This window comes from Flavobacterium sp. (assembly GCF_043722275.1).
Taxonomy (GTDB): Bacteria; Bacteroidota; Bacteroidia; order Flavobacteriales; family Flavobacteriaceae; genus Flavobacterium.
In genome coordinates this window covers 1-41,932 of record NZ_JAYSPC010000083.1, presented here as the reverse complement: position 1 = coordinate 41,932, position 41,932 = coordinate 1, and the positions used below count along the sequence as shown (strand labels likewise).

41 protein-coding genes are annotated in these 41,932 nt (G+C 32.1%); 25 read left to right on the top strand and 16 right to left on the bottom strand.

Going from position 1 to position 41,932, the window contains the following annotated elements:
- Positions 1–577 (bottom strand): efflux RND transporter periplasmic adaptor subunit (locus ACHZDT_RS11025; protein ID WP_394774682.1); only part of this gene is annotated, 577 nt, incomplete at its 3' end.
- Positions 578–1,123: 546 nt separating this feature from the next.
- On the opposite strand from ACHZDT_RS11025, the gene ACHZDT_RS11020 reads away from it, so the two are divergent.
- From ACHZDT_RS11020 to ACHZDT_RS11010, 3 genes are all read left to right on the top strand, one after another.
- Positions 1,124–1,720 (top strand): TlpA family protein disulfide reductase, encoded by a 597-nt coding sequence (locus tag ACHZDT_RS11020; protein ID WP_394774681.1) that lies wholly within the window; start codon positions 1,124–1,126, stop codon positions 1,718–1,720.
- A gap of 30 nt (positions 1,721–1,750) precedes the next feature.
- A complete protein-coding gene (locus tag ACHZDT_RS11015) occupies positions 1,751–2,611 on the top strand; it encodes a hypothetical protein (protein ID WP_394774680.1) in 861 nt (286 codons plus the stop codon).
- A 101-nt stretch (positions 2,612–2,712) separates the two neighbouring features.
- Entirely contained in the window at positions 2,713–3,312 is a 600-nt protein-coding gene (locus tag ACHZDT_RS11010; RefSeq protein WP_394774679.1) for a PAS domain-containing protein, read from the top strand.
- Between the two features lie 348 nt (positions 3,313–3,660).
- On the opposite strand, the gene recG is transcribed toward ACHZDT_RS11010, so the two are convergent.
- Complete coding sequence (gene recG / locus ACHZDT_RS11005) at positions 3,661–5,769, bottom strand: ATP-dependent DNA helicase RecG (protein WP_394774678.1); 2,109 nt, start codon at positions 5,767–5,769, stop codon at positions 3,661–3,663.
- A gap of 339 nt (positions 5,770–6,108) precedes the next feature.
- Between recG and ACHZDT_RS11000 the strand changes: the two genes are divergently transcribed.
- On the top strand, positions 6,109–6,540 hold the full coding sequence (locus ACHZDT_RS11000; protein ID WP_394774677.1) for a hypothetical protein: 432 nt from the start codon (positions 6,109–6,111) through the stop codon (positions 6,538–6,540).
- An 83-nt stretch (positions 6,541–6,623) separates the two neighbouring features.
- Positions 6,624–7,172, top strand: coding sequence for a DUF1697 domain-containing protein (locus ACHZDT_RS10995; RefSeq protein ID WP_394774676.1), 549 nt, complete (start codon positions 6,624–6,626; stop codon positions 7,170–7,172).
- Positions 7,173–7,255: 83 nt separating this feature from the next.
- On the opposite strand, the gene ACHZDT_RS10990 is transcribed toward ACHZDT_RS10995, so the two are convergent.
- From ACHZDT_RS10990 to ACHZDT_RS10980, 3 genes are read right to left on the bottom strand one after another with little or no spacing between them, the layout of a single operon-like run.
- Positions 7,256–7,762: a hypothetical protein gene (locus tag ACHZDT_RS10990; protein WP_394774675.1), complete on the bottom strand. Its 507-nt coding sequence runs from the start codon at positions 7,760–7,762 to the stop codon at positions 7,256–7,258.
- 29 nt (positions 7,763–7,791) lie between these two features.
- A complete protein-coding gene (locus tag ACHZDT_RS10985) occupies positions 7,792–8,193 on the bottom strand; it encodes a hypothetical protein (RefSeq protein WP_394774674.1) in 402 nt (133 codons plus the stop codon).
- 4 nt (positions 8,194–8,197) lie between these two features.
- Entirely contained in the window at positions 8,198–8,935 is a 738-nt protein-coding gene (locus ACHZDT_RS10980) for a diphthine--ammonia ligase (protein ID WP_394774673.1), read from the bottom strand.
- 89 nt (positions 8,936–9,024) lie between these two features.
- On the opposite strand from ACHZDT_RS10980, the gene ACHZDT_RS10975 reads away from it, so the two are divergent.
- From ACHZDT_RS10975 to ACHZDT_RS10965, 3 genes are all read left to right on the top strand, one after another.
- Positions 9,025–9,750 carry a transposase gene (locus ACHZDT_RS10975; protein ID WP_394774672.1) on the top strand — a complete coding sequence of 242 codons (726 nt, stop codon included), beginning with the start codon at positions 9,025–9,027 and terminating at the stop codon, positions 9,748–9,750.
- A 6-nt stretch (positions 9,751–9,756) separates the two neighbouring features.
- Positions 9,757–11,823 (top strand): M1 family metallopeptidase, encoded by a 2,067-nt coding sequence (locus ACHZDT_RS10970; protein ID WP_394774671.1) that lies wholly within the window; start codon positions 9,757–9,759, stop codon positions 11,821–11,823.
- Positions 11,824–11,975: 152 nt separating this feature from the next.
- Positions 11,976–12,881: a patatin family protein gene (locus ACHZDT_RS10965; RefSeq protein WP_394774670.1), complete on the top strand. Its 906-nt coding sequence runs from the start codon at positions 11,976–11,978 to the stop codon at positions 12,879–12,881.
- Between the two features lie 85 nt (positions 12,882–12,966).
- On the opposite strand, the gene ACHZDT_RS10960 is transcribed toward ACHZDT_RS10965, so the two are convergent.
- Entirely contained in the window at positions 12,967–13,488 is a 522-nt protein-coding gene (locus tag ACHZDT_RS10960) for a hypothetical protein (RefSeq protein ID WP_394774669.1), read from the bottom strand.
- Between the two features lie 125 nt (positions 13,489–13,613).
- On the opposite strand from ACHZDT_RS10960, the gene ACHZDT_RS10955 reads away from it, so the two are divergent.
- The 4 genes from ACHZDT_RS10955 to ACHZDT_RS10940 all read left to right on the top strand — a co-directional run bounded on the left by ACHZDT_RS10955 (position 13,614) and on the right by ACHZDT_RS10940 (position 18,624).
- Positions 13,614–14,384 (top strand): sulfite exporter TauE/SafE family protein, encoded by a 771-nt coding sequence (locus ACHZDT_RS10955; RefSeq protein WP_394774668.1) that lies wholly within the window; start codon positions 13,614–13,616, stop codon positions 14,382–14,384.
- Between the two features lie 123 nt (positions 14,385–14,507).
- The gene (locus ACHZDT_RS10950; protein ID WP_394774667.1) at positions 14,508–14,813 is read left to right on the top strand and encodes a hypothetical protein; all 306 of its coding nucleotides are present in this window, start codon (positions 14,508–14,510) and stop codon (positions 14,811–14,813) included.
- Between the two features lie 623 nt (positions 14,814–15,436).
- A complete protein-coding gene (locus tag ACHZDT_RS10945; RefSeq protein ID WP_394774666.1) occupies positions 15,437–17,773 on the top strand; it encodes an ATP-dependent helicase in 2,337 nt (778 codons plus the stop codon).
- Between the two features lie 230 nt (positions 17,774–18,003).
- Positions 18,004–18,624 carry an L-threonylcarbamoyladenylate synthase gene (locus tag ACHZDT_RS10940; RefSeq protein WP_213296732.1) on the top strand — a complete coding sequence of 207 codons (621 nt, stop codon included), beginning with the start codon at positions 18,004–18,006 and terminating at the stop codon, positions 18,622–18,624.
- Positions 18,625–18,854: 230 nt separating this feature from the next.
- On the opposite strand, the gene ACHZDT_RS10935 is transcribed toward ACHZDT_RS10940, so the two are convergent.
- From ACHZDT_RS10935 to ACHZDT_RS10925, 3 genes are read right to left on the bottom strand one after another with little or no spacing between them, the layout of a single operon-like run.
- Complete coding sequence (locus ACHZDT_RS10935) at positions 18,855–19,688, bottom strand: flagellar motor protein MotB (protein ID WP_394774665.1); 834 nt, start codon at positions 19,686–19,688, stop codon at positions 18,855–18,857.
- A gap of 34 nt (positions 19,689–19,722) precedes the next feature.
- Positions 19,723–20,742: a glycosyltransferase family 2 protein gene (locus ACHZDT_RS10930; RefSeq protein WP_394774664.1), complete on the bottom strand. Its 1,020-nt coding sequence runs from the start codon at positions 20,740–20,742 to the stop codon at positions 19,723–19,725.
- Positions 20,743–20,766: 24 nt separating this feature from the next.
- The gene (locus ACHZDT_RS10925; protein WP_394774684.1) at positions 20,767–21,213 is read right to left on the bottom strand and encodes a type I restriction enzyme HsdR N-terminal domain-containing protein; all 447 of its coding nucleotides are present in this window, start codon (positions 21,211–21,213) and stop codon (positions 20,767–20,769) included.
- Between the two features lie 97 nt (positions 21,214–21,310).
- Here ACHZDT_RS10925 and holA point away from each other — a divergent pair, with 97 nt between their 5' ends.
- From holA to ettA, 3 genes are all read left to right on the top strand, one after another.
- Positions 21,311–22,315, top strand: a complete 1,005-nt coding sequence (holA, locus tag ACHZDT_RS10920) for a DNA polymerase III subunit delta (protein WP_394774663.1) — start codon at positions 21,311–21,313, stop codon at positions 22,313–22,315.
- 73 nt (positions 22,316–22,388) lie between these two features.
- The gene (locus ACHZDT_RS10915; RefSeq protein WP_394774662.1) at positions 22,389–22,565 is read left to right on the top strand and encodes a CAL67264 family membrane protein; all 177 of its coding nucleotides are present in this window, start codon (positions 22,389–22,391) and stop codon (positions 22,563–22,565) included.
- A gap of 90 nt (positions 22,566–22,655) precedes the next feature.
- Entirely contained in the window at positions 22,656–24,347 is a 1,692-nt protein-coding gene (gene ettA, locus ACHZDT_RS10910; protein WP_394774661.1) for an energy-dependent translational throttle protein EttA, read from the top strand.
- A 521-nt stretch (positions 24,348–24,868) separates the two neighbouring features.
- Here the strand turns inward: ettA and ACHZDT_RS10905 are convergent.
- Both ACHZDT_RS10905 and ACHZDT_RS10900 read right to left on the bottom strand, forming a co-directional pair.
- Positions 24,869–25,282 carry a thiol-disulfide oxidoreductase DCC family protein gene (locus tag ACHZDT_RS10905; protein ID WP_394774660.1) on the bottom strand — a complete coding sequence of 138 codons (414 nt, stop codon included), beginning with the start codon at positions 25,280–25,282 and terminating at the stop codon, positions 24,869–24,871.
- Between the two features lie 437 nt (positions 25,283–25,719).
- Positions 25,720–27,885 (bottom strand): DNA mismatch repair protein MutS, encoded by a 2,166-nt coding sequence (locus ACHZDT_RS10900; protein ID WP_394774659.1) that lies wholly within the window; start codon positions 27,883–27,885, stop codon positions 25,720–25,722.
- A gap of 131 nt (positions 27,886–28,016) precedes the next feature.
- Here ACHZDT_RS10900 and ACHZDT_RS10895 point away from each other — a divergent pair, with 131 nt between their 5' ends.
- Entirely contained in the window at positions 28,017–28,682 is a 666-nt protein-coding gene (locus ACHZDT_RS10895; protein WP_394774683.1) for a uracil-DNA glycosylase, read from the top strand.
- A gap of 176 nt (positions 28,683–28,858) precedes the next feature.
- Here the strand turns inward: ACHZDT_RS10895 and ACHZDT_RS10890 are convergent, their stop codons facing one another.
- The 5 genes from ACHZDT_RS10890 to ACHZDT_RS10870 form a co-directional block, all read right to left on the bottom strand.
- Complete coding sequence (locus tag ACHZDT_RS10890; RefSeq protein ID WP_394774658.1) at positions 28,859–29,245, bottom strand: DUF4258 domain-containing protein; 387 nt, start codon at positions 29,243–29,245, stop codon at positions 28,859–28,861.
- A gap of 36 nt (positions 29,246–29,281) precedes the next feature.
- On the bottom strand, positions 29,282–30,481 hold the full coding sequence (locus tag ACHZDT_RS10885; protein WP_213296707.1) for an alanine dehydrogenase: 1,200 nt from the start codon (positions 30,479–30,481) through the stop codon (positions 29,282–29,284).
- A gap of 83 nt (positions 30,482–30,564) precedes the next feature.
- Positions 30,565–31,032 carry a GNAT family N-acetyltransferase gene (locus ACHZDT_RS10880; RefSeq protein WP_394774657.1) on the bottom strand — a complete coding sequence of 156 codons (468 nt, stop codon included), beginning with the start codon at positions 31,030–31,032 and terminating at the stop codon, positions 30,565–30,567.
- A gap of 95 nt (positions 31,033–31,127) precedes the next feature.
- The gene (gene tsaE / locus ACHZDT_RS10875) at positions 31,128–31,535 is read right to left on the bottom strand and encodes a tRNA (adenosine(37)-N6)-threonylcarbamoyltransferase complex ATPase subunit type 1 TsaE (RefSeq protein WP_394774656.1); all 408 of its coding nucleotides are present in this window, start codon (positions 31,533–31,535) and stop codon (positions 31,128–31,130) included.
- Positions 31,536–31,709: 174 nt separating this feature from the next.
- A complete protein-coding gene (locus tag ACHZDT_RS10870) occupies positions 31,710–33,263 on the bottom strand; it encodes a response regulator (RefSeq protein ID WP_394774655.1) in 1,554 nt (517 codons plus the stop codon).
- Positions 33,264–33,484: 221 nt separating this feature from the next.
- On the opposite strand from ACHZDT_RS10870, the gene ACHZDT_RS10865 reads away from it, so the two are divergent.
- The 9 genes from ACHZDT_RS10865 to ACHZDT_RS10825 all read left to right on the top strand — a co-directional run bounded on the left by ACHZDT_RS10865 (position 33,485) and on the right by ACHZDT_RS10825 (position 41,652).
- The gene (locus tag ACHZDT_RS10865; protein WP_394774654.1) at positions 33,485–34,714 is read left to right on the top strand and encodes an HD domain-containing protein; all 1,230 of its coding nucleotides are present in this window, start codon (positions 33,485–33,487) and stop codon (positions 34,712–34,714) included.
- Positions 34,715–34,753: 39 nt separating this feature from the next.
- Positions 34,754–35,797 carry a UDP-3-O-(3-hydroxymyristoyl)glucosamine N-acyltransferase gene (gene lpxD, locus ACHZDT_RS10860; protein ID WP_394774653.1) on the top strand — a complete coding sequence of 348 codons (1,044 nt, stop codon included), beginning with the start codon at positions 34,754–34,756 and terminating at the stop codon, positions 35,795–35,797.
- A complete protein-coding gene (locus ACHZDT_RS10855) occupies positions 35,790–37,178 on the top strand; it encodes a bifunctional UDP-3-O-[3-hydroxymyristoyl] N-acetylglucosamine deacetylase/3-hydroxyacyl-ACP dehydratase (protein ID WP_213296693.1) in 1,389 nt (462 codons plus the stop codon). The genes lpxD and ACHZDT_RS10855 overlap by 8 nt, the downstream gene beginning before the upstream one ends.
- A gap of 74 nt (positions 37,179–37,252) precedes the next feature.
- Positions 37,253–38,038, top strand: a complete 786-nt coding sequence (gene lpxA, locus ACHZDT_RS10850; RefSeq protein WP_065450097.1) for an acyl-ACP--UDP-N-acetylglucosamine O-acyltransferase — start codon at positions 37,253–37,255, stop codon at positions 38,036–38,038.
- Positions 38,039–38,129: 91 nt separating this feature from the next.
- Complete coding sequence (gene efp, locus ACHZDT_RS10845) at positions 38,130–38,696, top strand: elongation factor P (protein WP_089479142.1); 567 nt, start codon at positions 38,130–38,132, stop codon at positions 38,694–38,696.
- 136 nt (positions 38,697–38,832) lie between these two features.
- The gene (locus ACHZDT_RS10840) at positions 38,833–39,762 is read left to right on the top strand and encodes a UDP-3-O-(3-hydroxymyristoyl)glucosamine N-acyltransferase (RefSeq protein ID WP_394774651.1); all 930 of its coding nucleotides are present in this window, start codon (positions 38,833–38,835) and stop codon (positions 39,760–39,762) included.
- 1 nt (position 39,763) lies between these two features.
- Positions 39,764–40,126 carry a nuclear transport factor 2 family protein gene (locus ACHZDT_RS10835; RefSeq protein WP_394774649.1) on the top strand — a complete coding sequence of 121 codons (363 nt, stop codon included), beginning with the start codon at positions 39,764–39,766 and terminating at the stop codon, positions 40,124–40,126.
- An 84-nt stretch (positions 40,127–40,210) separates the two neighbouring features.
- Positions 40,211–41,083: a succinate--CoA ligase subunit alpha gene (gene sucD / locus ACHZDT_RS10830; protein WP_047775108.1), complete on the top strand. Its 873-nt coding sequence runs from the start codon at positions 40,211–40,213 to the stop codon at positions 41,081–41,083.
- Positions 41,084–41,223: 140 nt separating this feature from the next.
- Complete coding sequence (locus ACHZDT_RS10825) at positions 41,224–41,652, top strand: hypothetical protein (RefSeq protein ID WP_394774647.1); 429 nt, start codon at positions 41,224–41,226, stop codon at positions 41,650–41,652.
- Positions 41,653–41,932 lie beyond the last annotated feature (280 nt).

The following is a 41,932-nucleotide window of genomic DNA, read 5'->3' as shown; positions in this document are numbered from 1 at the left end:
CTACTAAAATGGTTGGTGTAATATAGGTTCCCGGAGAAATAGAACGTAAACCAATTTTTCCTGAAAAAGGAGCTTTTACGGCAGTTTTTGCAATTTGAGCTCTAATCAATTGCGATTGAGCCTTCGTAGAAGCATAATCAGCATTTGCAACATCAAATTCTTCCTGACTAATCGCTTCTTTTTGAAGTAATAATTTAGCTCTTCTTTCATTTTCGCCAGCCAGACCTTCTTTAGTAATGGCTTGTCTTAATTGTGCTTTTAATTCAATATCATTTACCTTAAAAAGCACCTGTCCTTTAGTTACATTAGTTCCTTCGGTAAAATAAATTCCCTCAACAATACCGGAAACTTCACTATGAATTTCTATTTGCTCATTAGCTTCGATTGATCCGGATAAAGAAAGGTTATTGTCAAAAGTTGCTGTTTTAACAATAATTCCGGAAACGGTAGTAGGTTTATCTTTATCGCCAAATTTTTTAGATTCATCGTTTTTGCTTTTATTGGATACTATTCTGTAGGCTATAAATCCTCCAATGCCAATAATCAATAAGGCGTAAATAAGGTTTTTTACTTTCATAAAATTGAGGTAAATGTTTTTTGGGTATGTATTTTAGTAAGGCTGCAAATTTAACTTTTTGAAATGAAATCAAAAGATGTTAAGCTTTATTTAACACATGGATACTATTAATTTTAAACGTCTTTTAACAGTTAGTTTTTCTAACTTTTTGTAATTGGACATGAGTTTTGTGAAAAGGTTTAATATGCTTTTAAATTATTTTAGATTATTATCCAAATTTCTAATATAAGATACTAATTATACTTATTTGTAAGTTTTTGCTCAGGTATTTTTACGTAATAACAATTATTTATTTAGGTTATTTCTTACTTGAAAGAATTTACTGTAATTTGTCCGATTTTTTTTGCAGTTTATCGATTTTATTCGTAACATTGATATGCTTAAACAAAATGATAATTTTTTTGTGAGAATAGTAATGTTTTTGGTGGTTAAGCGTTAAAATGTGTAGGTATTTTATTTGATTTTAAGTTAAAATTATTTTGTATTAAAATAATTTAGTTAACAATTGTTTAAACATTTTTTGTAAAACCCCAAATACTCCCTTTTATGCTAAGAAAATTACTTGTTGGCTTATGGATGTTATTATTGTGTGCTTCGATATCAGTTTTATTTTGGCAAAACGAATTTAAGTACAGTTTACCTACACCAATTCCTTTAAATTATCATGAGATAGCTATGGGAAGTAAAATTGATTTAAAATGTTGTGTAACCGATAGCAGACCAATTTTTATTCATTTTTTTAATCCGGATTGTCCATGTTCCCGCTTTAACATTCCTCATGTAAGCGAATTGATTAAAAAATACGGAGATCAGATAAACTTTAAAATTGTAGTGCTCAACAAGCAAAAGAGCTTTACAATTGAGGAAATTCAGAAGAAGTTTGATGCCAAAATTCCTGTTTACTTTGATCAGAATATTGCTAAAAACTGTGGGGTTTTCTCGACACCTCAGGCGGTACTTCTTGATGCATCTCAAAATTTATATTACCGCGGAAATTATAATAAAACAAGATATTGCACAAATGCAGACAGTAATTATGCGCAAATGGCAATAGATTCTTTATTAAAACAAAATCATTCCCCTTCATTTGATGCTTTAGCTCTTAGAGCTTACGGATGTTCATTACCAAAATGCACTAAATAAATCTATTACTTAACCTAATTTCTTTAATTTATGAAAACAAAAGCCAGTTTGAATGAACGCGATTATCTGCACAATTTTATGTCGACCATGACACAAAAATCAGATATAATTATTAATTATGTACTTGCCGTATATTTCCTGCTCGGGATTGCTTTATCCTTTAAATACGATACATTCGAAATTGGCGTAGGAGTGGGGACCCTCAATATACTTTTGTATTATTCGGCGAAGTTTTTTATCAAAAATTCTAATTTTTATCAATACGTTTTATCAGTTGTTTTAGCCGTATTTATGGCGCAGTACATTTATCAGATGCACGGATTGTTTGAAATGCATTTTACTGTTTTTATCGCCAGTACAATTTTAATTATTTACCAAAACTGGAAACTTCAGATTCCGTTAACTCTTTTGGTAGTCCTGCATCACGGCGCTTTGGCGTATATGCAGAATTTTGTTTACAGTGATCCAAAGGGTTTGCAATTGTATTTTTCACAGGTAAATTTTGACTTGGAAACATTTATTATTCACGTTGTTTTAGCAGCGGTTGTTTTTTTTATGAACGGATATTGGGCGTATTATTTTAAAGAACACAGCCAGAATCATATTTCGAAAATTTCTGACGAATATGAATTGGAAAACATCAAACTGGCATCGGCAAAATACAGTTCAATGTCAGCAACTAAAGATTATAATGATTTTATTCACAGAACAACACTTGATTTAAAATTGCCAGTAAACTCGGTTTTAAAGCTTATTGATGCTTCAAAAGGACATACAGATAATGATCAGCTTTTGAGTTATCTGGAAATGATGCGGGAAAGTGCTAAAAAAATTGACGATCTCGTAAATGATATTCACGTAAAATCAACTCACAGCAGAGGTCAAGGTTAATTAAAAACGGATCAGAGTTTTAAACTAACCTTATAATATTACTTATAAGCCCCTAATTTATACGCAAAAGAAATTGCATATTTAATTTAAAATACAAATTTATGGATACCAGAATTAATCGCCCAACTCCATCTGACAGAGAAGTTGATTGGAATAAAACTAAAGTATTATTAAGCAAAACAGATACAAAAGGAACTATTTTATATGCAAATGAAGCTTTTATTGATGTATCAGGATATGATGAGCATGAGTTAATAGGTCAGCCTCATAACGTTATACGTCATCCTGATATGCCAAAAGTGATTTTCAAATTCTTGTGGGACAGCATAAAATCCAGCGAAAATATTCATGTTGTTATAAAAAACATGTCAAAAACCGGAAGGTTTTATTGGGTTATTACCGATTTTAAAATCATTGCTGATGGCGATGAAATTGCTGGTTATTTTGGAACCAGAAAATCTGTTCCTGAAGAAGTTATTGTCAAATTTATTGAGCGATTGTACAAAAAACTGCTTCATATTGAAGAAGTAAGCGGTCTTGGAGCATCTGAAGATTATTTAATCGGTTTTCTGGAAGAGCGCAAAAAGACGTATATGGAATACATTGATCACCTGATTGCTACAGGAAAAGATGATAAAAATAAAATTAGCAAAGGACTTTTTAGCGGTCTTTTTGACAAGAAAACGCCACCCAAAAAATAGCAGATTTTAACTCTATGCTTCATTGTATAAGTAACCAAAGATTCAAACTGAAATTTGTCCCCCAACAAATCTAAATCACCTGATAAGTAATTGAATTTTGATGTGTTTTTGCAGTGGAGCTTTTTTATAAAAAGGGGCAAAGGGTCAAAGGATCAAAGTTGCAAAGGTTTTAGTATAATTTCTTAAACTCCTGTTCAAAATCCTTCGACTTCGGTCAGGATGACAATTGGGACTAAATTTAGATTTTATTAATTGTAATTTTTTAAGTTTCTACGTATTTAAGATATCTCTTAAACGCAAGTTATCAAAATCTCTGAACCTCTGAACCTTTGCATCTTTGAACCTTCTTCAACTTATATAATTCCAAATATTCTTTCTCTTTGTCAATTCCAGGAAAACAGCTTTTAGAATTGCGTGTTCCGGTTTTTGGAGCGGTCCGTCTTCTTTTAGGATTTTCATGGCGTAGTTTCGGGCGAGACTTAAAATATCCCTGTCGCGCACGATATCAGCAATTTGAAGGTTTAAAACACCACTTTGTTGCGTTCCCATTAAATCACCCGGACCACGAAGTTTAAGATCTACTTCGGCAATTTCGAAACCGTCATTAGTTGCCACCATTGTTTCCATTCGGGTTTTACTGTCGGCACTTAATTTGTGGCTCGTCATTAAAATGCAATAGCTTTGTTCAGCGCCACGACCAACGCGTCCGCGTAATTGGTGTAATTGCGAAAGTCCAAAACGTTCAGCACTTTCAATAATCATAACACTCGCATTGGGTACGTTTACACCAACTTCAATTACCGTTGTCGCCACCATAATATTGGTTTTACCTTCAGAAAACCGTTTCATTTCAGCATCTTTATCCGCAGGTTTCATTTTTCCGTGCAAGATCGAAATCGAATATTGAGGCAACGGAAAATCACGTGAAATACTTTCGTAACCATCCATTAAATCCTTATAATCCATTTTTTCTGATTCCTGAATCAACGGATAAACAATGTAAATTTGTCTTCCCAACGCAATTTCATCCCTTAAAAATTTCCAGACTTTCAACCGATTACTATCAAATCTATGAACGGTTTGAATAGGTTTTCGACCCGGAGGCAATTCATCAATTACCGAAATATCTAAATCTCCGTACAAACTCATCGCTAAAGTTCTGGGAATAGGAGTAGCGGTCATGACTAAAACATGTGGCGGAATTTCATTTTTTTTCCACAATTTAGATCTTTGTTCCACTCCAAAACGGTGTTGCTCATCAATTACCGCCAATCCTAAATTCTGAAATTTTACTTTGTCCTCTAATAAAGCATGCGTGCCTATTAAAATATGCAGACTTCCGTTTTCGAGTTCTTCGTGAATGATTCTTCGGGTAGCAATTTTACTAGAACCCGTTAATATTTTTATGTTGATGTTGAGCGTTTCAGCCAATTCTGATAATCCAATAAAATGCTGATTCGCTAAAATTTCTGTCGGCGCCATTAAACACGCCTGAAAACCGTTATCAAGTGCCAGAAGCATACTCAAAAAAGCAACAATAGTTTTTCCGGAACCCACATCGCCTTGCAGTAATCGGTTCATTTGGGCATTACTTCCCATATCTGCACGGATTTCTTTTACCACTCTTTTTTGAGCGTTTGTCAATTGAAAAGGCAAATGATTCTGATAAAAATCATTGAAAAATTCACCCACTTTTGTAAACGGATGTCCTTTTATTTTATGTTTCCTGATCAGGTTTTTAGTAATTAATTGCAATTGGATAAAAAACAATTCTTCAAATTTTAATCGAAATTGGGCTTTCGCCAAAGCATCTGGACTTTTAGGAAAATGTATGTTGAATAAAGCCGCTCTTTTTGAGATAAGTTTTAATTCTTCGATTAGATAAGCAGGAAAAGTTTCTGTAAATAAAGCCTGAGTTTCAACAAACAATTGTTCCATCATTTTATTAATGGTTCTGTTTGAAATTCCTCTGTTCGTCAAAGTTTCGGTCGAAGGATAAACGGGTTGCATCGCTGAACGAAGGCTTCTTTCATGCTCGCTAAACAACTCAATTTCAGGATGCGCCATACTAAACTGACTTCCGTAAAGGGAACATTTCCCGAAGATTACACAAACTTCATTCAGTTTTAAACTCTCCCGAATCCATTTATGTCCCTGAAACCAATTCAGGTCAATTTGTCCCGTATCATCTACAAAAGTAGCCACCAAACGCTTTTTGTTTTTAGCAAATTCGACCGTTTTTATATTGATGATTTTACCAATAATCTGAACTTCTGAACCTGTATTTTGAAGTTCGTTAATTTTATAATATCGCGTTCTGTCAATGTATCTATTCGGAAAAAAATTAACTAAATCCCCGTATTTATGAATTCCCAATTCCTTACGAAGCAACTGGCCACGACTGGGACCAACGCCTTTTAAGTATTCAATTGGGGTTTCCAGAAGATTATTCGACATTTTTTTTAGACTGGCTTAGATTTTTATTTTTTAGTTTAGAAGAAAGATATTAGGAGCAAGAGAAAGAATTATATGTGCCTATTTTTCTTTCTTCTTACACTTTTTTCTTTCTCAAGCGAAGATAGATTTTAATTCACAATTTTGAAAGTGTAATGTATTTTCAAAATCAAATTAATTTGTTCTTTTAGATTAATTTACAGAAGTTTTTTTTAAAATAATGTAAGTTATTACTGAATTTTAAAATATTTATTTATAGTTTTATATTATTAAATCACAACTAAAGCAACCATCTAACAAAACGACAATCTTATAAGTATATTAACTTTAAAACGAAAACAAATGAAAAAAATGGCAATTGTACTTATTCTTACGTTAAGTCTTATTTCTTGTTCAAATACTGATAAAGCAAAAGGATCAGCTGTATCTCATTATTATGGAAAGTGGACTTTAGTTAAAATTTCAGGCAATAAAATCAATGCTGAAACAACAGGATCTAAAATGGATTGGCAGGAAAATTATGTTTTTAATACTGATGGCACTTTTGTAAAGACCAGAGTAACAGATAAGATAACGACAACTTCCAGTGGAACATTTATAATTGAAAAAAAAGGTAATACAATCGGTTTTGCGTTAACACACAAAGAGAGCAGCACAATCATAGGGAATTGCATGGGAGATTTATCCGAATTTCTTTCTATTAATGAAGATAATTTATTGCAAAGTTCCTGGCAAATGTGTGATGGTCCTGGATTGCTATATAAAAAATCATAATAAAAAAGCTGTAAGTTTGCAGATATAAAAAGAGTTAGATTTTAAATTATTAATGACTCTTTACTTTATCTTAAATTTTTGAAATGACAACACACTTAGCACTCTTACGCGGAATTAATGTTTCTGGTCACAATATGATGAAAATGGACGCTTTGAAAACAATGTTGGAAAATATTGGTTTTCAAAACGTTAGAACTTATTTGCAATCTGGAAATGTTTTTGTTGATACTGAAGAAGATAGCGTTTCTAAAGTAGGATTTATGATCAAACAGGAAATTTTTAAAGTTTTTGGCCATGAAGTTCCTGTCGTTGTTATTACCAAAGATGATCTTGAATTGTGTTTTAAGAATAGTCCGTTCCTAAAAGAAAAAGATTTAGATACAAAAAAATTGTACGTGGCTTTTGTTTCTGTAGCTTTAAAAAGCGAAAACATAAACGATCTTAAAATCAGTCAGTTCAAACCTGATGAAGCCAGCATTGACGGAAACAGGATTTTTATTAAATACGCCGTTGGAGCTGGAAAAACAAGATTTGATCAAAAATATATCGAGAAAAAACTAAATGTAACAGCAACAATTAGAAACTGGAATACGGTTACTAATTTGCTTGCAATGTTTTCTGAAAATAATTAGATTTGAAAACGGGATAATTAGAAAATCATTTTAATCATGGAAATCTGTAGCAAATTATCTAATTAAGAAATTTTCTAATTTTCTCAATCTCTTAGCCATTTTTGCATTATCGGGAATGCTTCTTTGCCTTCTTTAAGGGCGCGTTCTTCGCTAAAACATAATCCGATCCATTCCAGAAATGGCAGACCAATGTAATTTTTATCATTAAAATTTGAAATATACCAATCCGAAGAATCCTTGTAACCATCAGGATGAAATACGAAATCTAGCGGTAATTTTAAATAATTGGATGCAGCGAAAGACCATAAAATAGCGCCAATTTCCTCACCTTGAGTTGGCCAGTCCGGTGCTATTTCCTTTGTTTCAACCAGTTTTCTTTCAGCAGAAGTTGTAACCGCTAAATGTCCCGCTTCATGTAAAATATCTCCGGGATATAATAATTTATTGTAGTCGATATAAATGCAATCCGGACCCAAACTTAATCCGGGCAAAAAAGTGTTATCTAATTCTTTTTCAATCACATCAATTCCAGTTTCGTTGAGAAAAAGTAAAACCTTTTTTATTTCTAAACTACTTTCTTTTACAGGCATATCTAAAATATTTTAAGTTTAAAATTAAATTATTTATAATCCGTAGTTATCAATATTCTTTTCAGAAAAATTGTATCAGCGTTATGAATGTTTCCTTTTCTGTTTCCGCCACCAAACGGGTTGAATAATTGGATAGACTTTTTTTCGTAATTCTCTTTATAAATTTCCTCATTTACCAGTATTGGCGGCGCTTCATAACCAATAAAAGTAAACTGAGAATAACGTTGTTCTTTTAATTGAAAATAACCATTTGTGTCCGTTAGATTTTCTCCAACTTTACAATTTGCAATGGGTTGACGCGTAATTGAATCATAAATATAACCAATAATTTGTGGACGTTTGCATCTGCCCACCAAACAACTTTGACACGATAATGCAATGCAAATGAATAAAAAAAGTATAGATAATTTCTTAAAATTTAATTGTCTCATTTTCTTAAATTAAATCACAATACCAAAATCCAAAATCAAAAGCGTCACTTGAACTTGTATCACATGCCGTATTTGAAGAATCTTGTGTTTCTGGTTTTTCATATTTTCTATAAACGATTTCTCCAATTTCGAAATTTATAGGTTCAGTGAAAATTGGTCCATCAAAGGTAAAAGTATGAAATTCGCCGTTTTCTCCGCAAACATCAACGTTTTCAGGTAAATCATTAATAAAATTCTGATCGATAATTCGGCCCACAAAACTTTTATCAAGATAACGTTCGTTAACACAAACCACAATTGTTTTAAAACCCAGCGAAATAAATTCCTGAATTAAATCGAATGTCGGAATCTTCCAAAGCGGAAAAACGCCTTCAAAACCAATTTTTGCCAATTGATCTTCGCGATATTTACGCAGATCTTCCAGAAAAATATCACCGAAAACAGAATGTGTAATACCTTGATTTTTTAATTCGGTCAAAGTACCAGTCATTACATTTTCATAGACTTCCATGGTTGGCATTTCAGGAATTTGCATGATTTTTAAAGGTAAACCAATGCTTTTTGCCTGTGCTTGAAGTAATTTAACACGAACGCCATGCATAGAAATACGCTGGAATTGTTGATTTACACTCGTTAATAAATATTCGATTTTAAAATCAGGATTTTGCAATGTTTTATATAATGCCAAAGCAGAATCTTTTCCGCTGCTCCAGTTGAATAATGCTTTTTTGGGTGTCGACACGTTGTTATAATTTTCTCTTGTAAACTTACAAATTTGAATCGGTTTGTTGGTGAAACCTTTGTAACTTTGGACTTCTTACACGCCGAAAAATGACATTATTTAAAGATAAATTTAAAATTGATTCTAAAAGATTGAAAAACTGGGATTATGCCGGTGAAGCTGTTTATTTTATTACAATGGTTACTAAAAATCGAGAATGCATTTTTGGATCTGTTTTAGATGATAAAATGATTTTAAATGAGAATGGCCAAATTGTGGAAAATGAATTATTGAAATATATTAAAATTCGTAAAAATTGGTTTTTCTATAATTGGATTGTGATGCCAAATCATATTCATTTATTGATTGAAATTCAGGAACCGCGAATAATAGACGCAAAAAATAGACATTTGCATATCGTAGAGGCCCACAGCAGTGCGTCTCCGTCCAGCATATCGACAAAAATTGTCGCCAAAAATAATGAAATACCTGATGTGCAAATCTTTGGCGAGACGCGCTGCTGTGCGCCTCTACGGAATCGCCAGGAGAATAATTTTGATGAAAATTTTGGGCAAAATCGGGATCACAATTTCAATCAAAATCATAAAAATGATCAAAATCAATTGGAATCTCAATTATCCCGAAAACCCAATTCAATTTCATCATTTGTTGCTTTATTCAAATCGGTGACAACCAGACAAATCAACGGATCGGTTTCAATTTGGCAACCCAATTATCACGATCATATTGTTCGCAATTACAAAAGATTTGAAACAATTTATAATTATATAAAAACCAACCCAAGTTCTTGGGAAACGGATTCTATGAAACTCTAATTTTCAATGAAATACATCTTTTTATTCATCACCACTTTCGCTTTTGCACAACAAACTCAGTTTGTCGATTTTAAATCGGTTAACGGACAATTGAAATTAAATGCAGCCGAAAAGTCCGTTTCCGGAATTGTCGATTATCAATTTGAGGTTTTAAAACCCGTTGATACTATAAAAATCGATGCCAAAAACATGGAATTTACTCATGTTCAAATTGATAATAAAGATGTTATTTATATTAATACGGGCAAAGAATTAAAAATAATTGGCAATTTCGAAAAAGGGCAAAATCATTTGACTTTTGAATATTTGGTTAAACCGAAACAAGCATTATATTTTGTTGCCATAGAAAATTCTGAATTTCAAATCTGGACGCAAGGACAAGGCAGATATACGAGTAATTGGTTTCCGAGTTTCGATGATGTAAATGAAAAGGTAATTTTTAGTCTCGGAATTACTTATAATAAAGATTATCAGGTAGTTTCTAACGGAATTTTAAAGGAAAAGAAACCCCAAGCAGATTTAATTCATTGGCAATATCAAATGGAAAACCCAATGAGTTCGTATTTATTAATGCTGGCAATTGGAAAATATGATAAAAAAGAATTCAAGGCAAAATCTAAAATTCCGCTAGAATATTATCTGGAAAATAAAGATGCCAATCGTTTTGAACCCACTTACAGATATTCAAAACGTATTTTTGATTTTCTGGAAAAAGAAATAGGAGTGAAGTATCCGTGGGAAATCTACAGGGAAATTCCGGTTCGTGATTTTTTATATGCCGGAATGGAAAATACCACAACTACGCTTTTCGCAACACGTTATGTAGTTGATTCAATAGGTTTTACAGATCGAAATTATACAAATGTTGACGCACATGAATTGGCGCATCATTGGTTTGGTGATTTAATTACGGCTGAAAGCAGCACGCATCACTGGCTTCAGGAAGGTTTTGCAACTTATTATGCAGCTTTGGCAGAAAGAGAAATCTACGGAGACGATTTTTTTTATTCGAAGTTATATGAGACGGCGCAACAAATAAAATTTGCTTCCAGAACAGATACAATTCCGGTCTTGAATGCCAAAGCAAGTTCGTTGACTTTTTATGAAAAAGGTGCCTGGGCTTTGTTTGTTTTGCATGAATCTATTGGCGATAAAGCCTTTAAAAAAGCGATTAAAAGTTATTTAAAAAAATATGCCTATCAAAACGTGAACACGCAAAACTTTTTTGATGAAATTAAAAAAGTATCTGATTTTGATTTGGTTCAATTCCAAAAAACATGGCTGGAATCTACTACTTTTGATACGCCAACAGCAAATGCTTTATTGAGTAAAAACAAAGCAATCCAGGTTCGTTTAGAAGTTGATAAGTTAAAGAAAACTCATCTTGCGGAAAAGGAAGATTTTTTAAGAAAAACATTAGAATCTAATGTTTATGAAACTGTAAAAGAAGCGATTGTAAATCAATTAGAAACTGAAAAATACGAAGCTAAAAAAGAACTTTTACAAATAGCTTTACAAACTAATAATATTCAGGTTCGACAAGCTGTTGCCGTTTCGATGTCTAAAATACCGGAAAATTTTAGAACAAGTTATGAAACGTTATTAAATGACAAATCCTATCAGACTCAGGAAATTGCATTGTATTATTTGTGGAAAAACTTTCCTGATCGCCGTAAAGAATATCTTGATAAATCTAAAAACTGGATTGGTTTTAATGATTTTAATCTTCGCACTTTATGGCTTTCTTTAGCATTGTCAACTCAAAATTATAGTGATAATCCCGAAGTATTAGTGTCAGAATTAATTGACTTTTCTTCAACTAAATATGAAGCCACCACCAGACAAAATGCACTTGAAAAACTAATTGCTTTTAAAATTATTAACGATCAGGTTCTCAGTAATTTAGTTGGTGCAACAACGCATCATATGTGGCAATTTTCAAAATTCGGCAGAGATACAATCCGACTTTTATTAAAAAATTCTGATTTGCGTGCGTCGTTTAATAGAATTTTACCTAATTTGACACCCGATGAACAGTTTCAATTGAATCGTTTGTTGGCTGAGAAAAGTTAGAAGCGAGAGAATAGGGGCAAGATTGAAGAATCAAGATTAGAGGCGAGATTATAGATCTAAGAGAATAAGGAATATAGATTTTAGTCTATTCTCTTTATTCTTGACTCTCTTTTCTCCTGAAAAAATCCAAAAACAAAACCTACATTATATTTATGAGAGCATTGGTTATTTCTGGTGGAGGAAGTAAGGGCGCGTTTGCCGGTGGCGTAGCGCAATATTTAATAGAAGAGAAAAATCACGAATATGATTTGTTTTTGGGAACTTCTACAGGAAGCTTACTTATTCCGCATTTGGCACTTGGTCATATCAAAAAAATTCATTCCGTTTACACCAATGTTACCATGAGTGGAATCTTTAATATTTGCCCGTTTGTGGTGAAAGTTAAAGATGGAATCGATATTGTTACTATTAATCACTTTAATGTTTTACGTCAGTTTTTTAAAGGAAAAAGGACATTTGGCGAAAGCAAAGGTTTGCGTAAATACATTAAATCAAACTTTTCAATATCTGATTTTAATAATCTCAAAAAACTTAAAAGTGATGTTGTGGTTACGGTTACTAATTTCACTAAAAATGAATCTGAGTATAAATCGGTTAAAGATTGTACTTATGAGGAATTTTGTGACTGGTCTTGGATTTCAAGTAATTATGTTCCGTTTATGAGTTTGGTAGAGAAAGATAATTGCGAATACGGAGATGGTGGATTTTCAAGTTTAGTGCCTATTCGTGAAGCTATTAATCGCGGTGCAACAGAAATTGACGTGATTATTCTTGAAACCGAAGTTAATATGACAAAAACGGTTATTGGTAAAAATCCGTTTTCCCTAATGATAGATTTGTTCCGAATTGCTTTAGATCAGGTTGAAAAACATGATATTGCTATAGGAAAACTTATGGCAAACAGCAAAGATGTGAAACTTAACTTATATTACACTCCAACAAGATTAACCGATAATGCACTTATTTTTAATAAAGAAGTCATGAAAGAATGGTGGAAACAAGGTTATGAATACGCTCAAAATAAGTCTGAGGTTATGAGTGATAATAAGTCATTTTAGATTGTTGATTTTAGATTTTAGATTGTTGTATGGAATTTATAGATTATTCTTTTACCCAATCTAAAATCTAAATTTTAAATAAAATCTACCACAGTTCAGCAACCTCATTCTTGATATATCCCAAAGCAGCATTACTTGGAGATTGTTTCTCTAATAAATCATTCAAAATTCTCTCTCTTAATTTATCTGCGCTGTCAACACGATCGCTCATGGCAGCTTTACGGATGATTTGGATAGTTGAGTTTTTTGCTGTTGTAATTATTGTCCAACATTCATCAGACATATAAATTTGCTGCGTTAAATTGTGTTCGAATTCTTGTTCGATCTGGTCAATTACAAAGTTTTCATAATCGTGTTTTCCGTGTGAAATTGGCACAATTCTAATTAGTAATTTTGTCAAATTAATACGCTCTAAATACAAAGTCATTCGCTCGTAAGCTTGTAAGCGTATTGGTAAAGATTCTTTATGAGCTTCTTTGTTCAATAAAAAATTACGTTTTTTATCGTTGTTTTTTATATGCAATTCAAAAAAACTGTAAGCCACAAATCCGGTAACAATGGCTGGTAAAGTATAACTGGCTAATTCTATAATTCTTGTAAAATCCATTTGGTTCAATTTTTCAACAAAAATATACTTTTTGATGAGAAATCCACTTTAAATTTTATTGTAATAAAGAAAATTGAAGTCTACTTTTGTCCATAACTTTTAAAACTGTCTGAAACACAATCATAATGGAAACATATATCATCGTTTTACTTTGCCTGGCTGCTTTTGCGGCAGGATTTATTGATGCAATTGTTGGCGGTGGCGGATTAATTCAGACTCCAATGGGATTAATATTGTTGCCTAATCTGCCAGTTTCTACTGTTGTAGGATCTTTGAAAATCCCTGCATTTACAGGAACGGCGTTTGCCGCTTTTCAATACATGAAAAAAGTAGTAATTCAGTGGAAGTTGCTTTTGATAATGATGTGTCTAGCTGTTCCATCGGCATTTTTGGGTTCTACTTTATTGACAATGGTGAGTAATGATTTTATGAAACCGCTTTTACTTGTAGTTTTGTCTTTATTGTTTGTATATACGTATGCAAAGAAAAATTTTGGACAACAGGTTGCCAAAGATCATTCGGCTGCAACACAAATTATGTATGCAGTTGTTATTAGTATAATAGTGGGGTTTTACGATGGTTTTATAGGTCCTGGAACCGGAAGTTTTTTTGTGGTTGCATTTATTGCGCTTTTAGGTTTTGATTTTTTACATGCTTCGGCAAATGCTAAAATGGTAAATCTGGCAACGAATTTTGGTTCTATTTGTCTGTTTATGATAAAAGGAAAAATAATTTGGTCAATTGCAATTCCTATGGCATTAAGCAATGGACTTGGCGGATGGATTGGTGCAAAACTGGCAATTAATAAAGGAAATGGCTTTATTAGGATTTTCTTTTTGGTTGTGGTAATTGGTACGCTAATTCGGTTTGCTTATGATGTATTTTTTAAGAATTAAAGATGCTGAGATTCTAAGGTTCTGAATTTGCTAAATTTTTTTTAGTTCTGATTGTTAATTAATTCAGATTATCAAAAAATAAGTTATCTTTGTATTATATTATACAATTAAAAGTATCATAAAATGATAGAAGTAGTTGAGAATTACGAAAAATACATTGCTGATTTACCTGAATTAATAAACAAGTCATATTATAAGGCTGAGTTTTTTATGCAAAAATTAGGCTTAAAACATGCAACATACTACAGAAAATTAAAATTGAAAAATTTTACTCACCAAGAAGTAAAGTTAATAACAACTTTATTGTTTCCTGAAGAAATATTAATTCAGGAATTTCAAAAAAGTGAGGACGATATAAAAGCAGGAAGAACAATTGATTACTCAGAATTTAAAGAGAAACTAAGAGCTAAGTATAACATCCAAATCTAAAGGTTTTCTTTTATTGTCCCAAAACACAATAATATAAATTACCTGTATTTCAATTTTGTAAAACAAATAGACATGATTTGATATTAAAAACTTCCTGTAGGAAGTTTTTTTATGCCTTGAACCGATTTGATTATTTTGTTGAATTAAATTTAAAATTATAATTGTCTTTGTAGAAAACGAAGCTGCTTTAGTTTGAGAATATTTATAAGTAATATCAAAATAAGTTTTTTCGGCATTCTCTGTGAATATTATTTTCATTTCATTTTATTAATTGTAAATATAGAATTAAATAATAAAAATGAAGTATTTTTCTTTCAAAATTACCAATAAAAATAATTGTTTCTTTCTAGCCCCGATAGAGGCGATATCCTCGAAGTGGAACGGAGAGATAAAGCCGAAAGCGGGAACTATGTTTCTTGAAATGCCAATTGTTTGTGCTTTAAAAAAAATAAATTTCAGCTAATTATGAATTTTAGTTCTGATAGCTTTGAGATAATAGCTTAGATAAAATGCCAATTGTTTGGGCTTAAAAAAAAGAAAAAGTTAGGGACTCACAACCTTAGTAACTTAGTAGTTATTTCAATCAATAATTCTTATTTTTGCATAAAAAGGAGAAAAATTTCATGCAAAAATATATTGACCAGCTGAACGAAGCACAACGAGAACCCGTTTTACAAAAAGATGGGCCAATGATTATTATTGCTGGTGCAGGTTCTGGAAAAACTCGTGTTTTGACTATTAGAATTGCTTATTTAATGGCTCAGGGCGTTGATGCATTCAGCATTTTGTCGCTTACTTTTACGAATAAAGCGGCTCGTGAAATGAAGCACAGGATTTCGGATATTGTAGGAGCTACAGAAGCAAAAAATCTCTGGATGGGAACTTTTCACTCGATTTTTGCCCGTATTCTTCGTGCGGAATCAGATCATTTGGGGTATCCGTCTAATTTTACTATTTATGATTCACAGGATTCTGCGAGATTGATTTCTTCCATTATTAAGGAAATGCAGCTAGATCGTGATATCTACAAACCAAAACAGATTTTAGGTCGAATTTCAACTTATAAAAACAGCTTGATTACGGTTAAGGCTTATTTTAATAATCCTGAATTGGTAGAGGCTGATGCAATGGCGAAAAGACCTCGTTTGGGTGAAATTTATCAGCAATATGTAGAACGTTGTTTCAAAGCCGGAGCAATGGATTTTGATGATTTATTGTTGAAAACCAATGAATTACTTACTCGTTTTCCGGAAGTATTGTCTAAATATCAAAACCGTTTTCGTTATATATTAGTTGATGAGTACCAGGATACAAATCACTCTCAGTATTTGATTGTTAGGGCTTTATCTGATAAATTTCAAAATATTTGTGTAGTTGGCGATGATGCGCAGAGTATTTATGCTTTCCGTGGAGCAAATATTAATAATATCCTGAATTTTCAGAAGGATTATGAAGGTGTGAAAATGTTTCGACTGGAGCAAAATTACCGTTCAACCCGAAATATTGTTGAAGCGGCAAATACAATTATTGATCATAATAAAACTAAATTGGATAAAATTGTTTGGACTGCAAATGATTTTGGAGCCAAAATAAAAATACACCGCAGTTTAACGGATGCTGAAGAAGGTCGTTTTGTGGCGAGTACCATTTTTGAGCAAAAAATGATGAATCAGTTGCATAACGGTTCGTTTGCGATTTTGTATCGTACTAATGCACAATCTCGTGCGATGGAGGACGCATTGAGAAAACGAGATATTCCGTATAGAATTTATGGCGGATTATCATTTTACCAACGTAAGGAAATTAAGGATGTTTTGTGTTATTTACGTTTGGTGATTAATCCGAAAGATGAGGAAGCGTTGGTTCGTGTAATCAATTATCCTGCTCGTGGAATTGGAGATACAACTGTTGAGAAACTTACCATTGCAGCGAATCACTATAAACGTTCGATTTGGGAAGTGATGGTAAATATTGACAAAATTGACTTGAAATTAAACACAGGAACGAAGAATAAAATAAATGATTTTGTGACGATGATTCAGAGTTTTCAGGTGATCGATCAAAATCAGGATGCTTTTTATATTACTGATTATGTTGCGAAGAAAACTGGTTTAGTTCAGGAACTTAAAAAAGATGCTACTCCGGAAGGAATGGCTAAAATTCAAAATATTGAAGAACTTTTAAACGGTTTAAAGGATTTTACTGAAGGGCAAAAAGAAATTGACGGTGCAAGAGGAGCATTATCTGAATTTATGGAGGATGTAGCGCTTGCAACTGATTTAGATAAAGATACATCAGATGAAGATCGTGTTGCTTTGATGACAATTCACCTTGCAAAAGGGCTTGAATTTCCGCATGTTTTTGTGGTGGGAATGGAGGAAGATTTGTTTCCGAGTGCGATGAGTATGAGCACCAGAAGTGAATTAGAGGAGGAACGTCGTTTATTTTATGTAGCTTTAACTCGTGCAGAACATCAGGCATATTTAACTTATGCACAATCTCGATATCGCTGGGGGAAATTGACTGATAGTGAACCATCGCGTTTTATTGAAGAAATAGACGGACAATATTTAGAATATTTAACTCCTGCGGAAAGTAATTACCGTTATAAATCTCAAATTGATGGAGATATCTTTGGAGATGTTGATAAATCAAAATTGCGTTTAGCAAAACCGATTGGTTCAACTCCGCCAAAATACATTACTGAAAGCGAACCAAAATCAGATCTAAATATTCGGAAATTAAAACCGGTTGGAGGTGTAAATCCTAATAATGCTGCTCCTAATTTATTTGATAATTCTTTAACAATTGGAAATGTAGTAATGCATGAACGTTTTGGGAAAGGCGAAGTGGTAAATATGGAAGGTGTTGGTGCTGATAAAAAAGCTGAGATTAAGTTTGAAGTTGGAGGCATCAAGAAATTGTTGCTAAGATTTGCTAAATTAGATGTGGTAGGGTAAGAGAAGAATATAGAAAAAAGATGATAGAAAATAGATTTTTAAAAAGTCAATTTTTTATCACCAAATTTAATTTTCGACCTTCATATTTTTAATGATTTTTCAAGAGAATAAGTATCTTTTTAGTTTAAGATTAAATCTATTCAATTGGAATGTTGTTATTACTTTAAAAAAAATAAAAAGGAATAAAGATTAGTCTTTATTCTATAATCTAACGTCTTTATTCTAAAAAAATGGCCGAGTTCATAAAAATATATCCCGATAAACCTAATGAAGCTGCAATTGCCAAAGTGGTAAAAGTGCTTCAAAACGGAGGTTTAGTAATTTATCCAACTGATACCGTTTATGGTTTGGGTTGCGATATTACAAATTCACGCGCTTTAGAAAAAATTGCAAAAATAAAAGGAGTTAAACTTGAAAAAGCAAACTTTTCATTTATCTGTCATGATTTGAGTAACCTTTCAGATTATGTTCGTCAGATTGATACGGCGACTTTCAAGATTTTAAAAAGGGCATTACCAGGTCCGTACACTTTTATTTTGCCGGGAAATAATAATTTGCCAAAAGAGTTTAAAAAGAAAACAACTGTTGGTATTCGTGTTCCGGATAATAATATTGCATTAGAAATAGTTAGAAAATTAGGAAATCCTATTGTTTCAACCTCTATACGTGATGAAGATGATGTAATTGAGTACACCACAGATCCGGAATTAATTTTTGAAAAGTGGCAAAATATCGTTGATCTTGTTATTGACGGAGGTTATGGAGATAACGTGGGTTCGACAATTATAGATTTATCTGATTATGAGCCGGTTGTTATCAGAGAAGGAAAAGGAGATTTGAATATTTTGTAATTTCATAAGTTGTGTAAAATTACTGTATGGTGTTTTTGTAAAAAAAAACTGAAATTGCATAATTATTTGAAATAAATAATTAACTTTAGTACTAGTTAAAATTTAGTTAGTTAATTTAAAGATAATGCTATTCTTGATTTATATTTAATTGGTTATTAAAAAAATTAGGAATACATAAAAGCAGGTCAATTGACCTGCTTTTTCTGTATAATAAAGTTTTAAACTTTAAATTATTTTTGTTGTTTTTTCATTTCTTTTTCAATCATATCATAGAATTGATCGATTTTAGGCATAACCACGATACGAGTTCTTCTGTTACGAGCTTTGTTCTCTGGAGTATCATTAGCAACTAATGGTACATATGAACTTCTACCAGCAGCAATTAATTTTGCAGGGTTAACACCAAGGTCATTTGTTAAAACACGTACAATTGATGTAGAACGTTTAACACTTAAATCCCAGTTGTCTAACAAAACACCATTACTTTTGTAAGGAACGTTATCTGTGTGACCTTCTACCATACATTCAAAATCTGGCTTGTCGTTTACTACTTTTGCAACTTTAGCTAAAACACCTTTTGCAGCATCAGTTACATCATAGCTACCGCTTTTAAATAATAATTTGTCTGCAATAGAGATAAATACAACACCTTTTTCTACGTTAATTTCTATATCCGGATCATTGATTCCAACAGCACCTTTTAAACTAGTAACTAACGCTAATGTTACGCTGTCTTTTTTAGTTAATGCATCTTGAAGTCTTGATATTTTTAAATCTTTTTCTTTTAAACTTTCTAAAGATTTTTCAAGGTTTTCAGCTCCTTTAGTTGTTAATACAGTTAAATCTTTAGAGCTATTTATTAAGTCTTGATTGTGTTCTTTATAACTGCTTGCTGTCGCTGCTAATCCTGCTTTTTCCTCTAAACAAGAGTTTAATTTTACTGTGCAGGAGTTTAATAAATCTTGGATTTCTTTATTCTTAGCTTCTAAAGCTGCGTATTCCTTTTTCGATACACACGAAGTTAAGGCCATTAATACTGATAGTGCGATTACTATTTTTCTCATAGGGTATTTATTTAATTAAACGTTGATTACAAATTTAGTTCTTAATATTTTGATTACTGTTAAAGATTTCTTTAAAAACCAGCAATTTCTTTATGTAATACAAGTAAACGATACTTTTTACGGTATAGTATTGCTGTATCTGAAAATCTTTACGTTGTCGTAAGTATTTTAAAGATATACAATAAAATGAAAAATGGGCGTGTAAAATAGCAAAAGTATGCTTAAATTTTCCTTGTGTAAGAAAACGGATACCGGCGATTCCGTCCAGAATCATTCTGAAGAAAATGACAAAAAACATCCTTTTTTTAGGTAAGTTTTTGACAAGCATTAATAGTGAATTTCTAAAATTCAGATATGTTTTCTTAGGATTTCCCTGTTGTAAAGTTGCTCCTCCAACATGGTAAACAGTTGATCCTGAATTGTATTTTATAATATGTCCTTCATTTGCAGCACGCCAGCACAAATCAATTTCTTCCTGATGAGCAAAAAAAGTTTCATCAAATCCTCCTAATTCATGATATACTTCACTTCTTATAAAAAAGCAAGCTCCTGAAGCCCAGAATAATTCACAATTATCATTGTATTGACCATTGTCTTTTTCGACAGTATCAAAAATACGTCCGCGACAAAAAGGAAAACCAAATTTGTCTATAAATCCTCCCGCACCGCCGGCATATTCAAAGTATTCCTTGTTTTTAAAATCAAGAATTTTAGGCTGGATTATAGCGGTTTGTTTTTCATTATCGAAAGTTTCAATAATTGGATTCAGCCAATTTTCTGTTACTTCAATATCTGAATTTACTAAAGCATAAATTTCAGCATCGATATGTTGCAAAGCATCATTATAACCTTTTGCAAATCCATGATTGCCGCTATTTACAACTATTTTTATGGTGGGGAAATTTTGCCTTATAAAATCTATAGAATTATCTGTTGATGCATTATCGGCAACATATATTTGGGCTCCTTCTGAAAACTGTACAACAGACGGTAAAAATTGCTCTAACAATTTTACTCCATTCCAATTTAAAATGACAACAGCAATTTTATCCAAAAGTAATTTTATTTTAATATTATTTTATTCGTTATAATCTGGCAAATTTTTCAAAAACTGATACTTTTCGTTTTCAAAATCCATCTGACAATAAAAATGATTCAGACCGTTGGTCACATTCAAAAACCGTGCCTTCATTGTCATGTTATAACGGGCAATCTGATCAAAAGTTGCTTGTGAAATTTTCACACCAGGCGCTTTACATTCTACTAATATATGTATAGAACCATCGGGATTAAAGACTACAATATCATATCTTTTTCGTAATCCGTTGACTGTTAAAACTTTTTCAACATTAATTAATGATTTAGGGTATTTTTTTTCATCTATTAAATAATGAACCACATGCTGGCGAACCCATTCTTCTGGAGTAAGAATGATAAATTTTTTCCTGATTTCATCAAAAATAGACACTTTATTTTCGCTATTTTTGAATCGGAAAGTATAAAGAGGAAAATTTAGTTTTAACATAAGGCAAAAATATAAAATAGTTTGAGGTTTCAAAGTTTAAAGTTTCAAGTTATTGAAACGAAAACCTAAAACCTGAAACTTGAAATAAAAATATTGAATGGACGAAGTTGTAAAAATTGTTAATGATATTAAGGCAGGAAATATAAAACCAATTTATTTTTTAATGGGCGAGGAGCCTTATTACATTGATAAATTATCAGAATATATTGAGCAGAATGTACTTTCAGAAGAAGAAAAAGGATTCAATCAAACGGTATTATATGGTAGAGATGTATCTGTAGAAGATATTGTTTCAACGGCCAAACGTTATCCTATGATGTCTGATCGTCAAGTTGTTATTGTGAAAGAAGCACAGGATTTATCACGAACAATTGATAAATTAGAATCCTATGTAAATAACCCAATGGAAACTACAGTTCTTGTTTTTTGCTATAAATACAAAACACTCGATAAACGTAAAAAAGTAACCAAATTACTGGCACAAAAAGGTGTTGTCTATGAAAGTAAAAAGCTATATGAAAATCAGGTTGGTGATTGGATAAAACGTGTACTTGCGGGAAAAAAATACACTATTGATCCAAAAGCAAATGCTATGTTGGTGGAATTTTTAGGTACAGATTTAAGTAAGATTAATAACGAACTTGAAAAATTACAGATTATTTTGCCACAAGGAACCGTAATAACGCCACAACACATCGAAGAAAATATAGGCTTTAGTAAGGATTATAATGTATTCGAACTTCGAAAAGCAATTGGCGAACGCAATCAGCTTAAAGCTTATAAAATAGCAGAAAATTTTGCTCATAATCCCAAAGAATATCCGTTAGTAATGACAACCGGATTGGTTTTTGGATTCTTTATTCAGCTTTTAAAATACCACGGACTTAAGGACAAAAATCCTAAAAATGTGGCAGCAGTTATTGGTGTGAATCCTTATTTTTTAAAGGAATATGATTTAGCAATAAAAAATTACCCAATGCGAAAAGTCAGTCAGATCATAGGAGCTTTACGTGATGTAGATCTTAAAAGTAAAGGAGTAGGAGCCAATGCATTACCGCAGTCAGATTTATTAAAAGAAATGCTGTACAAAATATTTAATTAAGCCGTGAAAATTCACGATATTTGCATCTCTAAAAAAATTACTACTTAAAAATAATAATTGCACAATTATGGGAATGAATAAAAATACCGTTTTAGGATGGGCTACTTTTATAATGGTACTTATGGGATTGTTACTTATAGGTCTTGGCGCTTTTAGATACAGTGAAGTATCAGGCTGGGGATTTGTAGCAGTAGGCGTTGGTTTTTTAGCAAATGCATGGGTTTTTAATGCTTTAAAAGGCAGAGTTTAATCAAAATTCAATGTCAACGGCAAATATCAATTGCAATACAAATCAATTGGAATACAAACAAAAAATAAAATTAAATTAAAAATAAATCGAATGTCAGACGATAAGAAAGTAATTTTCTCAATGCAGAAATTGAGTAAAACCTATCCGGGAGCAGACAAGCCAGTACTTAAAAATATTTACTTGAGCTTCTTTTATGGTGCTAAAATTGGTATTCTTGGACTTAACGGTTCAGGAAAATCTTCTTTGTTAAAGATTATTGCAGGAGTTGATAAAAATTATCAGGGCGATGTTGTTTTTCAACCTGGATATACTGTAGGTTATTTAGAGCAAGAACCAATTCTTGATGATTCTAAAACTGTAATCGAAATTGTTCGTGAAGGAGCTGCTGAAACTATGGCAGTTTTAGAAGAATACAATCAGATTAATGATTTATTTGGTCTTCCTGAAAATTACGAGGATCAGGACAAAATGGATAAATTGATGGACCGTCAGGCGGCATTACAAGACAAAATTGATGCTCTTGGCGCTTGGGAAATCGATACAAAATTAGAAATTGCAATGGATGCATTGCGTACACCGGAAGGTGATACGCCTATCAAAAACCTTTCAGGAGGTGAGCGTCGCCGTGTAGCTTTATGTCGTTTGTTATTGCAACAACCAGATGTATTGCTTCTGGATGAGCCTACCAATCACCTTGATGCTGAGTCTGTTCTTTGGTTAGAGCAACATTTAGCACAATATGCAGGAACTGTTATTGCGGTAACGCACGATAGATATTTCCTTGATAATGTGGCAGGTTGGATTTTAGAGCTTGACAGAGGAGAAGGTATTCCATGGAAAGGGAATTATTCTTCTTGGTTAGACCAAAAATCAACCCGTATGGCACAAGAAGAAAAAGTAGCTTCAAAACGCAGAAAAACTTTAGAACGTGAGCTGGACTGGGTTCGTCAGGGGGCAAAAGGTCGTCAGACAAAACAAAAAGCACGTTTACAGAATTACGATAAATTATTGAATGAAGACCAAAAACAATTGGATGAAAACTTGGAAATCTATATTCCAAATGGTCCACGTTTAGGAACAAATGTTATCGAAGCTAAAAATGTTGCCAAAGCTTTTGGAGATAAATTATTATACGATAATTTAAATTTCACTTTGCCACAAGCGGGAATCGTTGGGATTATCGGACCAAATGGTGCGGGTAAATCAACCATTTTCAGAATGATTATGGGAGAGGAAAAGACAGATAGTGGAGAATTTTCAGTTGGTGAAACTGTAAAAATCGCTTATGTAGATCAATCACACTCTAACATTGATCCAAATAAATCTATTTGGGAAAATTTTGCCGATGGTCAGGAATTAGTAATGATGGGTGGAAAACAAGTTAATTCAAGAGCTTATTTATCACGTTTCAACTTTGGTGGAGGCGAGCAAAACAAGAAAGTATCAATGTTGTCTGGTGGAGAGCGTAATCGTTTACACTTAGCAATGACATTGAAAGAAGAAGGAAACGTACTTTTGCTGGATGAGCCAACGAATGATTTAGATGTAAACACACTTCGTGCACTTGAAGAAGGTTTAGAGAATTTTGCAGGTTGTGCCGTAATTATTTCGCACGACAGATGGTTCTTAGACAGAATTTGTACGCACATTCTAGCTTTTGAAGGAGATTCTGAAGTTTATTATTTCGAAGGAGGTTTCTCTGAATATGAAGAAAACAAAAAGAAACGTTTAGGTGGTGATTTAACTCCAAAACGTCTGAAATACAGAAAGTTAATTAGATAAATAATTAAATTTCCAAATTTTTAAAATCCCAAATTCCAAATTGTAATAGATTTGAATTTGGGATTTTTATTTTATCACTTAAGGTAACGTCATTTATGTCATCCTGAAGAACGAAGAATCTCCGTAATTGTCGAGCTAGTCTGTGTCAAAATAAAAAAATGTTTTTTAATAAAAATTGGGATGACTATATTGCGTTGAAGAATTGGAATTTTACATTTTAATAATTTGGAGCTATTTCCTGCTATTCACTACAATCTTTTTTATTTTAAAGAAAAATAAAAAAGGATTTCCGTTTCTATCAGGGCTAGGGCATTTGTTTTCACAATAATTTTTATTCAACATTTGTCAGACTGATCGGAGTTGAAGTCCCGTAAAATAAAACATAAAGTGAATTTGAATGTCATGTTTCTTGCGGAGATCCCTCGTTCCACGGATGACATTAATTGCGAATAAAAAAGAATAAAAAAAGAATAAAAAACCTGTGTCAATCAGTTTAATCTGTAAAATCAGTGGGCAAATAATTATAAAAACTTAGCATTCAATTCCGGAGTAGGAATCATGCAGCTTTCTTTTTTGCCAAACCATTTGTAACGATTCCTGGCAACATACTCATAAATATAATTTCGAAATTTTTCCGGAAAAATTTTAAAAAAAACAATCAAGTTATAAATTCCACCCAAATCTTCACCAATTTCAATAACTGCCGATGATTTATAATAATAAGCAACTCCGGGATTATACAAAATAATACTATCAATTTTAGTTTGATCGACACCAATATAATTACAAATCTCGTTTCCTAATTCTGATTGCAAAGCCACAAAACGAAAAATATCTTTTTTATCATGTTTAATAATAAACTGAACTGCGCCATCGCATAAATTGCAAACTCCGTCAAAGAGAATTATTTTTTTATGTTTTGGTAAATCTTGCATTTGAGGAAAGGTTTCAAGTTTAAAGTTTTTTACAGCTTTGTCAAGTTTTAAATTTTGACAAGCTTGTCGTATATTTTTGTCAATTTCGACGAAGGAGAAATCACATTAGTAATTCCGTACAGACTGTCATCAACTTTTGTCGAGTTGCGTGTGTGATTTCTCCTTCGTCGAGATGACAAGATTATGGACATTTTCAAACGAACACTAAAAAACTTTATAAAGGTTTTTTAGTGGTATATGTTATATCTATTAAAAATAAAAAATCAATAAATTTTGCAAATTAAAAACGGCTTTCATAAATAAAATTTAAGCCATTTATTTTAATTAAATATCTTCACGATTATTTTTTAAAAAATCTTTTCACAAATATCTTTATTTTAATTTTTGAGCAATTTTCACATTTTTTGTATTGAAAACTGAGACCGAAAACTGAAAAACTACTTTTTAGCAGCTTCAACTAATTCTAATTCATCTAAACTTACTTTTGAAGTAAAGATTCCGTAATTTACCGTTGCCTTATTTTTCTCAATCGAATCGATACTTCCTATAGATCTTCCTTCTAACATTCTCACTCTGTCACCAACTTTTAAAATTGCTTTTGGTTTTTCGACAACAGGTTTGAGTTTCTTTTCTTTTTTCTCTTTTCGAATTTCTTCAACCTGAACAGAAACTTCCGCTATAACTTCTTTTTTCTTTTCGATTATGGCTTTGGCTTCTTTTGGAGTTGCTTTTTTACGTTTTGAATTTTCGATTTCGATAATTTTCAAAAATTCTCCAATAAGTTCTTTTTTGTTCTTATTGTTAAAATATTTCTCAGAAATATCTTCAATTTTTTGACCAATGTAAATTGTCTTTTGGTTGCTGTCATATAATTCCTGATAGCTTTCCAGTTTTTGTTTAATTTTTACATTGATATTTTCCATCTTTTTTCCTTCTTCCCGTGCTCGGGTTTCTTCCTCTTTTAAATTGATAGAAGTTTTTTCTAATTTCGAACGCTCTTTTTGAAGTGTTGCAATTGTTTTATCAAAACGAACTTTTCCGACTTCGATTTTCTTTTTGGCACGATTGATTAATCCAAACGGAATTCCATTTTTCAAGGCAACTTCAAAAGTAAACGAACTTCCTGCCTGACCTAAAGCCAGTTTGTACATTGGTTCAAGCGACTTTTCATCAAACATCATATTCGCATTTGTAGCAAAAGGCAATTCGTTAGCCAGAATTTTTAAATTTGAATAATGCGTTGTGATAATTCCAAAAGCTTCACGATGGTAAAATTCTTCCAGGAAAATTTCTGCCAAAGCGCCACCCAATTCAGGATCAGAACCTGTACCAAATTCATCAATTAAAAACATGGTTTTCTGGTTGCATTTCTTCAAGAAATAATTCATGTTTTTTAATCGGTAACTATAAGTACTTAAATGATTTTCAATAGATTGATTGTCTCCAATATCAGTTAGAATTCTGTCAAACAAGAAAGTTTCACTTCGCTCGTGAACTGGAATCAACATTCCGGATTGTAACATCAATTGTAATAAACCTACCGTTTTTAACGATATTGTTTTTCCTCCCGCATTAGGTCCTGAAATAACAATTATTCGGTTATCTTGTTTTAATTCAATAGTTTGAGGATGCGTAATCTCGTTTTTTTGCTTGTTATTCAAATACAAAATTGGGTGATATGCTTCTCTGAAAAATAATCTTCTTTCTTCTGTAATTGCAGGTAGGATTCCGTTGATTCTATTCGCATATTTTGCTTTTCCTGAGACGACATCAATATCACTTAAAAATTCCTGATATTCAATTAGTATTGGTAAAAACGGACGAATAGCATTTGATAGCTGCTTTAAAATTCGTGTAATTTCTTCTTTCTCTTCGTATTCCAGATTAGCAAGTTCTCTTGAATATTGTAAAGTGGTTTCGGGTTCAATATAAGCGATGCTTCCGGTTTTGGAACTTCCTAAAATTGAACCTTTTACTTTACGACGATACATTGCTAAAACTGCTAAAACTCTACGGTTTTGAACAAAACTTTCCTTAATATCATCAAGATACCCAAGACTGTTGTATTGTGTAAGCGCAACTCCAAAACTCTGATTTACTTTACCGCGAACGATATTCATATTTTGACGAATGCTCAATAAAGCAGGTGAGGCATTGTCTTTGATTTCACCGTATTTGTCAACAATGGCGTCAATTAAAGTGACAATATCTTTAGTATATTCAACTCTGGAAGCTCTTGCATTTAGATTTTGATAATAATCATCAAACTTTTTCAGGAAAGTCAGCAACACATTTGCCGTTGATGAAAGTGTGGCAATTTTTCTAAAACTTCCTACTTCAAGGAAACTATCTTCTATTGCAAGAAACTTTATTTCGTGCGTAATGGCGTCAAATCCGTGATTGGGAATGGCGTTGTTATTTTCAAAAGACGAAACATATTCTGATGTTTGCATCAAAGCCTGCATCAAAGTCTCCTTATCTCTAAATGGGGTTATATTTAAAGCTTTTTCTTTTCCTATATCTGTGTTACAGCCTGCCGAAATGGTTTCGAGAACTGTTGGGAATTGTAAATCTTGTAATGTTTTTTCGGTAATGGATATCATTTATTTTCTTTAACAAAGTACACAAAAGTACGAAAACATTAGTATTCAATTCTACAAAGTTTCTATCTAAATTTATGATTGGTAAATATGATTTAAATAAAATATTTCGGAAATTAGCATTAAAAAAAAGTATGGACGTAAAAATGCATGATTCCTGGAAGCCGGTTTTGAATGAAGAATTTCAAAAGCCATATTTCAACGAATTAATTGATTTTGTAAAATCTGAATATGCCACGAAGGTTTGTTATCCAAAGGGAAATCAGATTTTTTCTGCTTTTGATCATTGTCATTTTGACCAGGTTAAGGTTGTAATTATTGGACAAGATCCTTATCATGGACCTAATCAGGCAAATGGTTTGTGTTTTTCTGTAAATGACGGAATTCTATTTCCTCCATCACTTCAAAATATTTTTAAAGAAATTCAAACGGATTTAAATAAGCCAATTCCTAAAACAGGTAATTTAGAACGCTGGGCAGATCAGGGTGTTTTTCTTTTAAATGCTACTTTGACAGTTAGACAATCTGAACCCGGAAGTCATCAGGGAAAAGGCTGGGAAAAATTTACAGATGCTGTTATTAAGCAAATTTCTGCTGAAACTGAAAATGTTGTTTTTTTATTATGGGGAGGTTTTGCCCAAAAGAAAGCTGCATTGATTGATGCATCAAAACATCATATTTTAAAATCAGGACATCCATCTCCTCTGAGTGCAAATAGAGGTTTTTGGTTCGGGAATAAACATTTTAGCCAAACAAATGATTTTTTAAAATCGAAGGGAATGAAAGAAATTGAATGGTAAATTTTAAACCATATAAGTTATATAAATCAATATAAGAGTGGTTTAAATTCTGTTTATCTTGTCATTTCGAGGAAAGAGGAATCACACTAGTAATTTACATACAGTATGTCACGCTCTGGATGTGATTTCTCGTTCCTCGAAATGACAAAAAAAACTTTGATATTATAATTTTGTGACTATTTTTCTAAAGGTTTTTTAATAATCTCGTCAAGAATAGCTTTATTTTCGTAGTTGATTACTTTAAGGATAATCTCTTGATTATTGGCTGTTTTTCCTTCGATGATATATAGTTTTCCTTTGTTGAAAGGAATATTACTTTGGTCAAAATCAATATCGCCATAAGTCAATGTTTTTCGTACGTCTGATGTGTCGACCCATTTTTCGTTTAAAGTCTTAATTGCTTTTTCAGAATATTGAAAAGGTTTTGTGCGTAAACTATTTAAAACTCGAGCATTCGGGAAGTAATTGCAACGAGTATCTTTTCCACTAAAAACAAGGGCTACAAAAAAGCATCCCATAACTAAACCAATCAAATAATAGGCAAAACGGTGTACGAACTTCATGAAGTAATTTTTTTGCAAAGGTACATTAAAGTTCTCTTAAAATAAAAGTAAATTAATATCGTTATCGGGTAAATCGAACCATTCGCCAATAGCTTTATTTGTTAGGATTCCGTGATATAAGTAAATTCCGTTTTTTAAACCTTTATTACATCTTATGGCACTTTCTAATCCTCCATCTTCAGCGATTTGAAGTAAGTATGGAGTTAGAATGTTACTAATTGATAATGAGGCAGTTTTAGAATATCTCGACGGGATGTTAGGTACGCAATAATGCAAAACGTTGCTTTTTATAAAGGTTGGTTTTTCATGCGTTGTAACTTCCGAAGTTTCAAAACATCCTCCGGTATCAATACTAACATCAACAATCACAGCACCTTTTTTCATGTGTTCCACCATAGTTTCTGTAACTATAATAGGACAACGTTCTTTTCCGCGCATCGCACCAATTGCAACGTCGCAACGTCTTAAAGCTTTTAATAATGCTTTTTGCTGAACGGTTGAAGTAAAAATTCTTTGGTTTAAATTATTTTGTAAACGTCTTAATTTAGTAATAGAATTATCAAAAACTTTTACATTTGCGCCTAAACCAATGGCGGTTTTAGCAGCAAATTCTCCAACAGTTCCAGCGCCTAAAATAACAACTTCAGTAGGAGGAACGCCAGTAATGTTTCCGAATAAAAGTCCTTTTCCAAATTCGTCCGTAATCATTAATTCGGCAGCAATAAGTATAGAAGCTGTTCCTGCAATTTCGCTTAATGATTTTACAGCAGGATAAGATCCGTCTTCGTCCTTAATATATTCAAAAGCAAGTGCAGTAATTTTTTTTTGGGCTAAAGCCTCAAAATATTCTTTCTTTTTTGTTTTTAACTGAATTGCCGAAATTATAATCGTTTCAGGATTAATCATTTTGATTTCAGCAATAGTAGGAGGTTCTACTTTTAGCAACATCGGACATCCAAAAACTTTTTTGGTATCTTTTGTAACTTCAGCTCCCGCATCTGAATATTCTTTGTCTGAATAACTGGAACTTTCTCCGGCTCCGGATTCGATCATAACTCTGTGACCTTCATAAGTTAATGAATTTACAGCGTCTGGAGTCAGGCAAATACGACGTTCCTGGTAACTTGTTTCTTTAGGGATTCCTATGAAAAGTTCTCTTTTGAATCGGCCAACTTCAAGTTTTTCTTCTTGTGGCAACAATTGTTGTTTCGTAAATGGAGTTAATGTTATTGACATGGAGTTATTCGAAAATTAAGAGTACAAATTACGTAAAAAGTTTTAAATCAATGTAAAAAATCTGCTAATAGTATGTGATGAAATTACGTCATTATTTTTTCCATTTTAATGTCGGCTCTTTCATAACTCACATTTCCTAAAGGAACTTCGATAAAACCAAACTTTTCATATAAATGAATGGCGGGAAGTAGAATTCGGTTTGAATATAAAAAGAGTTTTTTAATATTATTTTCTTCGGCTACAGCCAGACAATGAACTAATAATTTATTTCCAATTCCCAGACCTTGTGCTTTATCCGAAACTGCCATTTTGCTTAATTCGAAAGTAGTTTCATCGACTTTCAGTAAAGATACAGTTCCAAGAATTTCTTTATTATATTTAGCATAAAAAATTATTCCGCCTTTATCGATGATTTCTTCCTGTGGATTTGAAAGTACAATTTCATCTTTTTCTTCCACTCTGAAATATTTTTGAAGCCATTCCTTATTTAAGGTTTTAATATATTCCTTTAAATCCGGAGAGAATAGGATTATTTCTACTTGGGTATTCATTTACATTTTTGTTAAGTTCTTTCACGAAGATTCGCCAAATTTTAAAAATAATTTTGTGTTCTCTGTGTTGTCTTTGTGAATCTCTGCGGAATATTCTAAACTAATTTTAATTCTCTTTTTCCATCTGCTAATAACTCAATTGTAACTACAGAATGTTCCTCAGGAATTAAACTCGCAATTTTTTCAGACCATTCAATAAAACACCAATTTCCTGAATACAAATAATCATCAACTCCCATATCCAGCGCTTCGGTTTCTTTGTTTAATCGGTAAAAATCAAAATGATAAACAATCTGATTGTTAGAAGTATAGTATTCATTTACTAACGAAAAAGTAGGACTGCTTGTTGCATCTTCAACTCCCAGACTTTTACATAATTGTTTGATTAAAGTAGTTTTGCCAACGCCCATTTCTCCATTAAAAAGAATGATTTTTTTGGGATTTGATGCTAGAATTTTCTCTGCTACTTCCTGAATTTGATCTAATGAAAAAACGATGTTCATTTTTATTGCTTATTAATTATAGTCTCAGTCACAGTTTTCAGTCTCAGTTGTAAACTGTAAACTATTTTTTTTGCCACAGATTAAAAAGATTTTATTGATTTTTCTAATCTGTGTGAATCTGTGAAATCTTTGGCAATTTCTTTTTACAGAAAACTGCGACTGCAAACTCTTTTATTATTTTGGATTAAAAACCAGGAAGGGAATAATCATTTCTTCTAATGAAATTCCACCATGTTGATATGTGTTTCTGTAATAACTTACATAATGATTGTAGTTGTTTACGTAGGCCAAAAAGAAATCATTTTTAGCAAAAATAAACGAACTACTCATATTTATTGCCGGTAAACCAATGTCTTTAGGTTCTTTTACAACATATACATCTTTTTGCTCGTATGTTAAACTACGGCCGGTTTTATAACGCAAATTTAAACTTGTATTTTTATCTCCAACAACTTTTGAAGGATTTTTTACATTAATTGTACCGTGATCTGTTGTTAGAATTAATTTGAAGCCTAAAAGTTGTGCTTGCTGAATAATCTCTAAAAGCGGAGAATTTTTAAACCAGCTTAAAGTCAGTGAACGATATGCTTTATCATCTGATGCTAGTTCTTTTACTACGTCCATTTCGGTTTTTGCGTGCGATAACATATCTACGAAATTATAGACAACTGTAACCAAATCATTGCCTTTTAATGCTTTGAAATTTTCTGCCAGTTTTTTACCGCCGGCATAATTGGTAATTTTAAAATAATCTTCTTTAATATTTAAGCCCAAACGCTTTAATTGTGCCGAAAGAAATTCGGCTTCATAAAGGTTTTTTCCACCATCTTCAACGTCATTTTTCCAATATTGCGGAAATTGTTTTTCCATTTCTGTTGGCAATAATCCTGAAAAAATAGCATTTCTGGCGTATTGTGTAGCAGTTGGAAGAATTGAAAAATATGGAACTTCTTTTTCTAATTTATAATAATTTGCTACAACGGTTTCAAAAGATTTCCATTGATCATAACGTAAATTATCAATTACGACAAACAAAATTGGTTTGTCTTTCTTTTTGATTTCCGGAACTACTAATTCCTTAAATAAAGTATGAGATTGAATTGGTTTATCAGCTTTTGGAGCAAACCAGTCTTCATAGTTTCTTTCAATGTATTTTCCAAATTGTGAATTAGCTTCAACTTTTTGAGATTCAAGGATTTCAATCATTCCCTGATCGTTGATATTCTCTAATTCCAGTTCCCAGAAAATTAGTTTTTTATACAATTCTACCCAATCTTCATAGGAGTTAACCATCGCCATTTCCATGGAGATTTTTCTGAATTCCTTTTGATAATCCAAAGTTGTTTTTTCAGAAATCAATCTCGAATGATCCAGATTTTTCTTCAAACTCAAAAGAATCTGATTCGGATTTACCGGTTTAATCAAATAATCGGCGATTTTAGAACCAATGGCTTCTTCCATTATATATTCTTCCTCGCTTTTTGTAATCATAATCATCGGGATTGCCGATTTTTTTTCTTTCATTTCCGAAAGCGTTTCCAAACCGCTCATTCCGGGCATGTTTTCATCTAAAAAAACAATATCAAAATTGTCTTCTTCAAAAAGAGTGATAGCATCTAAACCGTTGTTACAAGTAGTTACAGCGTAGTTTTTCTTCTCCAAAAATAATATATGTGGCTTTAAAAGATCGATTTCATCATCGACCCAAAGTATTTTTATCTTATCCATAAACGTATTTAATTTTATTGCAATTTAGAGGTATAGAACTTAAAAAGTATTAAAAATAGTATAAATTTCAGAATAACAAATGGTGATTTTTATTTTAAAACTTTTTTTTGAAGAAGTGTTCTATTGAAGATCAGCACAATATATTGTCAATTTTAAAATGAAAAACGCAAAGCTCTTTATGGTTATTTACTTATATTTGTTGACCTAAAAAGAATTAAATAGTGACTCAAATCAATAAGTTAAAAATATTCAATGATCCTATATATGGGTTTATTTCCATCCCGAACGAACTTATTTACGACTTAATTCAACATCCGTATTTTCAGCGTTTACGCCGTATTTCGCAAATGGGATTATCGTATTTGGTTTATCCCGGAGCTAATCATACGCGTTTTCATCATGCTTTGGGTTGTATGCATTTAATGCAAAAAGCTATTGAAACGCTTCGATTTAAAGGCGTTGCAATTTCAAGTGATGAAGAATGTGCTTTACTGATTGCAATTTTGCTGCATGATATTGGTCACGGTCCGTTTTCGCATGCTATGGAAAAAAGTATTGTTGAAGATGTGAATCACGAGGCGATTTCGTTACTATTTATGAATCAGTTAAATGATGAATTTGACGGAAGATTAAGTTTGGCAATTCAGGTTTTTAAAGGAGAATATCACAGAAAATTCATGTTGCAATTGATTTCAAGTCAATTAGATATGGATCGAATGGATTATTTAAAGCGTGATAGTTTTTATACAGGCGTTGCTGAGGGAAATGTAAATTCTGAGCGTTTGATTCAGATGATGAATGTAGTTGATGACATTTTAGTAATTGAAGAAAAAGGAATTTATTCGGTTGAAAAATTCCTGCTCTCAAGAAGATTAATGTATTGGCAGGCTTATTTGCACAAAACGAGTTTAGTGGCGGAGCTAATTTTGATGAAAGTGCTAAAAAGAGCGAAAGAATTGACATTAAAAGGAATTACTTTGCCTTGCAGCGAGCCACTTTTGTATTTTATGCAAAATAAGGTTGATTTAGAAAATTTTGATGCCGAAAAATTAGATTTATTTTCTCAATTAGATGATTTTGATATCATTAGCGCTTTAAAAGCATGGCAAAAGCATAATGATTTTATACTTTCTACTTTAAGTAAAATGCTGATTAATAGAGATTTGCTAAAAATTAAATTAAGTGCAGATAAAATTCCGATGGAAGAATCACAATCTTTGAAGGAACAATTTGCTAATGCGCACCATATTACACAGTTAGAGGCTGGATATTTTATCTTTAGAGGAAAAATAAAAAATCAGGCTTATAGTAAAGAAGCGGAACCAATACGAATTTTGAAGAAAGATAAAACAATTGAGGATGTTGTAGAAGCATCTGATCAGCTGAATTTGAAATCGTTATCTAAATTGGTAACAAAATATTACATCTGTTTTCCAAAACAACTTATCTAAAATTAACATTTAAAATCTATTTTTTATATTTTTGTCGCAATGAAATTTACAGCAGAACAAATAGCGGGAATTTTAGAAGGAGAAGTTGTTGGGAATCCCAATGCAGAAGTTTCTCGACTGTCTAAAATAGAAGAAGGCGAGGAAGGATCGCTTACTTTTTTGGCTAATCCCAAATATATCAACTACATATATACTACAAAAGCATCAGTAACCATTGTTAATGACACTTTTGTACCGGAACAGGAAATTACTACCACTTTAATAAAAGTAGAAGATGCTTATGCCTCTTTCTCAAAGCTTTTGCAATTTTACAATGAGGTTAAACTCAATAAAAACGGAATAGAAGCGCAATCTTTTATATCTGAAGGGACTAAATATGGAGAAAATTTATATTTGGGAAGCTTTAGTTATATAGGACAAAATGTGGTTTTAGGTAATAATGTAAAAATTTATCCAAACAGTTTTATTGGCGATAATGTTGTTATTGGGGATAATGTATATATTTTTGCAGGCGCCAAAATTTATTCTGAAACTATAATTGGCAGCAATTGTACGATTCATTCAGGAAGTATTATTGGTGCAGATGGTTTTGGTTTTGTGCCAAATGAAGAAGGAGTTTATAGTAAGGTTCCTCAAATTGGGAATGTTATTATAGAAGATAATGTAGATATTGGTGCAAATACTACGATTGACAGAGCAACTCTGGGTTCTACAATAATTAGAAATGGAGTTAAATTAGACAATCAAATTCAGATTGCCCATAATGTAGAAATTGGTAAAAACACTGTAATTGCAGCGCAAACTGGTGTTGCCGGTTCTACAAAAATTGGCGAAAACTGTATGATTGGCGGGCAAGTAGGTATCGCGGGCCACTTAACTATAGGTAATAATGTTAGATTGCAGGCTCAGTCAGGGGTTGCGAGAAACATTAAAGATGATGAAATTTTACAAGGTTCACCATCACTTGGATATAGTGATTTTAATAAATCATATGTTCATTTTAGAAATTTATCTAAAATTGTTGCCGAAGTTGAAGAATTAAAAAAACAAATAATAAACCCAAAAAATGGAAATAATGGTTAAACAGAAGACCATCAAGAATGAAATTTCACTAACAGGCGTTGGATTACACACTGGAAAAGAAGTTACAATGACTTTTAAACCAGCTCCAATAAATAATGGTTTCACTTTTGTAAGAGTTGATTTGCAAGGTCAACCAGTCATTGAGGCTGATGCTAATTATGTTGTTAATACACAAAGAGGTACTAACTTAGAAAAATTAGGTGTAAAAATTCAAACTCCTGAACACGTTTTAGCTGCATTGGTTGGTTGTGATTTGGATAACGTTATTATAGAATTAAATGCCTCTGAACTTCCTATTATGGATGGTTCGTCAAAATATTTTGTTGAAGCGATTGAAAATGCCGGAATCGAGGAACAAGAAGCTAAACGTAATGTTTATGTAGTAAAAGAAGTTATTTCGTTTACTGATGAAACTACTGGAAGCGAGATTTTGGTAATGCCAAGCGATGATTATCAAGTTACTGCAATGGTTGATTTTGGTACTAAAGTTTTAGGTACTCAAAATGCAACCATGAAAAGCATAGCCGATTTTAAGGACGAAATCGCTAATTCAAGAACTTTTAGTTTTTTACATGAATTAGAATCTCTTTTAGAAAACGGATTAATTAAAGGTGGTGATTTAAATAATGCTATTGTATATGTGGATAAAGAAATATCTGAAACTACAATGGAAAATTTAAAGAAAGCTTTTGGTAAAGACAAGATTTCGGTTAAACCAAATGGTGTTTTAGACAATCTTACTCTGCATTATCCTAACGAAGCGGCAAGACATAAATTACTTGATGTTGTTGGAGATTTATCTTTGATTGGAGTTAGAATTCAGGGAAAAATTATTGCTAATAAACCAGGGCATTATGTAAATACGCAGTTTGCTAAAAAATTAGCGAAAATTATCAAAATTGAACAAAGAAATCATGTTCCGGTTTACGACCTAAACTTGGAGCCATTGATGGATATTCATAAAATTATGGCAGTTTTACCACACAGACCTCCATTTTTATTGATTGACAGAATCATTGAAATGTCGGATAGTCATGTTGTTGGAATGAAAAATGTAACGATGAACGAAAATTTCTTCGTAGGACATTTTCCTGAAGCTCCGGTTATGCCAGGTGTTTTAATTGTTGAAGCAATGGCACAAACAGGTGGGATTTTAGTATTAAGTACGGTTCCGGATCCTGAAAATTATTTGACATATTTCATGAAAATTGATAATGTTAAATTCAAGCATAAAGTATTGCCTGGTGATACCTTAATTTTTAAATGCGAATTGATTTCTCCTATCAGAAGAGGAATTTGTCACATGCAGGCAAATGCATACGCAAATGGAAAATTGGTAACAGAGGCAGAATTAATGGCTCAAATTGCAAGAAAACAATAATAATTTCTCAATTTTATTGTTTACGTTTGTTGCCCAAATTAGATTATTTTAATTATAAAATATAAAACTCACAGATGAATCAACCATTAGCATATGTTCATCCCGGCGCTAAAATCGCTAAAAACGTTGTAATTGAGCCTTTTACAACAATTCACAATAATGTAATTATTGGTGACGGTACTTGGATTGGTTCAAATGTAACAATCATGGAAGGTGCCCGAATTGGTAAAAATTGTAATATTTTTCCAGGAGCAGTAATTTCTGCGGTACCACAAGATTTGAAATTTGGAGGAGAAGATTCTTTAGCTATTATAGGAGATAATTGTACTATTAGAGAATGTGTAACCATTAATAGAGGTACAGTTGCTTCAGGACAAACAATTTTAGGTAATAACTGTTTAGTTATGGCTTATGCTCACATTGCACACGATTGTGAGATTGGTAATAATGCTATTATTGTAAATGGTGTTGCTTTAGCTGGTCACGTTGTTGTTGGTAATCATGCAGTTATTGGTGGTTTAGCAGCTATTCATCAATTTATTCATATTGGAGATCACGCTATGATTTCTGGTGGATCATTGGTTAGAAAAGATGTTCCGCCATATACAAAAGCGGCAAAAGAGCCGTTATCATACGTAGGAATTAATTCAGTTGGTTTAAGAAGAAGAGGTTTCACTACTGAAAAAATTAGAGAAATTCAGGAAATTTACAGAATTTTATATCAAAAGAACTATAATACAACACAAGCTTTAAGTATTATTGAAGCAGAAATGGAAGCTACTCCTGAGAGAGATGAAATTTTAGATTTTATCAGAAATTCATCAAGAGGAATCATGAAAGGTTATTCGGGAAACTATTAGATAAAAGTTAAATCGTTTATTTGTTCAGTCGTAAATGGCTAACAGATAAACGATTTAACGATTCAACAAAATATTAAATAAAACAAAACAAATGGCATCTACATCAGATATTAGAAACGGATTGTGTATTAAATTCAATCACGATATTTATAAAATCGTTGAATTTCTTCACGTAAAACCTGGAAAAGGTCCAGCTTTCGTAAGAACTAAATTAAGAAGTTTAACAACAGGAAGAGTATTAGACAATACATTTTCTGCAGGACATAAAATAGAGGATGTTCGTGTTGAAACGCATAATTATCAGTTTTTATATGCTGAAGGAGATGAATTTCATTTTATGAATACAGAATCTTTTGAGCAAATTTCTTTGAATAAAAACATTTTAGATGCTCCGGGATTATTAAAAGAAGGAACAAGTGTAATGGTTCAGGTGAATACTGAAACTGATTTGCCTCTATCTGTAGATATGCCATCATCTGTAATTCTTGAAGTTACTTATGCTGAGCCGGGAGTAAAAGGAAATACAGCTACAAATGCTACAAAATCTGCTACGGTAGAAACTGGAGCTTCTGTAAACGTGCCATTGTTCATCAACGAAGGTGATAAAATTAAAATCGATACAGCTTCAGGAAATTACATGGAGCGTGTAAAAGAGTAATTTTTAATTAGATAATTTGTCAATGAGTCAATTAGAAAATTGATGCATACGCAGAAATTGAATAATTTTTATTTTCTAATTGACACATTTTCTAATTGACACATTCTCTAATTGACAAATTTTCTAATAATAAAATATGAAATTTCCAAAGATTCATTCTTTACAAGAAATTGCAAATTTGCTTCAATGCGAATTTATAGGTGACCCAAACTTCCCGGTTTCAGGCATGAACGAAATCCATGTTGTGGAATCCGGAGATATTGTTTTTGTGGATCATCCCAAATATTATGACAAAGCTTTACAGTCGGCCGCTACTATTGTTTTAATTAATAAAAAAGTAGATTGTCCGGTAGGTAAAGCTCTTTTGATTTCTGATGATCCTTTCAGAGATTTTAATACTTTGACTAAACATTTCAGACCTTTTCAGGCTACAACTGTAAGTATATCTCTTTCGGCAAATATTGGCGAAGGAACTGTAATTCAGCCCAATTGCTTTGTTGGAAACAACGTTACAATTGGTAAAAACTGTTTAATACATCCTAATGTTACTATTTACGACAATACTGTAATTGGTGATAACGTAATGATTCACGCGGGAACTATTTTAGGAGCTGATGCTTTCTATTATAAAAAACGCGAGAGTGGTTTCGATCAGTTAATTTCAGGAGGAAGAGTTGTTATTGAAGATAATGTGGGTATTGGTGCGCTTTGTACTATTGATAAAGGTGTTACAGGTGATACAACTATTGGCGAAGGCACAAAAATCGATAATCAGGTACATGTTGGACATGATACCGTAATTGGTAAAAAATGTTTGATAGCTTCACAAACTGGTATTGCGGGTTGTGTAATTATTGAGGACGAAGTGACAATTTGGGGACAAGTTGGTACAACAAGCGGAATCACAATAGGAGCAAAGGCTGTTATTTTAGGACAAACCGGAGTTACTAAATCGGTTGAAGGAGGAAAATCTTATTTTGGAACCCCAATCGAAGAATCAAGAGAAAAGTTAAAGCAATTAGCCAATATCAAAAAGATTCCTGAAATTTTAAATAAATTGAAGTAATATGTCTATTAAAGAATTTGTTCAAAAATTTTATAAGTCAGATGCCTTAATTGATGGCGAAATAATGAAAACTTATTTGCATCCTGATGTTAAGTTAGATTGGAATAGTACCAAAGGATTAATCGAGATGGATTATAATTCAATGCTGGATATGGCAAATGAACTTAGTCGTGCTTATGTACGTTCAAAAGTAAGAATTAGCCACATTATAGCCGAAGATGATTTAGTTTCGATACGCTATTCACATTTTGTAAAAACGATTGAAAACCCAAGAGAAGAGATGTTATTAGCACATTTTGCTACAATTTGGCAAATAAAAGATGATAAATTATATCGAGGTTATCAGATGAGTCAATTTTCTTAATTTTTTTAAAGACAAAAAGGTTAAAATACGTTACAAAACCTTACTTTTGCATCACAATTTTAAAAACTACATAAAATATATATCATGAGTGTTTTAGTTAATAAAGATTCCAAAATAATTGTTCAAGGATTTACAGGAAGTGAAGGAACTTTCCACGCTTCTCAAATGATTGAGTACGGTACTAATGTTGTTGGTGGTGTTACTCCTGGAAAAGGTGGAACTAGCCATTTAGATCGTCCGGTTTTTAATACAGTAAAAGATGCTGTAGAACAAGCTGGAGCTGATACATCTATCATTTTCGTACCGCCAGCTTTTGCTGCTGATGCAATTATGGAAGCTGCTGATGCTGGAATTAAAGTAATTATTGCTATTACAGAAGGAATTCCTGTAGCAGATATGATTAAAGCAAATAATTATGTTAAAGAAAGAAATTCTAGATTAATCGGACCAAACTGTCCAGGTGTTATTACTCCGGGTGAAGCTAAAGTTGGTATTATGCCAGGTTTCGTTTTCAAAAAAGGAACAGTTGGTATCGTTTCTAAATCAGGAACTTTAACTTACGAAGCTGCTGATCAGGTTGTAAAACAAGGTTTAGGAATTACTACAGCTATTGGTATTGGTGGAGATCCAATTATTGGAACTACAACTAAAGAAGCTGTCGAATTATTAATGAACGATCCAGAGACTGAAATCATCATTATGATTGGTGAAATTGGTGGTCAATTAGAAGCTGATGCTGCTAAATGGGTGAGAGCTGATGGTAACCGTAAACCAGTTGTTGGTTTTATCGCTGGAGAAACTGCTCCTGCTGGTAGAACAATGGGTCACGCAGGTGCTATTGTTGGTGGTTCTGATGATACAGCTGCTGCTAAAAAACAAATTATGAGAGACAACGGAATTCACGTTGTTGATTCACCAGCTGAAATTGGTAAAAAAGTAAAAGAAATACTTGGATAATTAAATTCCAATTTTTAAAATAACAAATTCCAAAAAAGTCTCAATTTTGTTGAGACTTTTTTCCATTTTAAAATACTAACTCATTTAAGACGCTTAGTAACTTAGAGCCTTAGTAGTTTAGAAGCTTAAAAAAGAAAAATATGTACAAAGAATTAGAAAAGTTTAAAGTGAGCAATAGTTTTACTTTTACAATTGAAGATAGTTTAGAACAAGTTTGTAATGCTCCGGAAGCAGGTGCAGGAGTTTTTGTTGTCTATGCAATTGAAGGTGATGCTAAAGAATTAGTAATGGTTGCTTCTACAGGAACTGTTCAAAATGACGGAACTTTAAAAAGCAAAAACGGTGGTTTATACGATAAAATTGTAAACGGACACCAATTTGCAAAAACTGGAAGAAAATATTCTTGGCCAGCACAAATGAAATTAGAAAGTATTGATGCTCTTGAAGTGGTTTGGTATGAAACTTTTAACGCAGATGTAAAAGCAATTCCAACTGCAGTGGAAGGACAAGTTTTGCAAAACTTCTTAGATGCAAATGCAAAATTACCAAGATGGAATGTAGCTTTCTAAAAAGCTGATTTAAATAAGATTATAAGAAAGCCTTACTATTTATTTAGTAAGGCTTTTTCATTTATATAAATTTTATTTTTTAATATAATCTTTTGCGATTATTATAATTTAAATAATAAGTTATTATTGATGATAAAAGACATCAGCGATAAAATTTGTTAAAAGATAAAACTAAAAGAGTGGTAATAAAATCTTACAATTTAAGATATTTCTTAAATTAGATTAATTCTAGTATTGCGGTTAACCCGTGGCAGATCAATAAAAGAGGCGGTTTCCTATG

What these genes read in the sequence shown, in the direction of transcription:
- ACHZDT_RS11020 (WP_394774681.1), top strand. Translation starts at nt 1,124, where the DNA reads ATGCTAAGAAAATTACTTGTTGGCTTATGGATGTTATTATTGTGTGCT.
- ACHZDT_RS11015 (WP_394774680.1), top strand. Translation starts at nt 1,751, where the DNA reads ATGAAAACAAAAGCCAGTTTGAATGAACGCGATTATCTGCACAATTTT.
- ACHZDT_RS11010 (WP_394774679.1), top strand. Translation starts at nt 2,713, where the DNA reads ATGGATACCAGAATTAATCGCCCAACTCCATCTGACAGAGAAGTTGAT.
- recG (WP_394774678.1), bottom strand. Translation starts at nt 5,769, where the DNA reads ATGTCGAATAATCTTCTGGAAACCCCAATTGAATACTTAAAAGGCGTT.
- ACHZDT_RS11000 (WP_394774677.1), top strand. Translation starts at nt 6,109, where the DNA reads ATGAAAAAAATGGCAATTGTACTTATTCTTACGTTAAGTCTTATTTCT.
- ACHZDT_RS10995 (WP_394774676.1), top strand. Translation starts at nt 6,624, where the DNA reads ATGACAACACACTTAGCACTCTTACGCGGAATTAATGTTTCTGGTCAC.
- ACHZDT_RS10990 (WP_394774675.1), bottom strand. Translation starts at nt 7,762, where the DNA reads ATGCCTGTAAAAGAAAGTAGTTTAGAAATAAAAAAGGTTTTACTTTTT.
- ACHZDT_RS10985 (WP_394774674.1), bottom strand. Translation starts at nt 8,193, where the DNA reads ATGAGACAATTAAATTTTAAGAAATTATCTATACTTTTTTTATTCATT.
- ACHZDT_RS10975 (WP_394774672.1), top strand. Translation starts at nt 9,025, where the DNA reads ATGACATTATTTAAAGATAAATTTAAAATTGATTCTAAAAGATTGAAA.
- ACHZDT_RS10970 (WP_394774671.1), top strand. Translation starts at nt 9,757, where the DNA reads ATGAAATACATCTTTTTATTCATCACCACTTTCGCTTTTGCACAACAA.
- ACHZDT_RS10965 (WP_394774670.1), top strand. Translation starts at nt 11,976, where the DNA reads ATGAGAGCATTGGTTATTTCTGGTGGAGGAAGTAAGGGCGCGTTTGCC.
- ACHZDT_RS10960 (WP_394774669.1), bottom strand. Translation starts at nt 13,488, where the DNA reads ATGGATTTTACAAGAATTATAGAATTAGCCAGTTATACTTTACCAGCC.
- ACHZDT_RS10955 (WP_394774668.1), top strand. Translation starts at nt 13,614, where the DNA reads ATGGAAACATATATCATCGTTTTACTTTGCCTGGCTGCTTTTGCGGCA.
- ACHZDT_RS10950 (WP_394774667.1), top strand. Translation starts at nt 14,508, where the DNA reads ATGATAGAAGTAGTTGAGAATTACGAAAAATACATTGCTGATTTACCT.
- ACHZDT_RS10945 (WP_394774666.1), top strand. Translation starts at nt 15,437, where the DNA reads ATGCAAAAATATATTGACCAGCTGAACGAAGCACAACGAGAACCCGTT.
- ACHZDT_RS10940 (WP_213296732.1), top strand. Translation starts at nt 18,004, where the DNA reads ATGGCCGAGTTCATAAAAATATATCCCGATAAACCTAATGAAGCTGCA.
- ACHZDT_RS10935 (WP_394774665.1), bottom strand. Translation starts at nt 19,688, where the DNA reads ATGAGAAAAATAGTAATCGCACTATCAGTATTAATGGCCTTAACTTCG.
- ACHZDT_RS10925 (WP_394774684.1), bottom strand. Translation starts at nt 21,213, where the DNA reads ATGTTAAAACTAAATTTTCCTCTTTATACTTTCCGATTCAAAAATAGC.
- holA (WP_394774663.1), top strand. Translation starts at nt 21,311, where the DNA reads ATGGACGAAGTTGTAAAAATTGTTAATGATATTAAGGCAGGAAATATA.
- ACHZDT_RS10915 (WP_394774662.1), top strand. Translation starts at nt 22,389, where the DNA reads ATGAATAAAAATACCGTTTTAGGATGGGCTACTTTTATAATGGTACTT.
- ettA (WP_394774661.1), top strand. Translation starts at nt 22,656, where the DNA reads ATGTCAGACGATAAGAAAGTAATTTTCTCAATGCAGAAATTGAGTAAA.
- ACHZDT_RS10905 (WP_394774660.1), bottom strand. Translation starts at nt 25,282, where the DNA reads ATGCAAGATTTACCAAAACATAAAAAAATAATTCTCTTTGACGGAGTT.
- ACHZDT_RS10900 (WP_394774659.1), bottom strand. Translation starts at nt 27,885, where the DNA reads ATGATATCCATTACCGAAAAAACATTACAAGATTTACAATTCCCAACA.
- ACHZDT_RS10895 (WP_394774683.1), top strand. Translation starts at nt 28,017, where the DNA reads ATGGACGTAAAAATGCATGATTCCTGGAAGCCGGTTTTGAATGAAGAA.
- ACHZDT_RS10890 (WP_394774658.1), bottom strand. Translation starts at nt 29,245, where the DNA reads ATGAAGTTCGTACACCGTTTTGCCTATTATTTGATTGGTTTAGTTATG.
- ACHZDT_RS10885 (WP_213296707.1), bottom strand. Translation starts at nt 30,481, where the DNA reads ATGTCAATAACATTAACTCCATTTACGAAACAACAATTGTTGCCACAA.
- ACHZDT_RS10880 (WP_394774657.1), bottom strand. Translation starts at nt 31,032, where the DNA reads ATGAATACCCAAGTAGAAATAATCCTATTCTCTCCGGATTTAAAGGAA.
- tsaE (WP_394774656.1), bottom strand. Translation starts at nt 31,535, where the DNA reads ATGAACATCGTTTTTTCATTAGATCAAATTCAGGAAGTAGCAGAGAAA.
- ACHZDT_RS10870 (WP_394774655.1), bottom strand. Translation starts at nt 33,263, where the DNA reads ATGGATAAGATAAAAATACTTTGGGTCGATGATGAAATCGATCTTTTA.
- lpxD (WP_394774653.1), top strand. Translation starts at nt 34,754, where the DNA reads ATGAAATTTACAGCAGAACAAATAGCGGGAATTTTAGAAGGAGAAGTT.
- ACHZDT_RS10855 (WP_213296693.1), top strand. Translation starts at nt 35,790, where the DNA reads ATGGTTAAACAGAAGACCATCAAGAATGAAATTTCACTAACAGGCGTT.
- lpxA (WP_065450097.1), top strand. Translation starts at nt 37,253, where the DNA reads ATGAATCAACCATTAGCATATGTTCATCCCGGCGCTAAAATCGCTAAA.
- efp (WP_089479142.1), top strand. Translation starts at nt 38,130, where the DNA reads ATGGCATCTACATCAGATATTAGAAACGGATTGTGTATTAAATTCAAT.
- ACHZDT_RS10840 (WP_394774651.1), top strand. Translation starts at nt 38,833, where the DNA reads ATGAAATTTCCAAAGATTCATTCTTTACAAGAAATTGCAAATTTGCTT.
- ACHZDT_RS10835 (WP_394774649.1), top strand. Translation starts at nt 39,764, where the DNA reads ATGTCTATTAAAGAATTTGTTCAAAAATTTTATAAGTCAGATGCCTTA.
- sucD (WP_047775108.1), top strand. Translation starts at nt 40,211, where the DNA reads ATGAGTGTTTTAGTTAATAAAGATTCCAAAATAATTGTTCAAGGATTT.
- ACHZDT_RS10825 (WP_394774647.1), top strand. Translation starts at nt 41,224, where the DNA reads ATGTACAAAGAATTAGAAAAGTTTAAAGTGAGCAATAGTTTTACTTTT.